Source organism: Aureibaculum koreense (genome assembly GCF_034296135.1).
Classification (GTDB): Bacteria; Bacteroidota; Bacteroidia; order Flavobacteriales; family Flavobacteriaceae; genus Aureibaculum.
The window spans coordinates 1-57,671 of record NZ_JAXKVV010000002.1; the positions used below are offsets into that span (position 1 = coordinate 1).

Sequence of the window (57,671 nt, forward strand, 5' to 3'; positions counted from 1 at the left end):
CGCTACAAGATAAAATTACTGAGATGGTAAACCAACTAACTCCTGAACTTATAAAATCTATCACCAGTTATCAATTATACACTAAAACATTTTTTGAGTATTTTTAAATCAGAAATGGTATTATTTCATGGTATTTTAGATTTAAATGCTATTCGATTTTCAGGTTTTATTGAACAAAGAAGTATATTTAATCCAACTTATAATCATAAAAGAGCTAGAATATTATTTGATGGAGAGGATTACGATAAAAAAATTAAAATGCCCTAGTCATAGTTGACTAGGGCATTTAACAAAAAACTCTAAATTTAAAAACACTAATTTTTCAATTTGTCCTTGAATTGTTCAAATTGATTATTTTCAATTTTTTTAGGTCAACGGTTGTTGGTAGTATCTATATCTGCAATTTTTAGGTCAGGATCGACTACAATATTAGTGATTTGTTTTGAACTGGCAAAAATTCTTTTAACTTCATTGTCTTTTTTACTGCAAATTTCAGATGAAAACTACTTTCTTTAGCATGAGTTTCATAGGTAAGTTTAACAATTTACTAATTGTCAACTTTTTTAACCTCACCTTTAAAAGTCTTTATATTACCTGCTTTTCTAAGCTCACTGGCTCTTCTTTCGTTTCTTTCGGCAATAGATTTTCTTAAGCGAGATTCTTTAATATGTTGTATTTCTTTTTGCCTAAAAGAATTTTCTAATTTTTTAGAGATATATGCTTCTCTTTTTTTATCTTCTAACAACTTTAAGTGGGTAACGATTAAATGTTGTTGTTCTTTTCTGATTTCTTCTTTTTCGTAATAATTTTCTTCAAGATTCTGTTCTTGTTCTTCTAACTTCTCTAATACGGCTAATTGATTGGCTTCTTTTATTGCTTGTTTAACTTCTATATTATTTTCAAGCAATTTTTCGTTCTTTTTTAACTTATCGGAAATAACGGCCAAGTTTTCTGCTTTGGTCTTTTCTTTATAATCTATCCGCTCAATAAAATCTTGTTGTTCTTCAATTTGTATTTTAGTTTTTAAAATTTCTCTTTCAATTGCAATTTGTTCTTTTAACGCAATTTGATTCTTTAGTGCTTTTTCTCTTTCCTCTAGTTTCTTATAAACAGTTTCTTGATTTTCGTTTTTAATATTTTGTTTTATTGCGATAATTTCTTCTGCTAATTGTTCGTTTTCTTTTAGCATATTGGAAATAATAGCTAAATTATTTGCTTTAGACTTTTCCTTAAGAGCAATACGGTCTATAACTTTTTGTTGTTCTTCCGCTGCCATTTGTGCAATAATTTTTTCGTTTTCAGTTGCCAATTGATCTTTAAGCTCTATTTGATTTTTTATTGCCAGCTCTTTTTCTTCTAATTTTTCTTCAACAGCTTCTTTATTTTTATTTCTAGCTTGCTGTTTTATTGCAATAATTTCTTCTGCCAATTGCTCGTTTTCTTTTAACATATTGGAAACAATAGCTAAGTTGTTTGCCTTGGATTTTTCTTTAAGATCAATACGATCAATAATATCCTGTTCTTCTTGTTCAGCTTTTAGTGTATTATTTCTTTCATTTTCAATCGCTATTTGGTCTTTTAATACTATTTGATTTTTTATTGCTTGTTCTTTTTCTTCTAGCGTTTCGGCTAATAATTGTTGTTTTTTTGAGTTTAAGGCATCTTTTTTTTCTACTCTTTGGAGAATGATATCTTCTTTCTTGATTTGTTTTTTATTGGCGAGATTTTGTAAAGCAATTGTTTTTTCGTTTTTTTCTCTTAAAATGGAATCGTTTTTTTGCTGAAGCATCGCTAAAGCCTCCGCTTTTTCTAGCCTTTTTTTATCTCTTCTTTCCCTTCGCGTTAAAATAGCCTTTTCTTTTGCTAGTTTTATTTCATTTTGAAGAGCAGCTCTTAAAGAATCTGCTTTCTTTTTTTTTGCTAAAAATTTAAGTCTTTTTTCTTCTTCTAATTTTTCTAGTTTTAAGTCTAAATCTGATTTTTGGGCATCAAGGGTATCGCTTTGCGAAAAAGCGAAACCAATTTGTAAGAGTGTAAATAGGAGTAGAAAGTAAATTTTCTTCATAAGCAATTATATATTACAAATATATAAATAATTATGAAAAGGGTCAGGGCGTAAACTTGACCTTGTTTTTATCTTTTGTTAACAACAAAGTCTTTTTTATATCATTGATATTTAGCTTAACAATATTTTTTTGCTCAGGAAAATAGTCCATTAACATAGTATCTGTTATTTGAATACTATTAATTTTATTAATATTTTTTAGTTCTAGATACAAATAAACAATATCGTTCTCATACTCCTTGCCAAGGTATTTGTAAGGATTAATTTTTGAATTAATTTCAATTTTAAAATTATCTTCTATATAACTGCTAATAAGCACATTAGTATCTTTAACTTCGTCTTTAGCTCCAAGTTCTATTGTAGTACCGTAAGTTTTGTTTATTACCTTTTGAAGATCATCTATAAAAACATGCATGGTAATTTGAACCGTCTTTTCTTCTGCTTTATATTCTACCTTAATTAAACTTATATAAAATTTATGTGCCGTAAATGCAAAAAAAGGAAATAAAAGAAAGAGAAAAAATAATTTTGAATTGTTCATTTCAAATGCACTATTTTTATTGGGTTAAAAGTAATATTATATTATTTAAATAATGTGCCACTCCGCTAGTGTTCATTTTTAATTTGCTCTAAATAGATTTTGCTCTCCCTTAAGAATAGATCAATAACTCCAATTTTTTTATTATCAACATACAAATTCGCTACACCTTTAGATAAGCAAGTAGCAATGAATTCATCAATATGGTCAGCTGGTATTTTCAATGTTTCTGTAAAAAAAGTATCTCCAAAGTCAGTTCTAATGTTTGCTGGAGCTTGTAAAACTTTATTTTGGTAACGTCTTTCATACTTTTTAATATTTCTTTTTGTCGCTCCAATTTTAACTACCTCCTTAGCAATAGGTTCTAAAAGTAAAAATGCTATGGCTATAAGATCTGGATTCATGTTTGGCATAAGCTCGCTATCGTTAGAAGTACGACTTCTAGAAGATTCATCAATCTTAATATCAACTAAGTTTAAATCAACCTTAGAAAAGTCAAGAACCTCACCTTTAACATGCTTTTCAATTTTTATTTCATCCGCATCAACTGTTATGTTTCCTGTTAAATTATGTTTTACTTCAACCTCTTCCAATTCGTTCATTTTTTGTAATAAATCAATAGTGAGTGTTTTTTCTGTAATATGTTGTTTGGTAACAGAAACTTCTAAATAGTAAAACTGAATCCCTGTAACAATAAGTGTATCTTTTTCTTGAACTTCTATAGTAAACCGACCTTTTGAATCTGTAATAGCTCCCTTTTTGGAACTTTTATTCAAAACGTGTATATTTTGCAGTTCTGCCCCTTCGCTTTTAATGGTGCCATAAAGGACAGTGCGGTTGTCTTGACCATAAGAATTTATGCTGACGATAATCAGAAAAAAAAGAAATACACTATTTTTCATCCTTCATATCTTTTAGAAACGGTTTACTTTCTTTAACAAAGACATCTATAATTTCAAGGTAACTTTTTTTATCAAATAAATTTACAATATTTTTTGGTTGACAATAATCAATAAAACTGTCGATTTTTTTACTGGGAATTTTCAGCGTGTAAATAAAAAAATCGTCTTTAAAGTGTTTTCTTATTTCCAAAAGAACTTTTTTGTTGTGTTCCAATAACTTATCAGCTTCAATTAACTTTTTTAATTTGCGATGTTTTTTTCTATTGCCCGAAATAATATTGTAAAGATCTTCAATACCTCCTTTTTTACCTAGTAATGGCCCTAAGATAACCGCTACTGTACTTTCTTGACTGTAATAAGCCAGTTTTCTATCAACACCTTTGAGTGGTTTTTTACCAGCATTTGGCAGATTTAAAGCCATTGCCATATTTTCAGGCTTTTTAATATTTACCTCTTTAAGCATATTGGTTCTGGTATTTAGTTCAACTTCAATTGATTTGTTATCAATATCTGTTTTTTTAACAACTATTTTTTTACTTTCAAATTGAAGTCCCCTAAAAACAAGTGTGTCGTTATTTTTTGCCCAAATAGAAAACTGACCGTTTGTATTGGTAACCGAACCTTTTTTTGAGGTTATATTGATAACATGCACATCTTTTAAGTCGGGTTCATTGCTTTTAATAGTGCCGGAAATTAATGTCCTAGCCTCTTGAGCGGATAAGCTGAAAGAGGAGATTATAAGAAGTACAAGGCAGGTTGATCGAAGCATTACCACAAATTAAATCCATCAACTGCTAAATAAATATTAAAGCAATTGTAAACTTTTGTTAAAGATTTATTAGATATAACCCGTTGTTCATTATGATTTAAACGGAAAAAGTTGTTCATCTTACTGAAAATCAGCAAATTGATTTAACCGCAAATCATTAACAATGAACAACTTAAATGCAAATTATGAAAGAATATTGGAAGTATTACGAAAAATATCAAAAGAACAACTATTAACCTACCAAAGGCGTAGACTGAAACTTAGCGACTTAGAGCTGATCGGTTTGAATTTAACTGCTGAATTTATGGGAATAGATAGTGAAAATGACTTGTTCAGGAAACTTCCTAAAACTATATTGGCAAAAATAGAGCGAAGCGTCTATAATAGAAGAAAGCGAAAACTGGTTACCGATCTTAATGACATACGTTTAAATCTAGCTTCTCATTTCAATGAGTTCGAGGGTTATTTTGTTGTAGACAGCATGCCTTTAGAAGTTTGCAAATTATCACGAAGTTCTCGCTCGAAGATTTGTAAGGAAGGCTCCTATGCGTTTATGGACAAAGGGTATTGTGCGGCTATAGTTCTAATTATTACGGTTATAAATTGCACGCGGTCTGCTTTGTAAACGGTGTTTTTCAAAGTATTGACTTGAGCCCTGCTTCCGTACACGATATAAACTACCTTAAAGATGTTAAGATGTTGATTAGCGATTGTACGTTAATTGGCGATAGGGGCTATCTATCAACAGAAATTCAGCTCAATTTGTTTGAGACCTGCAACATAAGACTAAATACTCCTATGAGAAACAATCAAAAAAATTATAAAAAACAACCATATATATTCAGAAAAAAGAGGAAAAGAATAGAAACATTATTTTCACAGTTATGTGACCAATTTATGATAAGACGCAGCTATGCCAATACTTTTGAAGGTTTTAAAACCAGAATAATATCTAAAATAACCGCACTAACAACTATTCAATATATCAACAAGTTTATATTTGGCAGAAACATTAACAATATTAAAATTAGCATTATTTAAAAAGCACAACGGGATAGATATACTCTGATAATACACGAATTAATTTTTTTTTATTTTTAAGATTCAAAATTCATAACAGACATATTTCTTAGTGTACCTATAAAAGAATAATAATTAGAACATAATTTAAACTAAAATTAGTCGCTTATAAATGGTATGATTATTTTACACTAATTGAATTCAAAACTTTTTTAATATTACAATAAGAATAAATTCTATTCGTTTATCTTAATTCATCTATTTTAAAAAATATTATTTTTTGGAGAATTTGATTTAGTAATTAATTATTCCTATTTATTATGTAAAAACCCAATAAATATTGTTAAAAATATTAGGTATTAATTAGCATTTATTAGTATTTTCGATTTGTGTATTTTTATAAGTTTGTGTTTATAATAAAAATCTTATATAATCATAAAACGAAATCTATAAAAAGCAATTAATTACATATTTATAATATAAATTTTTATGAAGGATATAACTTTTCGGTCGTTAAAAAAAAACTTAAAAAAAGACTTTTCTAAATTTAAAAAGCTTAAAATTGCTGTATTAGGTGATTCTGCAACACAGATGTATGTGCAAGCCCTAAACGGGTATGGTTATAATATCGAAGTTGATTTCGAAATTTTTGAAGCAGATTACGATCAAATTGAACTTCAAACGTTTGATTCAAATTCAGAATTTTATGAGTTTAAAGCAGATTATGTAGTTGTTATATATTGTATAAATAAATTATATAAAAAATTCGGAAAGCTCGAAAATGAAGATAAATCGAAATTTTCTGATAAAATTATATCTGGTTTTAATGCTTTGCAACAATCAATAAATAAAAGTTTAAATACAAAAATTATTTTTTTTAATTTTAATGAGATAAACGATTCGGTTTTTGGTAATTATGCGAATAAAACTGAAACTTCATTTATTTATCAAACCAGAAAGATTAATTTTGAGTTAATGGATTTTGCAAAAGACTTAAAAAATGTCTTTATTCAGGATATTTGTTTATTGCAAAGTCAATATGGGTCTGACGCATTGATGGATAATAAATTCTATGTAAATACAGAATTGTTTTTTAAAATTGATATTCTCCCAATTATTGCAAAAAATACTGCTGATATTATTCAATCTATTGAGGGGAAATTTAAAAAATGTTTGATTCTTGATCTTGATAATACTGTTTGGGGAGGAATAATTGGTGATGATGGAATTGAAAATATACAAATAGGAGATTTAGGCATAGGAAAAGCATTTACAGAACTTCAAATTTGGGCTAAATTACTGAAGCATAGAGGTGTAATATTGGCTGTTTGCAGTAAAAATGACGAAGTTAATGCAAAAGAGCCATTTGAAAAACACCCAGAGATGATTTTAAGTCTTGAGGATATATCTGTTTTTGTTGCCAATTGGGACAATAAGGCAGATAACATAAATTACATACAAAAAGTGTTAAATATAGGATTTGATTCCATGGTTTTTCTAGATGACAATCCCTTTGAACGTAACATGGTGCGGTCACATATAGCTGATATAACAGTACCTGAATTACCTCATGACCCTGCTGAGTATATGACTTATATTAGATCATTAAATCTCTTTGAAACAGCCTCCTATACTAATGAAGATGAAATAAGAACATCTAAATATCAAGTTGAAGCGAAAAGAGCAGTTGCTCAAGAAAAATTTGTTAACGAAACCGATTTTATTGAAAGTTTAGAAATGGAATGTAAAGTTGAATCTTTCAATAAATTCAACACTCCAAGAGTAGCACAATTGACACAACGATCAAATCAGTTTAATTTACGGACTATTAGGTATTCTGAACAGGAAGTTGAAAACTTGAGAAATAATAAAAGTTGTGTAACTAGAGCATATTCTCTTAATGATAAATATGGGGAATACGGATTAATAAGTTTGGTAATTTTAAAAAAAAGTGATCCGAAAACATTATTCATTGATACTTGGATTATGAGTTGTAGAGTACTTAAAAGAGATGTGGATAAGTTTGTCTTGAATACCTTAGTTCAAGCCGCTCTTGATATTAAATGTGATACTATTGTTGGTGAGTATATACGAACTACGAAGAATAGTATAGTTGAAAATCATTACAAAGATTTAGGTTTTTCAAAAGAGGGTGATTTTTGGGAATTAAAACTAAATAAGTATAAAAAAATGAATTGTTACATAAGTGAAATATAAATTATAAAAAATGGAAAAATCAGATATTTTAAATGAGGTAAATGAAATATATATTGACGAACTTGATAATGATGAGATTGTCTTGACTTTTGAAACGAGTGCAAATGATATAGATGAATGGGATTCATTATCTCACGTAATGTTAATTGTTGCTATTGAAAAACATTTTAAAGTTCGCTTTAATTCTTCTGAAATTCGTGGTTGGAATAATGTAGGTGAAATGTGTGATTCAATATTCAATCATATTGGATAGTTTTTTTACTTGTATTTATTGAAGATTTAAAGTTTATTTTATAATAATTTCTAACTAATGATATTTAATTCAATCAATTATTTTCTATTTCTTCCAATAGTATTTTTATTATATTATCTTATTCCTAATAAATTTCGCTGGATGCTTTTATTAGTGTCAAGTACGGTTTTTTATTCGATTGGTGGAGTAGAGACAATTGCTGTCCCGATAATAATAATCATTAGTACTTTTGTTAGTGCCATCCTAATTGAACGTAATTCTGATCCAGGTATAAAAAAAAGGTATTTTTGGTTAGGTTTAATTATTAATTTAGGTCTACTTGTTTTTTTTAAATATATTAATTTCTTTATTGCAACCGTCTTTGATGGTTTTGAAATAGTAAAAAAAATAAGTCATGAAGGGCTTGTTAATACTTATCAGCCGATTGAATTGCAATTAATTGTTCCTTTGGGTATTTCTTACATTACTTTTCAGGCAATTGGTTATTTGATTGAAATAAAGAGAGGTATTCATATTGCAGAGAAAAATTTAGGTCATTTTGCAACATATTTAATGTTTTTTCCAAAATTACTTTCGGGTCCAATTGAAAGAGCACATAACTTTTTACCTCAGCTACAACTTGAACATAAGTTTGATTATAAACAAGTTGTTCAGGGGTTAAAAAGAATTTTATGGGGATTGTTTTTAAAGGTGGCTATAGCCAACAGACTTGCGTTATATACGAGTGCTGTTCTTGATAATTCGGAGCATCATACGGGTACGACCTTACTTATAGCAGCATTATTCTATACATTACAAATGTTTACTGATTTTTCAGGATATACTGATATGGCAATAGGCTCTGCACAATTATTTGGTTATAAGTTAACAGAAAATTTTAATGCACCTTTTAGTGCAAAATCAATGGCTGACTTTTGGCGTAAATGGCATATTACACTTTCTTCTTGGGTTAATGATTATATTTATACACCCATAGTTATTAATAAAAGAGATTGGGGAAAAAGTGCTGTAGTTTACGCTGGAATGGTTACATTTTTGATTCTTGGATTTTGGCATGGAGCAAGTTGGAATTATATAATTTTTGGATTTTTACAAGGCGTTATTTTAGCAATAGAGTTTCTGACTAGGAAAACTAGAAAAAAAATGATAAAACATATTCCAAACTGGCTAAATTCAATTATTGGTATGTGCTACACCTTTCTTTTCTTTACTTTTTCTTTAATTTTTTTTAGAGCTTATATTGCAAGTGATGGTTTTTATATTGTAAGTAAAATTTTTACTGATTTAGGAACAACATTTTATATGGGTGATATTGGCATTTTTTCTTATTCATTGATTGGAATTTTAATAATTGCTATACAAGGTATAGTGAGCGTTTATTACCCGAAATTTAAACTTTTAAACCATGATTCTAGATATATTCGTTTTTTAACCATTTTATTTTTAATAGTATACATAATTTCCTTTGGAGTTTTTGATGGTGGTCAGTTTATTTATTTTCAGTTTTAAAAATTATTCGAATGTTTAAATTATTTTATAAATTAGTAATATTATTCCTAGCTTTTATACTTGTCGATTTCTTACTTGGATTTACTTTAGATAGTATTATAGACAAATCTCCAGATGGAAGATATTTCAAAGCACAATATTCACTTGAAAAGAGTAAAGAAGATATTATGATTTTTGGGGCATCTCGTGCGGAATGTCATATTGCACCCTCTATTATTGAAAAATCATTAAAGTTGTCTTGTTGGAATGCAGGAAGAGGAAATCAAACCCTACCTTTTTGGATTAGTATGGCAGAAGGGATTTTAAAAAGACATACACCCAAATTAGCCATTTTAGATATTGAGGCGGATTATCTAAGTAGTGGCTTATCTGCTTCATATGAACCTTCTGCTGGCATGCTAAGGCCCTTTTATCGAGAGCATAAAGAAATTAGACCAATGATAAACAAAGTTTCTATTTTTGAGCAATATTTTAATTACTCTAAACTTTATGCTTATAATTCTAGTTATTATTACCTATTGAGACCATATTTGATAAAGGGATTAGATGGTAAGCTTGAGGATAAGGGGTGGAAACCTGTTACCGGTCAAATGCAACCTGATAATTCAACCCCAACAATAATTGATACGAAACGAGTATTAAATAAAGAAACTGTAAAATTATTTAATGAATTTATATCTAGTTTTACTAAAAAAGGTTGCCCAGTTTTCATTGTAGTTAGTCCAAGATTTAATGAAATTATTAAAAATACATCAACATTAGATTATATAAGGAACATGAAGAATGTTTATTTGGTAAATTTTAAAGATAATATAGTTTTTTCAAAAGATTATCGTAATTTTCGAGATGAAAGTCATTTAAATAAGGAGGCAGCAATAAAATTTACAAATGTGTTAGTTGAGAAAATGATAAGAATGAATATAGATTCTATAGTTGAACAAAATAAGTAAGTTAATATCACATTTCGTATTATAGTATTTCAATCAAGATATTTAATAACTTTTTTTAATGTAATTATTTTTGGCTTTATAGTAATGATGTAATGATGAAAAAACTTTTTTTAGCAAGTACGTCAACTATTTATGGAAGTGGTTATCTAGAATATTTACTACCTATATTAAGCAACTTTTTTAAAGAGGTAAACGCATTATTGTTTATACCCTATGCCAGACCAAGTGGCATTGGTTATGATGATTATACTAAAATAGTTTCCGATGCTTTTAAGAAAATCGATATTAATGTTGTGGGTATCCATACTTTTGATGATAAACATAAAGCAATTGAAAAAGCGGAAGGCATTTTTGTGGGCGGAGGCAATACTTTTGTGTTGGTGCATGAGCTTTACCAACAAAACATAATGGAAATATTAAAAAACGCAATTAACAAGGGTAAACCATATTTGGGAACAAGTGCCGGTAGCAATATAGCAGGCTTAACTATGCAAACCACTAATGATATGCCCATTGTTTATCCACCAAGTTATACTACACTCGGGTGTATTCCTTTCAATGTCAATGCTCATTACTTGAACCCAGATCCCAATTCAAAACATAGAGGAGAAACTAGGGAAACCAGAATAAAAGAATTCCATACTTACAACGATATTCCCGTAATCGGTTTGAGAGAGGGGAGTTGGTTGCAAGTTAACGGAGACGAAATAGTATTGAAGGGAGATTTGTCCGCCAAATGGTTTGAAAAGGATAAAGAGCCAATAGAGTTAGAGACAAAAGGCTATATTGCCATTTAATTCTCAATATTTTCTAACGATTCTTGATTTTCTAGATATAATAAAATTTCAATGGCAAAATCGCCTTTTTTAACATTATGTGTAAAGTTATTGTAAATTGAAGCAATGGTATCTTTAGATGTATATTTGTTTTTTAATAGGGTTTGTAAGGCAAAAGCGGCAATATAAGAATCTGGGTTTTCTCTTGCAAAATTTAATACAAAGGTTGTATTCTCTTTATGTATGGCCTCAATTTTTTTATTTATTTCATTGAGTTTGTCCACATCATTTTCTGTTCTTGCTTTTTGAAAAAGAGGGAATAGGTAATTAATTTTAGAAAGTATTTCGTTAGATTTTTTTATAAAACTTAAATACTGATCATTTAATTCTGATCCTTTTATTTTAGAATCACTTAACTTATCTCTATTAATATCGATAAAAACACTATCGTTTTGTATAAATAAGCCTACAGAACTTTTTATGCTATCTATATAAATTCCATAAACTTCTGGTTTGTTTATTTTACCCATAAATTGAAAGGTACCATCAATCGCATATGTAGTATCTAAAGGAATAATTTTATTGGACTCTTGAACTTTTAGATAAATTTTAGTGCTATCTTCAATATTATCTACTTTACCAAAGATGTAAAAACTATTGTCATTTTTTTTATTAAAATCTTCGTCGCATGAAAAAAAGGACAATGTTAAAAGGATAAAAATTATCAAATTTTTCATAAATAAATGCAAAATAATTTTTTATTTTACACAAACATACTACACTAAATTTAACTACCATAAATTTAATAAAAGTTATTAACAAAAATTGACGTTTTTGAACAATATCAGCAATTCTAAACACAACTTTAGAATTCCTTTAGAATTCAAAACTACGTTCGCGGCGGTTTGATTTTAAAGGGGTTTAGAAGTTTTTTAATTATTATACAATTTTAATTAAAATCTTACGTTAAGTAGTTTCTGCTAAGAAGAGAATTCAAAAATTATTTATTCTAAAAATCTCCCCGTGATTTGAATTTTATTATTCAATGAATTAGAATGTTTATGCTTTCTCATGAAAAAGAAATATTACTGATAATTATTGTAAAATAATTAATCTGTAAAAAACAACTATGACAAAAAAATTATTCTTTCTAATTAGTATTTTATTAGTTTTTAAAATTTCAGGGGCAAAAAACTATAATGCTAATCTTAACGACGCAACTCCTCCAACTATATTTAATTTCAGAATTGAAGCATCAGAACCTAATAGAGTGTATTTTGATAGTGATAAGATTATAACTGGTTCAAGCACAAACGGTTTTACGGTTAGTAATAAATCAATTTCTGGAATAACTATAAATGAAGGGCAATTATCTAATCACTACTTTAAGGTTTCTTCTTCTTTTAGCTACTGGGATAATAATACAATTAGATACGAAGGTGGGAGTGATCTGAAGGATAGTAATAACAATAGTTTAATTGAATTTACACTTTCGTATATAAAAAATAACATTCCAGAACCTCAAACATCTAAAGACAGATATGTTACTACATCAGCAAATGGAGGTGGAGATGGAATTACTGAAGGTTCAGCTTGGACATTATCTGAAGCTTTTTCGAAAGCTAATGCTGGAATGACAGTGTGGATTAAAGCTGGTAATTATGGTAATCAAAATTTAGCACTGTATAATGACGGGACAGCTTCAAACCCTATTAAGTTTATTGGTTATAAAAATTCAAAAGGAGACATCTCTTCAAACTATTTTGATTATGGGGTAAATTGGAATACTTCTGAGATGCCCACCCTGACCGGTGCATCTGCCTCTGATGGTCATGCTATCCAGTTAATGGGAACGAATTATGTAGTTTTTAGAAACTTACAAATAACAAATTATTATCAGGGTATCAGAGCCAATAATACCCATAATAGTAATTTAGTTTTTGATAGAATAAATGGGAAGCTATTTGGGAAAAATAGTACCAATGCGAGTGATGTTAACGCAACATTTATAAATTTTGCTACTTATGTTTCCTCAGGATCGGGTTCCTATAGACCATTTACATCAAATGACTTTATGAAATTTTTGGATTGTCGCAGTTTAAATGCAAACATGGGTGGTTTTACATTATTTGGAAAGGGAAATAATTTAATTGATGGATGTAAATCGTACAATGATAGAACTGGAATGAATGAAAGACAAGACTATCATATTTCAGTTAATGGCCATAATAATATTATCCGAAATTGTTATGCAGAAAACTTCAACACAACTTCTACAAATGCGGCTACCCACGGTATTGGTATTAGAGGGTCTTCAAATTTGGACAATGATTACAATTTAATAGAATTGAGTAAAGGTGTTAATTTGAATGAGAGCTTTTATATCAGAAATTATGGTTGTGATTATAATGTGATTAAAGATTGTTATGCTGGTAATAATGCCAACGCATTCAATCACAAAAAAAAGGAACATTCAGGTGCTGTTTATTTATGGGGGGGGGTTAGTAATAATATAATAGAAAGGGTTATAAGTAATGAAGTCTCAATTGCAATAGGTTTTATAGATAATAACGAAGAGGGTAATACTAATGATAAAAGTATTGGTTATAATAATATTATTAGAAATTGTGTTTTTAATGGTCATAGATTTGGTATTTATATAAATGGTTATTCAGGGTCAGCATTGCATAATAATAAAATTATAAATACAACCTTTAACGATGGTACTTTCTTATTAAGGGATGTGAGTCCCAATGCAGATATAAAGAATTTAGAAATAATTAATACTAATTTTTCAAATTTTTCACAAGAGGCTAATTATTTCCCACTAACAGGAGCAAAATTTTCAAACAGTAATTTTTATAATTTTAAATCTAGTTGGAAACCTTCAGGAAATAATATTTCTGTGGATCCTAAATTTGTAAATGTTGGTGCAAGAGATTTTTTACTACAATCTGATAGTAAATTGATAGATGCAGGTGAAAGAATTGATGATAATAAGTATGACATTTTAAACAATTATCGGCTAAATGATAGTTCTCCAGATATTGGAGCCTATGAATATAAGAATAACACCACTGGATATATAAATGCCAATGCTGGTTTTGATGTTGAAATTTGTCAGGGTTCAGAAACTATTTTAAACGCAACTGGAAATGGAAATTTTTTATGGAGTACCGGAGAAACTACAGCAAGTATTACTGTTAGCCCAGACAAAACGACAACTTACACTGTAATAGTATCGAATGAAAATAATTCGGAATCCGACGAGGTTATTGTAACTGTTAATGAGCTTCCTGAAGTTACTTTAGGTGATGATATTAATTCTTGTTTAGGAACTGAGGTGACTTTAGAGGCTGTAGGTAAAGGGGAATTTTTATGGAGCACAGGTGAAACGGGTGCGAGTATCAATGTAAACCCTATGGAAACGACTTCCTATATAGTCACATCAACAATTCAATGCGGTAATGAAAACTTAAGTATATCTGACACTATTGTGGTAAATATAAATGCAGAACTTATTGTAACGGCTGGAGCAGATGTATCCTCTTGTTCGGGGGCAGAAGTAATACTAACAGCAGAAGGAGGAGCTGGAGATTTTTTGTGGAATACAGGAGAAACTACAGCAAGTATTACTGTTATTCCTACTGAAACATCAACTTATACTGTGACTTCAAGTAACGGCGATTGTACGGTAAGTGATAACGTTATTGTAACAATAATTGAGGAGCCGGAGGTGAATCTTGGTGATGATCTTACAATTTGTTACGGAAATGAGGCAACTTTAAATGCAGAAGGTAATGGAAATTTTTTATGGAGTACTGGTGAAACAACTGCAAGTATCAATGTTAATCCATTAGAAACGACCGAATACATTGTAACTGCTAGTGTTAATTGTGGTTCTGAAATATTAAGTGTCTCTGATACTATAATTGTGAATGTAACCCCTGAATTAGTGTTAAATGTTAGTGATAATGTCGCTTTTTGTAATCCACAAGAAGTAACGTTAACTGCTACAAGCAATGCAGGTGTTTTATGGAGTACTGGGGAAACTGCAAATAGTATTATTGTAAACCCAACAGAAACAACCACTTATACAGTTACTACTTCTTTAGGAGAGTGTTCGTTAGAAGAAGCAGTTACTGTAACAATTGCTGAACAACCAACGGTAGATTTAGGAAACGACATATCCATTTGTTCGGGAAATGAAGTTACCCTAACCGCACAAGGCAAAGGAGCTTTTTTATGGAGTACAGGAAGTACAAATAGGAATATTAAAGTTAGCCCAGCAGAGACTACAGAATATATAGTAACGGCCAGTATTGATTGTGGTACTGAAGTATTAAGTGTAACTGATACTATTGTTGTAAATGTAATTCCAGGGGTTATCCTGAGTGTAAGTAATGATGTTATAACCTGTGCAGGTTCAGAAATAATGTTAACCGCTAAGAGCAATGCAAACTACCTTTGGAGTACAGGTGAAACCACAGCCAGTATTACTGTTAATCCAACAGAAACTACAACCTATACAGTCACCGCTGGTTCTGGAGATTGTGCTTTAACAGAAGAGATAATAGTTACAGTAGAAGAAGCTCCTGAAGTAGAGCTCGGAAATGACAAAACTATATGTTTTGGAGAAGAAGTTGTTTTAACTGCTGAAGGAGTTGGAGCATTTTTATGGAATACCGGTGAAACTACAGCCAGTATTACTGTAAGTCCAAGTGAAACAAAAACGTATTCGATAACGGCAACAACAAATTGCGGTGGTAATGATGTTAGCGTTTCTGATGAAATAATTGTAAATGTTTTTGAAGGTCCATCATTATCTGTTAGTGATGATGTAACAATTTGTTCTGGTTCAGAAGTTACGCTAACGGCAGAAGGGAATGGAGACTTTTTATGGAGTACTGGTGAAAACACTTCTAGTATTACTGTAAGTCCAACACAAACAACTACATATACCGTAACTTCTAGTTCAGGTAGTTGTTCTAAAACCGAAGATGTAATAGTAACTGTTGAAGTAATGCCAACTGTTGATTTAGGTGAAGATATAAGTATCTGCTATGGTGACGATGTTTTTCTCACTGCTGAAGGCAATGGCGATTTTTTATGGAGTAATGGTCAGTTGGGACCAAGTATAAAAGTGAGCCCTCTTGTAACTACTACATATTCCGTTTCAGCAAGTAGTGGGTGTGGCAATACTACGGTTACGGATGAAATTACAGTATTTGTCGGTCCACAAATATTTGTGGATGCAGGAGAAGATAAATTAATATGTACTGGTGAATTAGTTACTTTAACAGCCAAAGGGAATGGAGATTTTTTATGGAATACTGGTGAAACTACCGCAAGTATAACCGTGAGTCCCGACTCACCTACAACATATTTAGTAACTTCAACCATAGGAGGTTGTTCAGTTTTTGATGAAGTTGTTGTATTGGTTGAAAGTTCTCCCGAAGTTAGTTTAGGTGATGATAAAACGATTTGTAGTGGCGAAAGTGTGACCTTAATTGCAGAAGGAATAGGTAATTATCTATGGAATACTGGAGAAGTAACTTCTAGCATAACCGTTAGCCCGACTAAAACAACTACTTATTCGATCATCGCAAGTAGTCATTGTAATTCTGATGCAGTTGATGAAATAACTGTTTTTGTTAACGACGCCGTTAAAGCTAATGCTGGCAATGACGTAAGTATTGAGCCAGGTGAAACAGTTACGCTAACAGCAACAGGCGGTAATTCATTTTTATGGAATACCGGAGAAACTACGGCTAGTATTACAGTACAACCTGAAAATACAACAACTTATACAGTTGAAGTGGAAAATGGGACAAGTTGTAGTAGTACAGATGATGTTAAAGTAACAGTAGAGAATATTCCTTTAATCATTAATAATGGTGAAGACATCACTATTTGTAAAGGTGATGAACTGATTTTACAAGCCAGAGGGAGTTCTAATTACTTATGGAGTACCAGTAATATGGAATCAACCATTACCGTTAACCCAGAAGAAACGACAATTTATACAGTTTCTGCTCAAAAAAATGGAATACTTGAGACAGTTGATGTTTTAGTGATCGTGGAAGATTGTTCTAATAAAAGAGCGGTTGAGTATAATGTGTATCCAAACCCGACTGATGGATTGATAAACATTAATATTCCATCCCTAAGAAGTAGTGTAAAAATCGTAGTTACTGCACTAAATGGAAAAGTGATTTATCAAAAGGAAGTCAAAGCTGATAACAACGGTGTTTTTACTCAATTAAATTTATCACATATGGCCAATGGTGTTTATTTAATAAAAATGTATAATGATAATTTTAACGAAACTAAAAAGGTAATTGTCATTTAATGATTTTATCACTTATGATTTTTAGTTTTTCCTTATCATAAATATCTTTTATAGGTATAACAAAGAATAACTCATTTGCTCTGACCGCACGTCTATAATAATCAATATTTGGCCCTAATAACTTTCTTTTGATAGTTTTTAGGGCTATTTGTATGGCTCCCTTTGGTTCTCTCCATTCGGTATCTAACCTTAAATCATTCATTGCTTCCAATGCAAATAATTTATCTTTTTGTAAGGATGTAGACAGTGAATTCGAATAAATATTGGTAAAGTATAACTCGTTGTTAAAATTTGGAGGAAGTGTAACAATGCTTTCAGATTCGCCATAAGGGTAAGATTCGCTTAATGGATGGTGGTTTGTATATAATAATAAATGACCATCTTCTTTTTTAGATTTTTTTAATGCCTCTATTAAAGCTATTGTGGAATATTTATGATCTAAATGAGAATCGATTAATGGGTATGGGGCTATGATTAAATTTGGCTTGATAGTGTCTAATAAATAGGTTAGATTTTTCACTAATGAATTCCAATTTGACACTCCTGTTAAACCATTGCTTAAATCAGAGATGTTTTGTTTTCTAAAAGTGTTTATTTCAGAAGTTTCACCATAGACGCTTTTGAATATAGCAGAATCATTTTCATACATATTTTTTAATGTTCCATTGAAAAATCCTAAATTCAATATATTTTGATAGTTCACATTTCCTAATAATGGAACTGTAATACTGTTCCACGTTCTTAACTTCCCTTTTTTTAAATAATGTGTTACAGAATCATTATATACTTCATCATAATTATAAGAACCAGCTTCACCCGCAGTTATAGTTATAATAAATGAATTATTATTTTTTGCATACATACCATATGCCGCAATTTCTGCGTCATCAGGGTGTGGTGCAATAATTAAAACTTTCGAATCTTGAAAATTAAGATTATCAAACACAAAGAGTTCAACTTTTTTGTCTTTTATTTTAATATGATTGCCAACTAAATCAATTTCTTTGACTCCAGATGCTATTAGTTCACTTATATTAATATATCTAATGCCTTTTAAGTTATATTCAAAATAATTTGTAATGGTATCTTGTGTAGTGATTAAATCTACTGAGGGTTTAAAAATTTTACTTAAAAAAGTGCCGCTAATTTCTATCTTAACAAAGGCTGTAACATTTTTATTTTCTAAATTGGGTAAAAACATTTTGTTGTTAACAACATATATATCAAACTTGGTTGCTTGAGAATTACTAAAATCATACTGATAATTTAAATTTACTTCGTAGTTATATATAGATGTTCTATAATGAATTACGAAGTAAATTGAAATTAGAGATAAAACAATAAAAATGAATAATAAAATTTTATTTAGAGAAAATATTTTGGCAATCATAGCAAAATTTTAGAAATAATTTGAGATTTTTACAATGTAAATATAATTAATAATAAAAGTAGTAACCAAAAATTAACTTGATAGATGCTTGAAATTATTTAAAATAAAATTAGAAATCTAAAATATACCTACATTTGAACCGTTATAAAAGATAAAATTCAATATCAATGTCAACTTCCAACTCTAAAAATTGGTACGCGGTTTATACTCGTTCTAATGCTGAAAAAAAAGTCTGTGAACAATTACGTCGATCAAGATATACCACTTATTTGCCTCTTGTGACTACTTTTAGGCAATGGAGTGACAGAAAGAAAAAAGTTCAAATACCATTAATACCATCATATGTCTTTGTAAGAATTGAAGAACAAAATGTTCATAAAGTTTTAGCAGTTAATGGAGCCTTGCACATTCTAAAATATTTAGGGAAGTATGCAATAGTGAAAGAGGAAGAAATTAAAAATTTGCAATTACTAATTAGCGGTGAATCAAAGAGTCAATTTTCATTAATAGAGAATATTTCAAGGGGTGATGAGGTTGAGGTAATAAAGGGCTTATTTATTGGTTTAAGAGGTTATTTTGTTAAGGAGAAAAATAAGCAGAAGGTTTTTATAAAAATTAATGCCTTAAATCGTTATGTTGGTATAGAAATACCGCATCATAACATTAAGAGATTAGAAAGTAAAACCAAAATATATAATAAAAAAGATAAAATATTATTTAACTAAATATTTACATTAAAAAATGAAAAATTTTGCATTAATTGGGGCCGCTGGTTATATAGCTCCTAGACACTTAAAGGCAATAAAAGACACCAATAACAACCTAATTGCTGCGTTAGACAAATTTGATTCAGTAGGAATAATGGACAGTTTTTTTCCTAATGCAGATTTTTTTGTAGAGTTTGAACGTTTCGATAGGCATATTGAAAAGCTAAAAAGACAAAAAAACATTCACTTAGATTATGTAAGTATTTGTACTCCGAATTATTTACATGATGCACACATCAGAATGGCTTTACGGCGAGATGCACATGCAATATGCGAAAAACCTTTGGTATTAAATCCTTGGAATATTGATGCGTTAGCTGATATTGAAAAAGCAACAGGTAAAAAAGTTTATACAATATTACAATTGAGATTGCATGATAGTATAATAGCTTTAAAGGAAAAAGTGGAGAATGGTCCTAAAGATAAAATTTATGATGTTGATTTAACCTACTTAACTTCACGTGGTCATTGGTATTATACCTCATGGAAAGGTGACACTTCTAAATCAGGTGGGATTGCATCTAATATAGGTGTACACTTTTATGATATGTTGTCTTGGATATTTGGGGAAGTAAAAGAAAATGTTGTCCATCTTCATAATCATGATAGGGCTTCTGGTTATTTAGAGTTTGAAAAAGCTAGAGTTCGTTGGTTTTTATCGATTGATTATAATTTGATACCAGATAACATTAAAGAAATAGGTCAGCGTACATATCGTTCTATTACCGTTGATGATGATGAAGTTGAATTTAGTGGAGGTTTTACGGAACTGCATACCCGAAGTTATGAGGATATATTAGATGGTTTTGGTTTTGGTCTATCCGATGCTAAGCAATCTATTGAAATAGTGCAAACAATTAGAAATAAAGAATTATCACCTTTAAATGGAGATTATCATCCTTTTGCAAAGAAATCGGCGGCAGTACATCCGTTTAAAAACGGTAGTTATTAAATATAATCTTCATTTTCTCTTAGATTGATATGTACGTGATTTGGGATTAACTAAGTATATTTCTGCACTTATTTATATTGTTTTGTTGGGTCATCAGTTTCTATTTCACCTTCTGTTATCCGACATTTTTATATCTTTAGACTAGAAGTAATAACATCAATATTATTAATCACTATTATATGTAATATTTTGAAAACCTGATAGTTAAATTGAAAATAAAAAGGATTTCAAATAAATTAGAAATCGGAGACTTGCCTAACAAAGAGCGAAAACAACTAATATAATCGTACATGACACTATCCTAAAAAAAAAGTGTGTAAGTTAAAATAACTGGGTCAGGTTTTATTATTTAAAGTCTGCCCCTTTTTTCATCCCGATAGCTCCTAATATCTTTGGTATATTTGGAGAACCTTATTTTGATGTTGATTTTAAAAGAGTTTTTTTATTTGACGGACACAGGTAGGAAGTGCGACGGACATAAAGTTAGTGTCAGGGATAGGGTTGATTTTAATTTAACTTTCCACGCAACCAATGATATAATTCAGTATCTAGAAATAAATGAACTACCAGAGAAAATTATGTTTATCTTTCACCTTCAACGGTGGAATGACGGGATTATAAAATGGACAAAGGAATTTGGTCATGCAAAACCTTAAAAAGGTGATAAAGAAAGCCTTTTACGTAAAAAAATACTTTTTCATACTGTAACCATCTAAGAATCAACAACAAATGGATTTAACATTTTTTAACATTTTATTGCAATAATTAAAATATTTTATTTATATTTGTGTTAGCTATTAAAAAGAACCCCCTATAAAATGATACTTACAACTTATAAGTATATATTGAAATGGTTAAACAAAATGTATTTTTTTTCTAGAAAAAAAATACAATTTGAGGCCTTTCTTACTTTTTATATAGTTTATTTTTCTTTCAACTATTTTTCTTTAACTAAATTATTTTGTGGCATACATTTTGGTATGTCAAATAGGTTTTTGCCTATTAATGCTTTAAAGATTAAAGTTTAATTAAAAAACTATATTTGCTATGATTAAAAATTACTCGACCAAAACACTTGAATCTGAAAAATTTCTTGACGATTATATCCATTTGAAAAATGATATAGTTTTGAATCATGCTTTTCAAGCTGATTTTAATTCTAAAAACGAAGATGTTTCTAAGCTTCGCTTATTGACAAATAAGTTAAGTAGAAAGAAAAACGCTTCAGATTTCTCTTCACTTGAAAAAATAAGAATTGTTGTTGATAGCTTGATTGGTGATGTTAGTGAAAATGATGTTTGTAAAAAAGAAGGTGTTCCAGTTAAAGTGTTCTCTGAATGGAAATCGGACTTTTTAGAAGCTTTTAATAAATACTCTGAAATTGAAGTACTTCAAAGAGCATTAAATTCTAACAACAAAGAACTTATTGTTGAAGAAGTAGGTAAAGAAGCATACGATTTTTACAAAAAATTTATCAACATATCTTCTATTAAAAATTTAATAATATCAAAAAATAAAGTTTTATCCGCTTATAGTGATTTTGATGGTATTGAAAATATTGTTTTACTGAATAAGGTAAATAATTTTAGACTAATTAATAAGCAGTTTGAAGAAGTTAATTCTAAACTGCCAATTAATGGAATTTTATTAGGGAATTTTGAAACGTTTAATTCTCGGGCGGAAAATCACCCAATAAATAAAATTCCTTTTATAAGTAGGTTGTATTTTGGTTTTGAATTCTTGTTTAAAAGAGTTTTTCCAAAAATGCCGGTTTTAAAGAAATTATACTTCTTTACAACTAAAGGTAAAAATAGATTATTGTCTAAAGCTGAAGCCTTAGGTAGGTTGGTTTCGTGCGGTTTTGACATTGTAGATGTGAAAGTTATAGATGGCATCCATTATTTTGTTGCAAAAAAGGTTAAAGAACCGGTTTATGATATGAACCCTAGTTATGGCCCCTTATTTAAAATGAAAAGGGTTGGTAAAAATGGTAAAATCATTGGTGTTTATAAGCTAAGAACCATGCACCCGTACTCTGAATACTTACAAGATTATGTATTAAAACTTAATGGCTACTCAGATACTGGTAAACCTGCAGATGATTTCAGATTGGTGCCATGGGGTAAAGTGTTAAGACGTTATTGGGTTGATGAGTTACCACAATTAATCAATGTTTTTAAAGGAGAACTTAAGCTTGTAGGTGCAAGACCAGTTTCACAGCGATACTTTCAAGATATTCCAGAAGATTTACAAAAATTACGATTGGCACAAAAACCAGGTTGTGTACCACCTTATGTTGCTTTGGATAGAAAAGGTGCCGTTGATAGTGTTTTACAGGCAGAGAGAGAATATCTACAGGAAAAATTAAGAAATCCTTACACTACCGATATTAAATATTTCTTTAAAGCAATTTATAATATTGTATTTAAGAACAAGAGAAGTGCATAGTTTTTTTAAGATTTAGCAAATAATAAAACCATCTAATTTAAACTTAGATGGTTTTTGTTTATTTTTTATATTTATATTTTCTGCTGACTCAACAAAGCATCAACTTTTTGCTTAAAATTACTTAATGAATATTTTATAAATTCGTAATCTTTAGGATATGGGACCGCTTTTGACTTCAATGCTTCGTAATATTTTTGGTCTATAGCTCTTTGATCTCCCCTGTACTTGGCATAGGTATGTTGGAATTTAGCTTCACCAAACTCTGGTTTCGTGGCAACCATTGTATTCTTTTTTAAATCTTTAATTTTAATTGTACCATCAATTTTTGAAGATTTATTTTGTTGATACAGCATAACCTCAGCTCTTACCACTTTATATTTCGGGATTTTTATATCATTACCCTTATCGTCTTTCATAACATTGCCATTACTGTCTAACTTATATTGCCAACCATCTTGAATCCTACCTTCTTGCGGCACCTTTTCTTCCAAGGTTTTTTCAGGTTCAAAAGTTAATTTATTCAGGGTAATATCAACCTGATAACCATAGCTAGTTTTTCTGTCTTTTTTATCATGATAAATAACCCATTGATTGTCAAAATTTGATGAATTAATTTTGTTTAAATGGTCTATACTGTCTTTAGAAATTTCTTTAATGTTATTTATTAGGTTGACCAATACAAAACTACTTCCTTTATTTTTAGCTTTTTGTAATAAATCATTGAGATTAGATTTATAATCAGGATTTACATACATTAAATCTTTTAGATACTTGTGAGCTTCACGAGCTTCTAAAGTATTTCCTTTCATTAATTTTTGAGCTTTACTATAAAGGCTTTCAGAGTAATTTTTCTTTGCTGAAGCTATTTCTCTGGTATAATCTTTAAAGTCAAAGACCATTTCTTTATCTTCATAATATAATGGCTCTAAAACTCTAACTTCATCTTGGCGGATATCCAAGTTTAAATAGTTACCGTAAACTTTTTTAAGATTTTCAGGAGTTTTATTTTTTTGTAACGATTTTATTTCTGCCAAATCAGAAGCTTCAGCTTTGATAAAAGCTTCTTTTAATAATGGAATCTGTTTTTGGTTGGATTTTTTAGTTTTATCCTTACTGAGTTGTGCAACTGCAGTATTGAATGCTTTTGTATAATTGCCCGATTGTAAATGGCTCGTAGTTTTTTGCGTACCACCACAAGAAATAATTAAAACTCCTAAAAATATGGAGGAGAATGATTTGATCAATGAGTTCTTCATAGTAAATTTAAGTTGGTTTACTACAAATTTAACATTTTTATCAAGAAGAAATCTATTGGTTTAAAAGGATTTAGATATAAAAAAATTAAAATAATTAATTATTATAATTAATAGCCGGTAGTATTTTGCCTGTACACTCCCCAAAACCAATCCTTCTATTGTCATTTTTACAGTAACCACGTAAAATAACTGTATCGTTGTCATTAATAAACTTACGTTCAGAACCATCTTTTAATTTGATAGGGTTTTTACCGGCCCAAGTAAGTTCCAACATAGAACCGTAACTTTCTTTGGTTGGTCCTGAAATAGTACCTGAACCCATCATATCTCCAGCTCTGACATTACAGCCATTGCTGGTGTGATGGGTCAATTGCTGGGCCATTGTCCAATACATATATTTGAAATTGGAGTTTGAAACTAAGGTTTCTTCTCCATTTTCTGGTTGAATAAAAGCTTGTAATTTTATATCTAAACTTCTATTGCCCGACTGTTGCAAATAGGGTAGTGGTGTAGGTTCTTGTTTAGGACTGTTGGTTCTATAAGGCTCTAGAGCATCCAATGTGACTATCCATGGTGAAATGGTAGAGGCAAAACTTTTTCCTAAAAAAGGTCCTAATGGGGCATATTCCCATCCTTGAATATCTCTAGCACTCCAATCATTAAATAGCACCAGTCCGAAAATGTATTCTTCGGCTTCTTCAAGTTTAATTGTTTCTCCTAATTTATTTACATCAGTAGTTATAAAAGCCATTTCCAGTTCAAAATCTACCAACTTGGAAGGGCCAAAAGTAGGTTTATCTGCATCTTTAGGCTTAGTCTGCCCATTTGGTCTTTTTATAGGAGTACCCGAAGTTATAATTGATGAACTTCTGCCGTGATAACCTATTGGAATATGTAACCAGTTTGGCATTAAAGCATTTTCAGGATCCCTAAAAATACTACCAACGTTAGTGGCATGTTCTTTACTTGCATAAAAATCGGTATAATCACCAATGGTTACGGGCAATTGCATCTCAATTTCTTCCATAGTGAAGATAATCCGATCCTTATGCTCGGCATTATCTTTTAAAATATTATTATTTGCATCAAATATTTCGGCTATTCTATTTCTTACTGACCGCCAAGTAATTCGTCCATCGGCAATAAAGTCATTTAGAGTATCTTGTAAAAAAATATCGTCTGTTAGAGGAATATCCTTAAAATACCCTAGTTGATGTAACGCTCCTAGGTCAATGGCATAATCACCAATTCTAGTTCCAATAGTAATAATATCATCTCTGGTTAAAAATACACCAAAAGGAATGTTTTGTATTGGGAAATCGGAATCTTCTTTTACGGTTAACCATGTTTTTCTTTTCGGATCGTTAGCTTTTATTTTCATTTTTTTAATGTTGAGTTATTTTTATTCAAATATATAAGATTATATGTTTTTGCAAAATGAAATTAGTACTTTTGGCATCAAATTAACAAACTTATTTTTTTTACAATGCAACGCGATCAACAAATTTTTGATTTAATAGAAGAAGAAAAACAAAGACAACTTAACGGACTAGAACTAATTGCTTCAGAAAACTTTGTAAGTGAACAAGTTATGGAAGCAGCTGGATCTGTTTTAACCAACAAATATGCTGAAGGTTATCCTGGAAAACGTTATTATGGTGGTTGTGAAGTAGTTGATGTAGTAGAACAAATTGCCATTGACCGGGCCAAAGCACTTTTTGGGGCAGAATATATAAATGTACAACCGCATTCTGGTTCTCAGGCAAATTCTGCAGTATTCTTTGCTCTGCTAAAGCCAGGAGATAAAATATTGGGTTTCGACTTATCACATGGAGGTCATTTAACTCATGGTTCACCTGTAAATTTTTCAGGTACACTGTACAAAACCTCGTTTTATGGTGTTGAAAAAGAAACTGGTGTTTTAAATTATGATAAAATCCAAGAAACTGCCAACAAAGAAAATCCAAAATTAATCATTGCTGGTGCTTCTGCTTACTCTAGGGATATTGATTTCAAAAAGTTTAGAGAAATTGCTGATAGTGTTGGAGCATTGTTGGTTGCCGATATTTCCCATCCCGCGGGATTAATTGCCAAAGGTATTTTGAATGATCCATTACCGCATTGTCATGTGGTAACCACAACTACACATAAAACCTTACGTGGACCGAGAGGGGGGATGATAATGATGGGCAAAGATTTTGAAAACCCTTGGGGCATTAAATTAAAAAACGGTAAGCCAAAGATGATGTCATCTTTTTTAAATTCGGCTGTTTTTCCAGGTAATCAAGGTGGGCCATTAGAGCATATTATCGCTGCAAAAGCTATTGCTTTTGGTGAAGCCTTAACTGATGATTTTTTGCATTATCAATTACAGGTAAAGAAGAATGCCGCTGCTTTGGCAAAAGCATTTGTTGCAAAAGATTATCACTTAATTTCCGGTGGAACTGACAATCACATGATGTTGATTGATCTTCGTAATAAAAATATTACAGGTAAAGAGGCTGAAAATGCCTTGGTAAAAGCTGATATTACGGTTAATAAGAACATGGTTCCTTTCGATACACAGTCACCTTTTGTAACTTCAGGAATAAGGATAGGTGCAGCTGCGGTTACCACACGTGGACTCAAGGAAGGAGATATGACAGTAATTGTTGATTTTATTGATGAAGTAATCAACAATTATGAAAATGATGAAGTTTTAGAGACTGTAGCTGAAAAAGTTAATGAAATGATGAGTGATAGACCATTATTTAAAGCATGAACATATTTTTAAGTCATGAAAAAAGCGAGCCTTCAAGCTCGCTTTTTTATTCTCTAATTTTTTATGGCACTATCACAATCTTTTAACCCCTTTTAGATTTTAATAATTTCTAACTTAAAAAAACATAATTTATGCTTTAATGATGAATGTGATATGTTCTTCGTCTCATAATTAATATTCGTTATCTTACATTAATCATTGTCATTAGCCCTTTCTATTATTTTTTCAGGCAACGATTTTTTTGCCTTAGCACCCAGTTTTTTAATTTTTTCAACTCTCCTGATTAAATTTCCATCTCCTTCAAATAGTTTATTCATTGCAGATGAATATTCAGCTTTAGAGGAATCAATTCTTTTCCCAACATTGATTAAATCATTCATTAAACCTTCAAATTTATCATATAACCCCCCTGCTTGCCTTGCAATTTCAATAGCATTACGCTGTTGTTTTTCATTTTGCCACATACTGTCAATGGTCCGTAAAGTCGCTAATAATGTGGAAGGAGTAACGATAACTATATTTTTTTCAAAAGCTTTATTGTATAGTTGATTATCTGTATTTATCGCAATGGCGAAAGCTGGCTCTATTGGCACAAAAAGCAACACAAAATCGGGTGATTCAATTTCATAAATATCTTCATATTTCTTTTCTGACAATTGAGATACATGTCTATTAAGTGAATTGATGTGATCCCTTAAAAACCTAGCTTTTTCTAATTCATCTTCCGCATTTGCATAACGTTCATAATCAGTTAAGGATACCTTGGAATCAATTATCATCTTTTTATTGTCTGGTAGATTGATTATAACATCCGGTCGTACTCTAGTTTTATTTTCTAAGTTTGAATCAAAACTTTTCTCCATAAAATACTCTCTATCTTTTTCTAATCCCGACTTTTCAAGTACTCTTTCCAAAATGAGTTCGCCCCAATTACCCTGAGTTTTACTATCACCTTTTAAGGCTTTGGTTAAATTTACCGCTTCTTTGCTCATCTGCTCATTTAATTCTTTCAACCCAATTATTTGCTGGCGTAAGGCAGCATGATAATCAATACTTTCTTTATGTGTCTTATCTACTTTATCTTCAAAAAGTTTAATTTTCTCATTCAGCGGATTTAAAATGTTTTTTAAATTCTCCTTATTCTGCTCAGTAAATTTGCTTGATTTTTCCTCTAAGATTTTATTGGCTAAATTTTCAAACTCTTTGGTAAACTTTTCTTGAATATTCTCCAATTCACTTTTCTGTTCAGATAATTTTTCTTTTAAGTTATTGATAGCTGCATCTTGTTGAATATTTACCTTAACAATATCTTCTTTTTCAGACTGTAACCTTTTGAATTCCAGTTGTTGTTCAGAAATGGTTTTTTCGGAATTTTCCTTTATAGTGTTGAGAATATTGTTACGTTCAATAAGAGCGGATTTTTCCTTTTCTGATGCTACTTTGGTCAATAATTTACCAATAAAAGCTCCAATAAACAATGAAATAATAAATATGACGATGAAAATAAGGTATTGCTCCATAAGTGTTAGAAAATTAAAAGATAATATTACAAAAATTATGGAAATAGATATAGTATGATATTTATTTCTTATACAGAAATTATCAGTATTAAATAGAAAATTTCAGATAGTTATTATTTATCTGCAACAATGGTAGATGCTTTTAAACTTTCTGCTTTTAATATACGCTGTTGTTGTTTTACAGTAAGTGAACTGCCATCAGGACTCCATCCGGGAGGGCCAAATATGTACATAAAACCTTCTTTAAAAGATTTCGCTTTTTTAACATCTTTCCAAATATCTCCATATTCATGGGTAAGTATTACTAACGGATTGTAAGATGATGGTGGTTTAGTAACACCATATTCAATATCAACACTTTCGTCCAGTTCTTTCCATGTGCCAAACATTTTATCAAAAATATTCAAATAACCACCATGGTTCTTATCCATATATTCTATGTTCTTAGAATGATGTACTTGATGTTGTGTATGTAAATTGAGGAACTTTTCTAAAAAGCCTAACTTCGGAACGTATTTGGTATGCAATTGAAATTGCCAAAGAGCTTCAATACCCATACAAACGATTAACATTTCGTAATGGAAACCAATAGCGGGAATCCACATATAAAAGAAGGGTTTGTACAAAACGGTAAACCAACCGTTTCTAACCGCGGTGCCTAAATTAAAATTATCAGAAGAATGGTGTACAATATGAGCTGCCCATAATAGTCGCACTTCATGATTGGCACGATGGAACCAATAGTAAGAAAAATCATCTAACAATTGGCAAATCAACCAAATATACCAAGCCCAACCAAAAGATTGCCAACCCATAATATTTGTACGAACACCATCTACCAATGGATTAAAAAGCTCATACACAAAGCTGAACAAAACAATGGCGAAAACAATTTTAACCAAAGGAGCAATGATAGCAGAACCAATACCCATTGCACCACTTGCAAACAGATCTTTCCACTCGTACAACTCATCGTTATCGTGCGTTTTGCTATAGACTAATTCCAGTAAAATAAAAGCTATAAAAGCTGGCCCTCCATAGACCAAGGGGTTGGTTAAATCCAATTTTCAAAATTTTTGGTAAAGATAGAAAATAAAACTAATCGCCACTTATCAAACTTTCAATGGTTTTTGCCAACTTAAAATCCTTTTCGGTAACACCATCTGCATCATGGGTAGATAACCTTATTGACAATGTATTATATACATTCAACCATTCTGGATGATGATTTTGTGCCTCAACTTCAAAGGCAATTCGGGTCATAATCGTAAAACAATCTTTAAAAGTTTCAAATTCTAAAGTGGTTTCAATACCATTGCCCCTAAATTGCCAATTGGGTAGATTCTCTAAATTTTTATCTATTTCTTTTTGTGATAGTTTTTTCATGTTTATTTTAATGAGTGATATTCTAATATAAGTAATTTTTTAATATATATAAAATCTAAGTGCTATCAAACAAAAAAAGCCCTACAAAAAGTAAGGCTTTTAAGTGATGGCACTAGGATTCGAACCTAGGACCGCCTGCTTAGAAGGCAGGTGCTCTATCCAGCTGAGCTATGCCACCATTAAATAAAATTTGTCGGGGTGGCAGGATTCGAACCTGCGACCTCCGCGTCCCAAACGCGGCGCGATAACCGGGCTACGCTACACCCCGAAATGGTTATCTAAAAAATAAGTATTTCAAATTTCAAACACAAAAGAAATACTTAATGAATGTAATGTAGGATTAACTTCGTTGATCCCATTTACCACATACTGCATATAAATCAATAAAAGTGCTATTACACTTTTTAAGCTTTAAACCTCTCAATGTTTTTACAAGCGAACTTGACAACATTGAGAGGTCTAAATCTTCTCTATTGATTTATCTGATTGCGGAGAGACTGGGATTCGAACCCAGGGTACCTATTTCTAGGTACGACGATTTAGCAAACCGCTCCTTTCGGCCACTCAGGCACCTCTCCAAAAAATTAATGAACAACCTTATTTGAATGCGAGTGCAAATGTAATAAAATTTGATAATTTAAAACCTAAAATTTAAAGGGAAATTATAAAAAATTTATAATATTACTTTACAATGGCATATCCAAAAGAAACAGAAAAGTCAACATACCAAATTACTACATAGCTGTACTTGCTATAACCAACATTTGATGGTAAATTATAAGCAAAAGTATCATCTTTATTCCTCTGTATAATTTTCAATATCTCTTCTGTCTTTTTTAGTAGGGCGACCTGTTCCTTTTTTACGGTAATATTCCTTGGAATATTTCAGCACTTCTAAGTTTTCAAACGCCTCTTTTGGTGTAGTATCTTTGCGATAAAGATCAACTAGTTTTGCTCCAACACGATTTGGTGGTAAATCCAGCACTTCCAGCTCATAATTTATTTGATTTTTTCTGACTAAAATCTTTTCTCCAACAAAAACATCTTTTGATGGCTTACAGTTGGTACCATTTATTTTTATATGTCCTTTTTTACAGGCTTCAGTAGCTTTACTACGTGTTTTATAATATCGTGTTGCCCATAAGTATTTATCTAATCGCATTCTTCTCAAATAAAACAAGGCTCATTTTAAATATTATAAAATGAGCCTTGTAATTAGTATTATTTATGATTATTGATTCATTTCATTTGGAATAATATACATCTCTTTAGAAAACTGTCTCTTATCAGAAGAACTGAATACTTGTTCTGTTTTTAACTCAAGATCTTTTAATTGTTGTGCTTTACTAGCAGCACCAGAAATATTATCTAAAGCTCTTTTTAATAATGGTTCGTTAACATCACCAAAAGGTTTCATTGCAGAAACATACTCAATCTGTTCAATGTCTGGATTAAACCCTAGAGTATAATCACTTTGATCTAATTTGTTGAAAATCTTAAAAGTAATTGGCTGCATAGCATTTGTGTGACTTTGATCAATATTATTACTGCCAAAAGTAGGCGAATCGTACACCGTAAATGACCCAACATTTTTACCATAAGTAGTGGTACCTACTTTGATAACCTGGATATAGGGTGAAAGACCATTAATAACCATTTCACTTGCAGAGGCGGTATCATCAGAAGTTATTACATAAATTCTACTTAAAGTAGATAACCTGTTTAACGTAATTTCTTGTTGGGCGTTACCATCTATATCATAAATCCTTCCTTTATTAAAAAATGGATAGGCTGAATTTTCATCGCTATTTTTACTATTGTAGATTAATTTGGCAAAAACTTCATTTGTTGTTGCACCAGAATGTATCATACTGGCCAAATATGCCGAAGTTAAAACCGAGCCACCACCGTTATACCTCAAATCCAATACTAATTCTTGAATACCTTCTGATTTAAAAGTACCAAAAACTTCATTTAACTCGTTATGGAAAGTATATTTAAAACTATTATATACCAAGTAACCTACTTTTTTACCTCCAATATTTAAAACACTTGAATAATGTACAGGATTTTCAACAACCTGCCGAACCGTTAAATTAGCTTCTTTTCCATTAGAGACAACAGATCCGTTCTGAATTGTTGCAAATTTCATAGAAATAGTATTATCGCTATAGTATTTATTTACAATACTATAATTGTCAAGATTTAATTCAACATCGTTAAAAACATTAAAAACGTCGGCTCTTTTCAGTCCTGCTTCAGAAGCTGGGGTATTGGGAACCACATAAGTAATGTAACCTATTACATCATTACTTGTATCACTAACCCTGGCTAGAGCAAATTCAAAACCAAAAGCATCGTTAACACCTCTAAAAGAAGCATCTTGTGCTCTGTAATCCTCTATAAACCATGAAAATCTATCGGTTGTGCCTTTTTGAAACAACAATGATTCGAACAAAGCCTCAGGATCATTATATCCATTTAGATATGAATTGTACTCGTTAGTATCGTCATTTTTAGTATCAGCTAAATTTGATATGTCTTGTTGCCAATAATAATGTGTGTTCATCCCTCGCCATACAAAATCATTAATTTCATTGTTTAATTCAACCGTAGGTTCTTTTGGGTCATCGGCATTTTTATCACAACTGACAAATATTAAGGTAAATAGTGCTACTGCGGTAATTACAAATTTCTTCATATAGTGTTTTTTTAAATTTTGTCGCAATTTAACAAAAATAATTACAATTGATATTTGCGATGTAACAAAAGTAATAGTTGTTCGTCTTAATTTTGTATAGTGTTAAAATAACTATCAATAACCAAACCAAAATGCAACAAACTGAATTTTTAAATACAGTTTTACCTTTAAAAGATAAAGTTTTTAGACTCGCTAAAAGATTGTTGGTATCTATAGATGAAGCGGAAGATGCTACACAAGAATTATTCTTAAAATTGTGGAAGAATAAAAATAAATTAGATAATTATAGCAGTGTTGAAGCTTTTGCCATGACAATGACCAAAAATTATTGTTTGGACCAATTAAAAGCAAAACGTTCAAATAATTTAAAATTAGTGCATAATAACTATAAGGACAATAATGTTTCGTTAGAACATGATTTGGAAATTAAAGACAGCGTTAACAAGGTGCATGAACTAATTGAAAATTTACCGGAAAAGCAAAAATTAATAATACAGTTAAGAGATGTTGAGAATTTTGAGTTTGAAGAAATTGGCAAGATTCTTGACTTACAGCCAACAGCAGTACGAGTAGCATTGTCTAGGGCAAGAAAAACAATAAGACAACAATTAATAAAACAACATAACTATGGAATTAAATAACATAGAAAAACTGATTGAAAAATATGAAAATGCCGAAACTTCTTTAAAAGAAGAACAAGTATTGGCAACTTATTTTCAACAACATAAAGTACCTGCACATTTGCTTGAATATAAAGCGATGTTCAATTACTTTGACGAAAGTAGCACAGAACGTTTTACAAAGACCATTCCTTTAAAAACTAAAAAACCGTATTGGAAATGGGCATCTGTAGCCGCTGCCGCTGTATTATTAATTAGCGTTTATACATTTAATAATGATAATTCATTAACCGATGCTGAACGCCTAGAAGCCGAATTGGCCTATCAAGAAACTCAGAAAGCATTCCAATTGATTTCTCAAAATCTAAATAAAGGAGAAAATATTGCCATTGCTGGATTACAAGAGTTTGATAAAGCAACGAGTAAAGTTTTTAAGTAGATTAAGATTAGAGTAACATTAAAAAAACTCCTGCTTTCACAGGAATGACAAACAGTAATAAAAAATAGAAATCATGAAAAATATAAATAATAAAATGAAGACAAAAAATTTAATTATCGCACTTGCATTAGTACTAACACCATTGTTCACTTTTGCACAAACTACATTTGATAAGTTTGCCGAAATGGATGATGTATCCGTGGTAACGGTAAACAAAAAGATGTTCGAGCTTATGACAAAAGTATCAGGAGAAACTCAAGAAGCCAAAGAATATATTAGTTTGGTAAGTAGTCTTGACAACCTAAGAGTATTAGCGACAGAAAATGCTTCTATTGCGGCTGATATGAAAGCTAAAGTAACAAGTTATTTAAAGTCATCTAATTTATCTGAGTTAATGAGTGTTAAAGACAAAGAAGGAAATGTAAAAATTTACATTAAAGAGGGTAAGGATTCAGACCATGTAAAAGAACTTTTTATGTTTGTTGATGGTATTAGTGCCAATATGGGTGGTGAAGATCGTAAACCCGAAGCGGTAATTGTTTCTATAACCGGAGATATTGATCTGAATAAAATCTCTGAACTTACAAAACAAATGAATATTCAAGGTGGTGAGCATCTTAAAGACTTAAAAAAGAAAAATTAAGCCTTCATTATTAAAGTTTTGGCAAATCAATAATTTAATATCGAGGCAGTAGAATTTAAAAGATTCCCTGCCCGTCCGGCAGGCGGGCTCGTACCTCGGAATGACAATAAATAATTAAAATATGAAATGAGCATAAAAAAATTTCATCATTATATCAACCGAAATGATTAAATTTTTTATGCAAATTCCTGAATGTGCTGAAATTTTTAGTTTCTTCATTTTCAGTAAACTATAAAATTTTAAACAGATGAAAACTATAACTAAATTACTATCAGTAACTATTATAATACTATTATTTGTATCATGTGCAAGTAGCCCATCTTTACAAAAGTATTATATTGACAATCAAGATGATAAAAACTTTGTTTCATTAGATTTACCGGCTAGTTTGGTGAGTTTAAAAGACAATGCATCTCCTGAGGCTCAACAGACGTTAGAGTCCATTAAGAAACTCAATGTACTAGCTTTTGTTAAGAATGAAAGTAACGAAGCAGAATATGCTTTAGAGAACACTAAAGTAAAAACAATTATAAAGGACAACAAATATGTTGAGTTGGTGCGTGTTAAAGATAAAGGTAGAAACATTGTAGTTAAATATGAAGGTAATGAAGATGATGATACTATTGATGAACTTATAGTCTATGCCAACGATAAATCGCAAGGTTTTGCACTGGTTAGGGTACTTGGTAATAAGATGGAACCTGGTAAAATTCTAAAAATGATGAATGAAATTGGAGATATAGATGGCGATAGCTTTAAAGGATTAAAGGATCTGGCAAAGAATATTAAATAGTAAGCCTCACCCGAAACTGCAAGAAAAATGCAGTTTCGACCTCTCCCAGTGCCTTCGCTTCGCAACCGCTAAAGCTTTTAGCGAACGCGGTAAAGCTATGGCGACACGCGGAAGGAGAGGTTAAAAAACAAGATATAAAACTTGTTTGAACATAATGTTAAAAATCCTGAATACATCATGTATTCAGGATTTTTTTATTGTATAAAAGTTTATCTTTGCGACCTAATTTTAATTAAAACCCAATGAAAAAAATAATTTTAAGTATTTTAATTTTATTCCTAACCTTAAATATAGTATCTGCACAAATACAGGATACAACTAAAGTTGAAACAGTTTATAGGGCTGAAAGAGAAAAAATAAACGATTTGGTTCATACCAAATTAAAAGTTTCATTTGATTATGCCAAAAGTCAAATGGCAGGTGAAGCCTGGATTACTTTAAAACCCCATTTTTATCCCGTTCAAACGGTGACGTTGGACGCTAAAGGAATGTTGATTCATAAAGTATCTAGAGATGGTAAAGCCCTTAAATATGATTATGATGGCAATAAATTATCCATTAAATTAGACAACCTTTTTGTTAAAGATGAGGAATATACCCTGCACATAACTTACACAGCGAGGCCCGAAGAGGTGACGCAAGAGGGTAGTGCGGCAATAAGCGATGCTAAAGGATTGTATTTTATTGATCCGTTGGAAACCGATCCTGACAAACCTACACAAATTTGGACCCAAGGGGAAACAGAGGCAAGTAGCTGTTGGTTTCCTACGATTGATAGCCCCAACCAAAAGACCACACAAGAAATTTACATGACCGTTCCCAATAAATACGTTACCTTATCTAATGGATTGTTAGAAAGCCAAACTGAAAATGGTGACGGAACAAGAACAGATTATTGGAATTTTGACAAACCCCACGCACCTTATTTGTTTTTTATGGGAGTTGGTGATTTCGCAATTGTTAAAGATACATGGAACGATATTGCGGTAGATTACTATGTGGAAAAGGAATATGAACCCTACGCCAAAGAAATTTTTGGTAATACACCTGAAATGTTGACTTTCTTTTCCGAGTTGACAGGTATTGAATATCCTTGGCAAAAATATGCCCAGATTGTATGTAGAGATTATGTAAGTGGGGCTATGGAAAATACTACTGCTGTGATACATGCAGAAAATGCAAATCAGACATCAGGGCAATTAATAGATACGAATGTCTGGGAAAACACTATTGCCCATGAGGCAATTCACCATTGGTTTGGTAATTTGGTTACCGCCGAAAGTTGGAGCAACCTAAGCATGAACGAATCTTTTGCAAACTACAGCGAATATCTTTGGCAAGAATATAAGTACGGTAAAGATTATGCCGACGCACATCGCTATGATGACGTTCAAGGGTATTTTATGGGAGGTAATGAATCTAAGAAATTAGTTCGTTTTCACTATGGTAGTCGCGAAGATATGTTTGATGCGGTTTCTTATAACAAGGGAGGAGCAATTCTGCACATGTTGAGACATTATTTAGGTGATAAAGCTTTCTTTGCTGGACTGAAGGAATATTTAATATCAAACAAATACCAAACCGGAGAGGCTCACCAATTACGTTTGGCATTGGAAGAAATTAGTGGCAAGGATTTAAACCCTTTCTTTAACCAATGGTTTTTTGATTCAGGTCACCCTAAATTAAATGTAAGTTATATTTATAACGATGAAAACAAATCGGTAACGGTATTGATTAAACAAACCACTGATAAAGTTTTTGAATTTCCATTAGATATAGATGTCTATGAAAATGGTGTTGCAGAACGTTATAAAATTAACGTTAAAAACAAAGAAGAAAAATTCACCATTAAGTACAAAACCAAACCCCAATTGATAAATATTGATGCCGATAAAATATTATTGGCTGAAATTAAAGATGAAAAACCCATTGATAATTATATTTATCAATACAACAATAAAAAAGCTAACTTTTTAGACAGGAGGAATGCTATTGAAATTTTAGCAGCAGATCAAGATAATAAAGAAGCCTATAAAACCTTAATGAATGCTTTAAACGATAAGTATTATGGTTTAAGAATATTGGCTCTAGATAAAATTGATGTGAGCAAAGATAAAAGTACTTTGAAAATTATCGAAAATTTGGCAACGTCTGATGATAAAACATTAGTTAAGGCAAAGGCTATTAAAGTATTGGGTAAACTGGATGATAAAAAATATGCCAATATCTTTAAAGAAGCAACAAAAAGCAAATCATATTCTGTAAAGTCTAATGCTATCGCTGCACTCTATAAAATAGATAAAGGAGCAGCTTTGGATAAGGTTGTTGCAATTACCAATCCCCTTGACAAAAAAGGAATGTTAAACGGATTGCTGCCTGTATATGTTAATGAACGTTTAAGCCAAGAAATGCCGTTTATAGCTGATAAAATTATCAGCGGATTGTTTTTTAATCAAGACCCAGAAGTGCAAGCTCTATACGGACAAGCATTTCAATGGATAGCTACAAGCGATAACTTAAAAGCCACCAAAAATATGGTTGATGATTTTGTTGCAAAAGCCAATCAGTACAAAAAATATGGGGCAGATGCTATTATAAAACAGATGTTACAACAAGTTCAAGCAGGTAAAGAACAGTTAAATTCATCCAATAAAGAAGAATTGATTGCTATTGTTAAGCAAGGAATAGCGGATATAAAGTAGTTTCAGAACTTGCCTTGTCAGCAGGTTTATAATTCCAAAAGCCTCACATTTTAATTTTTGTGAGGTTTTTTTACGCTATATTATAACACATCCTGATTGTAATCTTTGAAACTACCATCCTTATAAAAAATTATTATTCTGTCAATTTCCTTATGCTGTTTACTTGTAGAAATATCAGAAGCTTTTTGAATAGTGGAGGAGTTAAGATGCTCTTGTGTAGGAAATGTCCCTTTTCCATTTAACAACCAATACAGTTCCACTTCTTTAAATTTATCCAAAACTTTAAGCACAAAATCTAAACTGGGCTTGTTTCTTCCAGATAAAAGATGTGAGATGCTAGACCGCTGCACCTCAATTTTATCTGCAAAGGCAGCGGCAGAAAGTTGGTAATAGTCCATTACCAATTGTAAACGTTTTGAAAAATCTAAGGTGTTTATCAAGGCACATTTTTTATGTAACAAATGTAAACAATTCTATTAAAACCACAAGAACTCGAATTAAAATATAGTAAAATAGACTAATTAAAAACATTAAATTAAGTATTATAAAATATTGATATATAAATATTTATGTAAACATAATGTTTGTGCGTTTACAATTGTAAATAGTATATAATTATTGAGTGAGATTATTATTCGATGCTATTTACATTTGTAAACAATTCTTTATTTACATTTGTAAAATGGATTTAAGTAATTTAGTTTCTTGGGCTGCTCATCACAAAGAGAATAACCTCTTTGGCAGATATATTAGATTTCAAGATATAGAACCCATCATTAAGAAGCTACCGAATATATTTTCTTCAGAAATACTAGGTTATTCATTTAAAGGAATTCCCATATATGGTATTACCGTTGGCAATGGAAAAACAAAAATTTTGTTGTGGTCTCAAATGCACGGTAATGAAAGTACCGGTACCAAAGCTTTGTTTGATATTTTCAAATGGCTTGATGAAAACGATAGTACTGTTAAACAAATTCTAAGAGAATGCACGTTGGTTTTTATACCTATATTAAATCCTGATGGAGCTGAAGTTTACACACGGGTAAACGCTCAAAATATTGATTTGAATCGTGATGCTGTTGACTGTACCGCCCCAGAGAGTAAGATTTTAAAAGGTGTTTTAAAAAAAATTAATCCTAAATTTTGTTTTAATTTACACGATCAACGTACAATTTTTAGTGTGGGAGACAAACCAGCAACCATTTCCTTTTTAGCTCCATCTGAGGAAGAATCGCGACAAGTAACTGAGGGTCGAAAAATTACCATGTCGGTTATTAGTTCAATGTATGCTGCATTAGAACAGATAATCCCAAATCAAATTGGCAGATACACGGACGAGTTCTACCCAACAGCGACTGGAGATAATTTTCAAAAAGCAGGGTACAATACCATTCTAATTGAAGCAGGTCATTATCAAGATGATTATAATAGGGAAGAGGTTAGAAAGTTAAATTTTGTGAGTTTGGTTGCTGGTATATATTTTATTGCAACTGAAAAAGATTACAAAGACTATGAAACCTACTTTAATATTCCCAACAACGAAAAAAAATATTTAGATGTTATTTATAAAAATATTGTGTTGTTAGACGAAGATAAGATGGTAGATGTCGGTGTAATCTTTAAAGAAATACTTGAAGATTGTAAAATTGTTTTTAAACCTACTATCGAAATAATAGACGATTTATCCGATTATAACGCCAATACAATTATTAATAAAAAAGGCGAAGTCTATAATTCCAAATCGTCTTTAAGCAATCTTTTTGTTAATTAATTCACTTTTTATTAGTTTTTTTAGATAAAATTTAAGAAATTAGTCTTTTAATTGAAAATACAGTAATATGTCAAAATTCAAATTAGACGAAATAGACCATCAAATACTTGATGTGCTAATAGAAAACGCACGAACCCCATTTACAGATATAGCAAAAAAACTGCTTGTATCTGCCGGAACTATACACGTTAGGGTAAAGAAGATGGAAGAAGAGGGAGTAATAAAAGGATCTACACTTACCGTGGATTACGATAAAATGAATTATACATTCATTGCCTACATTGGTTTATTTATCGAAAAATCGTCATACACCCAATCCGTTATTGACGAATTACACAAAATACCCGAAGTAACCGTTGCACATTTAACAACAGGTAAATTTGCTGTTTTTTGCAAGATAAGGGCAATGGATACTAAACACGCCAAAGATGTTATTTTTAGGATTGACGATATAAAAGGTGTACTGAGAACTGAAACTTCAATCTCTTTAGAAGAAGTAATCAACGATAAGAAAAGATTGATGCACGCTATTTTTGATGCGTATAAAATTTAATTGAACAGTATTTTAATTTATAAAACGCTTTAATCTAGATAGTTCCCCGATGGCTCTGCCTCGGGGATTCTATTTTACCTCTCCTTTGGAGAGGTCATAACTGCTATTTTTTAGCAGTTATGGGTGAGGTATAATAAAAATTTCACCATAATAAGCCAAAATTTAAATTGGTATATCACTCTCTGCCCTTTCTTAGAATACTATTCATTTCGGGAAAATTTTTATTACATTTGAGAGCGTTTTTTATTCATCCAAATTTAAGATTAAATAGTGTTTTTTAAAAAGGATCTTTCCGAAGAAAAGCTATTAGAACTTTACAGAGCATTGCTTTTACCTCGATTAATAGAGGAGAAGATGCTTATCTTGTTACGTCAGGGCAAAATATCAAAATGGTTTAGCGGTATTGGACAAGAGGCCATTGCGGTTGGTGTTACAACTGCGTTGGAAGCTGACGAGTATATTTTACCAATGCACAGAAATTTGGGGGTTTTTACCACAAGAAATATACCGTTGCACCGATTATTTTCTCAATGGCAAGGAAAAGCCAGCGGTTTTACCAAAGGGCGTGACCGTAGTTTTCATTTTGGAACTCAAGAATATAATATTATCGGGATGATATCTCATTTGGGACCACAATTTGGAGTGGCAGATGGCATTGGATTAGGGAATTTGCTCAAAAAAAACAATAAAATTTGTGCTGTATTTACTGGGGAAGGCGGTACTAGCGAAGGAGATATTCATGAAGCGTTGAACGTAGCTTCTGTATGGAGTTTGCCTGTGCTATTTTGTATCGAAAATAATGGATATGGTCTTTCCACACCTGTAAACGAACAATTTAATTGTGAACAATTGGCGGAAAGAGCTAAAGGGTATGGAATGGAGAGCCATATTATAGACGGTAATAATGTATTGGATGTTTATCAAAAAGTAGATGAAATTGCAAAAAGTGTACGTAAAAACCCTAGACCTGTATTTATTGAATTTATAACCTTTAGAATGAGAGGCCATGAAGAGGCAAGCGGTACCAAGTATGTTCCGCAAGAATTATTAGACACTTGGGCAACCAAAGATCCGTTAGAAAATTATCAAGAATTTCTGAAAAATAAAGACATTTTAACTGAAGAAATGGAGGTGGAGTTTAAATCGGAAATTACCCATCAGATTAATGAAAATATAGAAATTGCATTTAATGAAAATCTAATAATACCAAATTTAGAAAATGAATTAAATGATGTGTTTCAAGAATTTAATTATCAGGAAGTTAAAACTGATAATAATAGAGAGAATATTCGTTTTATCGATGCAATTTCCCAAGGTTTAAAACAATGTATGCAACGTCACCATAATTTGGTAATTATGGGGCAAGATATAGCGGAATATGGTGGTGTTTTTAAAATTACAGAAGGTTTTGTTGATGAATTTGGTAAAGAACGTGTAAGAAATACTCCCATCTGTGAATCCGCCATAGTCTCTGCCGCTTATGGGCTGTCTATTAACGGCTATAAGTCGGTTGTTGAGATGCAGTTTGCTGATTTTGTAAGCTCCGGATTTAATCCCATAGTAAATTTATTGGCAAAATCATATTACAGGTGGGGTCAAAATGCTGATGTTGTTATTAGAATGCCATGTGGAGCAGGAGTAGGGGCTGGACCCTTTCACAGTCAAACAAATGAGGCATGGTTTACTAAAACACCAGGTTTAAAAGTGGTTTATCCGGCATTTCCTTATGACGCTAAAGGATTATTGGCTACTGCCATTGAAGACCCAAACCCTGTGTTGTTTTTTGAACATAAAGCCCTATATAGAAGTATTCGTCAAGAGGTGCCCGCAGGTTATTATACATTACCATTTGGTAAAGCTGCGTTGCTAAATAAAGGAAATAACTTAACGATTATTTCATTTGGATATGCGGTACATTGGGTGTTGGAAGTGTTGGAAAAAAAACCAGCTATTTCAGCTGATGTGATTGATTTACGAACATTACAACCACTTGATACCCAAACTATTTTTACGTCAGTTAAAAAAACTGGAAAAGCAATAGTTGTACAAGAAGACTCACTTTTTGGAGGTATTGCCAGTGATATTTCAGCTTTGATTCATGAAAATTGTTTTGAATTTTTAGATGCCGCCGTAAGACGTGTGGCTAGTATAGAAACACCAATACCGTTTGAACCACAATTAGAAGCTCAGTATTTAGGCAAAAGCAAACTAGAAGATGCCATTGTTGAAATTTTAAACTATTAATATGGATATTTTTAAAGTTTCAATATTATTTCTTTTAATAATTACCCTATCCTCTTGTGCCATGAAAACATCAAAAGAGTCTAAAGACAATGAAAGTTTTTCATTTGGAGTTATTGCAGATTGTCAGTATTGCAATGCTGAAAAAGTAGGTATTAGATATTACAATATTTCTGACAGCAAATTAAAAAAATGTGTACATCAATTAAATACGTTAGACCTTGAATTTACTATTCATTTAGGTGATTTTATTGACAAGGATTGGGAAAGTTTTGATGTTGTCGGGCCAATTTATGACAAACTGAAAATGCCAAAATATCATGTATTGGGTAATCATGATTTTTCTGTAATTGATGAGAGAAAATCAGAAGTGGTAAAAAAAATGGGGTTGTCATCTGAATATTATGATTTTGAAGTAAAAGGCTGGAGATTTGTCGTTCTAAATGGTAACGATATCAGTTTTCATGCCTATCCAAAAAATTCATATGATTATAAAATGGCTGAGGAGTACTATGTAGAAAATAATATAACTTCTCCTAAATGGAATGGAGCAATGGGAAAGGCTCAAATGCAATGGCTGGAATCTGTTTTAAGAGCAGCAACTGAAAATAATGAAAAAGTAATATTGTATAGTCATTTTCCAATATTTCCGGAAAACATACACAATTTATGGAATGCAAGTGAAGTACTTACAGTGATTGAAAAGTACAATGTAGTTAAAGCTTACATTAACGGCCATAACCATGAGGGTAATTATGGAATTAAAAATGGAGTGCATTTTATTACAATGAAAGGAATGGTTGATACTGAAGAAACATCGTATGCGGTAATAAACTTATCAAAAGACCATTTAGAAATAGTGGGTTACGGTAGGGAAAGTAGCAAAATCTTAGAATTAAAACAATAAAAGTAAGTAATAGTATTAATAATACTCGTTGTACTTTTTTATAAAATTCTGTCAATTCGAGTGGATTTTACGATTGAAATGAGTAAAATTTATATCGAGAATAAGAATTTTGGCTTGTTAATTAGTTCTCGATACGATTTTTCATCCCTCAAAATCACTCGAACTGACATTTTCATACTGTTTTGATTCAAAATGCACAATGGATTAATAAAATATAAATATAATGGAACAAGGAAATTTTATACATCATGTATTTTTTTGGTTAAAGAATCCTGAAAACATGGACGATAGGTCCATGTTTGAAAAGTCACTGAACAGTTTTATTGACCAATCTGTTTATATTAAAACGAAACATATTGGTGTGCCTGCAAAAACTGATCGTGCAGTGATAGACAATTCATACACGTATAGTTTGCTAGTGACTTTTAAAGATAAAAAGGACCACGATAATTACCAAGAAGAGCCTAACCATAAGCAATTTGTAAAAGAATGTTCAGATTTATGGAAAAAAGTATTGGTTTATGATTCTGTAAATGAGTTAGGAGAGGAGACCACTCAATAGACCATAGTTTTTTTGTTTGCTAAGTCCATTTAACATATATTAGTAAAATAATTAGTATTATAGATATTATGCAAAAATTAGTGACTTTTGGTGAAGTATTGTTGAGATTATCACCCCAGGGCAATAAAAAATTCAGGCAAACAAATTTACTGGAGTTTTATTTTGGAGGTACTGAAGTAAATGTTGCCATATCTTTAGCTAATTTCGGCAATAAAGTGAAACATATTTCCTGTATTTCCGATGATTTTGTAGGGGATACAGCTATGGCGTATTTGCGTAATTACAATGTGCAAACCCGAGAAATTATCAGATCACCAAGACCACTTGGCATTTATTATTTAGAAGTAGGAGCCGTAATGCGGCCTAGTTCTATTTCCTATAACAGATCACATTCTGCTTTTTCTGAAATACAACCCGCCATGGTCAATTGGAAAAGAGCTTTGAATGATTGCAACTGGTTTCATTGGACGGGTATAACCCCGGGCTTATCTTTAGGGGCTTATCAAACACTTAAGGAAGGCTTAAAAATGGCTATTGAACAAGGTGTTACCGTTTCGGCTGATCCAACGTATAGGCGTGGACTATGGAAATATGGCGTAGAAGCAAAAGAGGCCTTAACGGAATTGATAAAAAATTCTACCATTTTTATTGGTGGGATTGACGAAATCAATGAAACATTAAATACTAACTACGGTTATACAAATGATGAATTTGAAGCCGCGTCAAAAGCATTGATAGAAACCTATCCAAATATTACTAAAGTTTTTGAGAAATTAAGAACTTCCGTAAATGCATCTTGGCATAAAATAAGGGCTAGAATGTGGAATGGAAAAGAGTTTAAAGAAACCGTGGATTTTGAAATTACCCATATAGTGGACAGAATTGGAACGGGTGATGCTTTTGCTGCGGGACTCATTTATGGTTTACAGCATTATGATGATTTTAAGGCCATGGAATTTGCATCAGCGGCTTGTGCCTTAAAACATACATTTGAAGGTGATGTAAATTATGCTACCGTGTCTGATGTAGAGCATTTACTAAGTGGTAATACTTCCGGGAGGTTGGTGCGTTAATTTGTGTTGAAGTTTATTCTTTTATCAGTTTTTTATAATGAACTGTATTGTCAGAAATACTGGTAATTCTACTAAAATAAATACCCTGCTTTAAGTTTTTTAGACTTAATGTAATTGTATTGGTAGGTTGTTTTATTTCTTTGTTATACAGCAATTTACCTATTTAATTGTATATTTCTATTGTAAATGTGTCGGGCTTTTCTTGTTGTAAGGTAATTTCATCCGTAAATGGAATAGGGAAGAGGCTCCATTCCTTAACGTTATCATTATTATTAATTTCTTCGCCATTGAAATATTTTTGGGCTAAGTTAAACGCTTCCACTCCGATTTTTTCACCAATTTTTCGACCCCTTATATCATCGATAGGTGGATGAATCCCACCCCAAATTCTAGATAAACTGGTTTGGTCAGAGGCATCCCTATAGGTTGCCCATTGTAAAGTCATATCTTGTGTTGGGCCTTTTTCAAATACTAAAAAATCATTCTGTTTGATGTCAAAAATGCCCATTCCACCGGGAAAATATTCATTTCCCGTAAGTTTTGTCAATACTTCTGCGGCAGCCCTTGAAAAAGTGGAATGTCCGGAAACATAGCCCGCAAAGGGCGGTGTAACAAAAGTGCCACGTTGATATGGCCACCAGTGGGTTCCTAAAATCCAGTCGACACCAGCTACATCGGTTTCTGGGTCATTGATAAAATCGGGACCTTTCCATGCATATATTTTTATTTTGCCTACATTTTCATTGTTTATTCCCGCTAAGGCATCACCACTTTCAATTAATGCTGTTAAACCTTCAATTAATGGTATTCCGTGTGGATGGTAACTCGGTAGTGATTTATCGGTACTTTGTCCTTTACTAGCCATATAGCGAATGGCAGAAATGGGACGAACATAATCGTAATAGCCTTTGATACCCCAAGTATTTACGGCACAATCGTGCATAGCACCGCCTAACATTAAATAAGATTTTACATCCCATTCCAAATTATCTAGGGTAGTACCCTCACCGCCCATTTTTTTCTCTAAAAGTGGATGGTCATTTACATAATTCAAAATGGTAAACCAATGTCCCGGTGGGGTTTCAGAATCAGGGCCATCTGCCCAAAATTCAGCCAATACACGAGCGTAATCCGATCTTTTAACCAATTGTGGGGTATAAGGTAGGTTTGTAACAGGGTTTAAGGAATGCCCTTTACCAGAATCGCCACCATTAATAAAATCATAAAAAGATTTATACCCCTCAAAGGTATCTTCAAAATTATCGATAGCTGCATTACCTATTGAAGCCGGTGAAATATCAATCAATGTGGGGTCGTTAGGGTCGAGGTGAGCAGACCAAGCGGCTACCAATGCGAAATTCCATTTATAGGCATCATCAATTCCGTTTTCATTGGAATTTTTAATGTAAACCGGTGGCCCAGGATCGTTATACACATAGCTATTAAAGTTATGGTTTAACACTTTAAGATTATCAGGTGTTAAACAAAACGGTGTTACTTGTCCCCATTCAGGACCTAGAAAGTCTGGTGTATTTGAGTTTGAAACAAACCCACCTTGGTCTATAAACACATCAAAGGCGAGGGGTTGCCAATGGTTTGGGTCTATGTCAATTTCTTCAATATAGGTGTTGAGCTGTATGGGTGGATTTACAGGTTGGTAGTGCTGATTTTCATAATCACTCACTTCATTTGAACCATCTTGCAATCCAAAAGCTATCATTTCAGCGGCTAAATAATTCCCCAATGCTGCATAAGAGCCTGTACTGTAGTCCGTTGCTATAAAATTGGCATCATAACCATAGAGATTAAACAGGTCTAAAAATGATTTTTTGCTGGTATTTACCAATGGCGAATTGCTAAACCTATGGTTTAATAACCTAAACATGGCATAACTTAATACTTCATGGATGGCGGCTTGTTTATCAGAAGGCTGCTGAATACCTGAAAAAGTAGAAGTATAGTTGCCCAATTTTTTCCCCAACAATACGGTTCCGGCTTCATCATTAAAAATAGCCCAAGCATCGTACATTACCACCGAGCTATGAAAAAGGTTTCTTGCGTGAGACGTTGGCCTTGCAACATCATTACGGATGGCGAATAACAATTGTTCATTCCAATCTCTGGCAACAGAATGTTGGGCATAGGTTACAAATGAAATTGTAAGAACAATAAATAAAATTATTTTATTTGCGGAATTCATGTGTCCACGAGCTGGTAAAGTTGATTTCTGATCAAAAATATAAACGAAAATAATGAAAATAAATTTTAAAGAATCTGTACGCTACATGTAAAGTATAATTTTTACGGAGCTATATCGTTATGAATAAGGTATTTACAATTAGAGCTCGTTTAACCAAGTTCTTAATAGGAGCATATAAACCCAATTTAACTATGCAAGAACATAAATTTTACTGTCCGTATTGTAGCGTTGAAAGTTCTACATGGATTGAAACCGACAAAGCCAAGCAACAATTTATTGAGGACTGTATAGAATGTAATAATCCATTAGAAATGATTATTGACTGTACCTATAATAAAATAGTGGAGGTAATGATTAACCCCATAGCACAATAATTTTTTATGGATTTTAATGTTAATGGGGTGTATGTTGAAATATCCTATTTAACATAATATAAATTATAAGACAAATGTCTAAATAGTTGTTTATTGAAATTATTGATTTTCAATTGTTTATGATAAGGGTCGCTACCATAGGAGTACAAATTTGTGTCGTTTTTTTAACGGTTTACTCTCACGCTCAAAATTCAAACGGTTCGGTAATTCAAAATAAAACCGCTCAGCTCGATACACTTCTAACTTCTTATAAGTCGGAAAGACTTGCAGAAATTGACACGTTGCTGGATTTGACAAAATCCAAAACCGATTTGATTTGGCTGAACTTACTGCCATCTGTAAATTATGATTTGGATAGAAATGCCTTAAACGTTGGTGTTAACTTCAATTCATTTGCCACATATTCCCAACAAAAACAACGTAACAAAATTGAAAGGTTAAAGCTGGAAGAATCACTTAACAACAGATTGGAAAATGACCTTTTAAGATTGGAAGCCGATTACCTAAAAATACAGTCAGACGTTGAAAACATTACGAGTGAAGTAAAAAACTTTGAATTGTACGAAGAACTCTACACCCTCAAAAAAGACCAGTACGATAACAATAAAATAAATTTAGAAGTATGGCTTAATTTTCAAAAGTCATATGAATCCGCATACTTAAGTTTAATTAATAAAATCTCAAACCTCGAACAAAGAACTATTCGCTTTTACGGTAAAATAAAAAGCCCTGCGTATGTGGCAGAGCTTAATATATTGTATGAGTTGAGTATTTCCCTCAAATCATTTAGACATGAACAAAGATAACATTTTAAATCAAATTTCCGAAAAAGAAATTTTCTTGAAGTTTCTCAATCTCACAGAGTTTCCAACTGGCAATATTTCAAGCCCTTTTTCAGACGATAAAAAACCATCATTTAAACTTTACAAAAACAACAGCTTCAAGTGTCATAGTTCAGGACATCAAGGCGATTGCTTTCAATTGGTAGCCGACTTAAACCAACTCGACTGCAAAACCGAATTCAATAAAGTATGCAATATCATAGCTAACGAATTACAGTTAATTCAACCCGATACAAAAGCCAATAAATTCAAATACACCGCGAAAGAATTTGAGCAAATACACTTGGATTATTGGTGCAAAGATTCTTGGAATGTTAGCAAAAAAGTTTTGGAGAAATACGGAGTTCAGGCCCTAGATAAATTTGAATATTGGAACGGCAAAAAAAACGACATCACTAAAATCAAATTGTTCAAAGGTGTCCTAGGCTTTGTGTATCGTGTAAATTCTAACGTTGAACTCTATATTCCAAAACAAGAAAAGGCACAAAAATTCTTTCTAAATAAACTCTCTAATACTGATATATTTGGACTGGAACAACTACCGAAAAACCCTGAATATATTATACTTTGTGCAGGTAAAAAAGATTGTCTAATTCTGAACGCTAACGGATTCCCTTCAGTTACGTTTCGTTCGGAAAATCATTACATCACAACCAATCAAATAAAACAGCTAAAGAAGCTATCCAAGACACTTATAATCAGTTACGATAACGATAGTACTAAAAAGGATAACGCGGGTAAAATTGCACAAAAGAAATACGCAGAGCTCTACAATTTATTGCAGTTGGATTTACCCAATGAATTCAACGACACGGCAGATTATTTCTCTAAACATTCCAAGGCAGAATATAACGCAATATTACAGGCGGTTCTACAATTTAAAGACGATGTTATTGTAAAGAAAAAACCCGAGAAAATTGCGGAACACAACAAAACTATATTTCACATTGTAGAGGATTATCTATATAAGAATTACGATTTGCGTTTCAATACTATTTTGCTCGATGTAGAAATGAAAGCGAAAAACGCCAAAGAATGGCGTATTTGCAATGAAGATAGTTTATTTATAGAAATGCAAAAGAAAGGAATTAAGATACAAATGGCTAAACTCATTTCAATTCTAAAATCTGATTTCGTTCCGGAATACAATCCAATTACAAACTATTTCAAATCCCTAGAGAAATGGGATGGCACAGACCATATAAAAAACCTTTGCAAGTACATCACCACTAGCAATCCTAACGATTTTGAATATCATTTAAAAAAGTGGTTGGCTCGTTCCGTAAAGTGTATGTTAATCAAAGGATATTTCAATAAACAGGCTTTCATAATTACCGATAATGGCAATGGTCAGAATATAGGTAAATCGCATTTTACAAAATGGCTTTGTCCACCAACTTTGCCAGTTAACCGAAGCTTTGAAGATTCCAAAAAAGACAATATTTTAAAACTAGCTACCAATACATTTATAATTTTAGATGAACTGGATGGCATTAGCAGAAAGGATTTGAACGGTTTAAAAGCGTTGTTCTCTATGGATGAAATACGTGTTAGGTTGCCGTATGCAAGGCGTGAGGAAACCGTACAAAGAATTGCGAATTTTATCGGCTCAACCAATGAGGAAAATTTTTTGGTGGATCCTACGGGTTCCGTTCGTTGGTTGGTTTTCGATGTTTCCGCAATTGATTGGGATTACTCTAAAAAAATAGACATTCACAAAATTTGGTCCCAAGCATTCGCTCTGGCCAAAGATGTATATTTTGATGAAAGCTTTACCAAAGAAGATGTAAAAAACAATGAATTGAGAAACCAAGCCTATCAAGTTCGTACAGCTGAAACCGAAATTATTAGTTTGCTTTTTGAAGTTCCAAATGAATTGAATCTCGATAAAATGGAACATCAAACGGCTACGGAAATTTTAATATTTATAAAAGCCAACTCATCTCTTAACAGACTAAGTTCCGTTGGTGTGGGTCGTGCTTTAAAACTGTTGAAATTCCCTAGGGTAAAGCATGAGGGAGTTTATAAATATCAAGTGGTAAGGACAGGAAAAACGTTGGGGCTTCCCGAAAGAATGCCTACAACGAGTTCAACACGGAAACCCCGTCCAATTGTAAAACAAAAATTGCCCGAATCTCAATTTGATTTTACAGTAAAAAATAAATAAGCAATGATAGTAAGTTACCCATCTTACCCAAAGTACAATAATCCTAATAAGGGCAATATTTTGATGTGGGTAACTTCGGTAAGATACTATCTTACCCACATCTTACCCATCTTACCCAATAAAAAGGGTAACATGGGTAAGAACAAAATAACCTACCTACCCTACCCTATCCCTTATAAACAAAGGGTTGGGTAACATGGTAAGTAAAAAAGCATAAAATGAAGAAAAAAAAAATTACAACTAAAAAAAATGAAGCTGATAAAAATATACTTTTCAAGCATAACGGGCAATTACAACGATGGTTGGGCAAATTATCATCTTTAAAACACACTCATAAAAAATGCGAAATTGTAGAAATTAAGGCATTGCATAAAAAAATAGAATTATGAAATTATCTGAAAAACAAAAACAGCAAATTAAAACCTGTATTGAAGATTTAGAACACTATTATGCCACTTGTGGTAATGAAGCTGATTATGATAATTTGGAAGTATTAAAAGTTCATTTAAACACAGTTGCTCTTGGTTTGAATGATATAGAAGTGGTATCAATTGCAGTAAAAAAAGAATTATGAAGTATTTAATCATCTTGCTATTGTTCGTGGCTTGTACAACGCCAAACGATGTTCCCGAAATTCAAACCATTCCTATAACTGGTCAGGTATTCGGAGAACCTAAAGACTTGCCCGATAGTATTTTTCTAACTGTAGAAGATTTAACCATAGATGATATTCTAATCCGTAAATTGGTCAAAAACCATTACAAATTTAACTTTGATATTTCTCACAATTATAATGTTTCCAGTTCTCTTACAGAGGATAATTTTATGACGGGAATCAAACATATAACTAACTTTAACCAAATAATTTACAATGAAAATATTACCGTACTGATGTACGATACAGAATAACCATTAAAAAAAATTGCCATGCTAGTAAAACAATTTCACTACATATCGAAAGACGAAGCCGATAGATTGATTTCAGCCATTAAAAACATTAAGCATAAAACTATCGTTTTGCTAATGCTAGATTGCGGTCTAAGGGTTACGGAAGCCATCACGGCAAAATTCAAAAACTTTGATTTTAAAAAAAGGACCATTACTATTAAATCTCTGAAAAAAGGAGATAAAATAAAGCTTCGTACCATTCCAATGTCCAATAGGTTATATAGAACTATTGGCGAATATCTCAACAATACTAAAAAACTGGATATTAATGCAGATAGCTATGTATTTCCATCGTATTCCGAAAAAGGTCATTTGGATAGAAAAACAATTTGGAAGGTCTTAAAACGTCATTCTCTCAATCTTAATATATCAAATTTACATCCTCACACTTTACGTCATTCTTTTGCTACGCATCATTTGAGTAGCGGTACTTCATTAGCTGAAATTAAAGAAATGTTGGGGCATAGAAATTATAATACCACTCTGATATACGCAGAAATTCCCACAGAGAAATTAAAGGAACGTGTCAACGCGGTTACATCTAAAAAACTGAATCTATGGCAAAAACTGGCTAGAAGAATTACACCCGAAAAACAAACCAAACTTATCAATCTAGATTTTACGGAGTCCTATTTTACTATCGGTAGAAATAAGGAATTACAGCTACTAGAAAACAATTCAGAGAAAGGAGTTAACACTGTTGTGGTAGGTCCTATTGGAGTTGGTAAATCTCACTTGTTAGAGAATATCAAAACCACTAAAAAAATACTAAGGCTTGACGATACAGACAGTATAAAACAAAGTTTGGTACAAATACTGCTTTATTTGTTTAAGGATAAGGAAACCGTTAATTCTGTGTTATGGAAAGACTTTACAGTTGAAGAAATAAAAAAAAGAATACAACGGCAAAACGTGGCTCATTTGTGTAGTTCTATCGTTGCTTCTGTTGAACCTAAAGAATACATTTTAATTATAGATGATATTACTCGTGTAACACCATCGGCTAAAAAAGCTATTGAAAAACTGTCCGAAGCTTTCACTATTATAGCTAGTGCGAGAAGCATTAAAGCTAATGATACAGCTTGGATATGGGATTTTGAAGTACACAAACTAAAAGAACTCAACAGAAATCATGCAATGCAATTGATACAACAGTTGTCTAGCGGATTAGAAGTAGAAAATTGGGAGTTGTTTAGAAATCATATCTACGAACAAACAAATGGAAATCCGAGGGCTATAACGGAACTAATTGCACGATACCGAAAAGAACCGTTTCTAACTAATCAGATAATTAGAGAAATAAAACACGTTGGGGCTTTGCAAGAATTCGATATGACATTTTTAATAGTACTTGTTCTTGGAGTAATTACAGCTATGCGTTATATGAGTAGAGAGTTAGACGAACCCGCATTAAGGTTTATAGGGTCAATAGGATTGATATTGTTATTGGTATCACGTCCTTTATTTACGGTACTTAAGAAAAGATTTGTATAGATGAAGCTATTTGATGAACATTACGACACTATCAGTAAGATTTTAACTATAATAATTTATTTACTTACCATTGCTCTAGGTTATTGTATAAGTGAAATTTTAAAATTATGGTAGAACTGAAAAGTAAAAAAACGGGTAAAATATTGCTCATCGGGGAAATTATAAAAGAAACTGAAACCAAAGTTAAATTACATACAAGTTCTAACTGGTACAAAAAGAGTAAAATCATTATTCAGTACGTTATTGCTTGTGCAATTTTAATAGTATCAAATTTGAATTATGGCATTTACAATTAGAAAATTATCGGACAAAGCGGAAAAAGAACTCGCAAAAATAATGAAAGATGAACCTCGAATAAATTCAAAATCAAAAGCGGTTCAATCCGCTTTGGAAGAACGTGAGTATTACAGAAAAATGCAAAAGGAATATTATAAATTAAAATCTGAACACCTAGAATTGTTTGAGAATACCAGTAAAATTAAAAGTGCAATAAATACGTTGTTTTCAGTTTCTAACTGATGGCAAAATTTTTATGGCCAAACAAGAGCTCAATCAAAAGCGATAGCAAAAAAATGTTCCTGGAACAAAGCTGCTGAAAAAAACGATAGCATTATTTTCTTCAGAAGCAAAACCCGGTTTAAATTACGACAGCATAATTAAAATCGATATTCCGGATATCACGAATTAATGATAGCATAAATGACAGCACCGAATCACATAGCGGGCGGAATAGTAATCACAGGAATATTTGCTTCGTTGTGGAATGTAAATATTTTTGCAAATCCGCTATACATTTCGCTAACCATTATCGGTTCTCTCATTCCAGATATAGACCATACAAAGTCAATTATCGGAAAACTTGTTTATCCTTTGGCTCGTTGGATTAGTATTAAATTTGGTCATAGAACTATAACGCATTCCATAGGTTTTATAACGTTTCTAACTGTAACAATGTACATGCTAGAGCATTTTCAATTCTTTGGATTAGAAGGACATTCAGCTTCGCTTATTTTATTTTTTTCTGTCTTTTCGCATTACCTATTGGATATGGCTACAATTCAGGGCATACCACTCTTCTACCCTATTTATAGAAATCCGTGTGTAATCCCTGCGAATGTTGATTTACGAATTACAACAGGAAACCTAAAACAAGAGGGAATAGCATTGTTTATTTTTGCTCTGATGGTGTTCTTTTTACAAGATTTATTTCAAAACGGATTTTGGTTTACCTATAACAAGAAATTCAATGATATTGCACATTTAGAACGAGAATTTAAAAATTCAAATACACTTTTAAAAGTAAATTACGATTTTGATTTATTTCAAAATAATTACACATCGAGCGGATTTTTAGTCTATGCGGATTTTGAAAAATGTATAATTTTAAGCGATACTTTGATAACACTTGACATTTATAGGCAAGGGCAATTAATTCACAAATTAGAACCTGTAAAAACTAAGGATGTTCTAACCGTAAACACTTCTAATTTTTCAAATATTACGGTAGATAGCATTAATAAAATACTGGCAAATAAATTTATTTCTCAAGGAAAAATATTTGCTAACAAGTCAATTGATTTGGTTACAAAGGATGATTTAAAATCAAGTATGTATTTTGATTTGAAAAATGAATATAATCTACATTATATCGAATCTATAAAGGATAGTTTGAACAATAACAAATTCAGCGAATTACAAGAATTAGAATACAAGATAAAATTAGAGGAAGATGCCTTAAGCCATGGCAACAGTAGATATTACAAGGCAATGAACAGATTGAAAAAATTAAATGCAAAATTGCAAAATAGCACCTCTCTAACTGGTTACGATATTAACGAGATTAAAAATGAAATAATCAAATTAGAAAGCTTTACAGCAGGTTTTACGCCTAAAAGGTCAAAGACATTGATAAAACTACAAGACCAGCTAGAAGCCGTTAAAAACAGGAAAATAAGTACAGATATATTTGTTTCAGGAACAATCAATTATTTTCATCTTCCAGAAAAAAATAAAAATACAATAGCCTCTTCAAATTAGTTGGAATGCGGGATGTAATAACAGTTTTTCCCAACGGCTGAAAATTTATTTAAGCCACTCTAAGCTTCATCAATCCTTTAGGCCTAAAGAAATTTAACAAACCTTAAAAACAGTTATTAAACCCAATAAGGTTGTAGTCTGTTTGCAAAATCTTCCATCCGCGAAAAGCTACTGTAAGAACTTCCAAGCAAACTACGAGTTAATATTACTTTCAGTAAGCATCCGCCCTACGTCCGCTCGTAAAGTCAAGCCCAGTTTTTTCGTTCCTCAAAAGCCTCTGTTCTTGCCTTTGCTCAAACACACTTTCAAAGCATATTTAACATAATTGGTTATTATAGGAACATCCACTACACCAACCGCATAAACCAAAGCTGTCCTATAATAAGGCAACTATGTAAAATAGCCACTTCGCACCATCATCCGCATCATCCGCCACACTTGCAACCACCTCAAACGCTACTGCCACCGCACTAGGTATTTTTAATATTTATGTCTTACCGCAAAAAAAAGCTTCACTATAATACGCCTAGTCCAAGTATTCCTATGCTTAATTCTAGCTTGTTTTTTTCCGTTAAGCCATAAGCAAAAGGAAAAGAGGGGGCTTCTGCATTGTTGCCAAATTTAAAAATGAAAAAATAAGCGTCATTATTTTCTTCATTTTAGGCATCCGTCAAAAATGCAGAAGCCCTCGGTTTGCTTCGCAGAGTTTATTAAAAAAAAGTCAAAAAAAATAAAAAAATGTGTTTGGGTTTGGTGCTAAAACCAAAGATTGGGATTGAAAAAAAAGTAAAATAAATGTAGGATTATTGGAATTTATTTTGTATCTTACTTACTGTAAATCAATTGTTTAGATGCAAATTATGGATTTTAAAAATGTCAATCCCGCAGTTTTGAAACTGCAATTTTCCCGAATGGACCAAACCACGTTTTCCCATTTCGGTCGAGAACTGAAACGAGAGTTGTTACAAGCCGATTTTGAGCTAAATCGCAGTAATTACCGTTTTATGCTTTTAAGCCTTTATAAATGGTGTTTACAGCAATATAAACGTAAATTCCAGTAATCACTTTAGAATTTTGCGAATCCCCCGAATTATCAGTAACACTAATTCCTTAATCATTAAAAACGGTAACAAAAACAGGGTCTTGTGGCGGTTTTTCATGCGATTATAGCCATTGTAATTGTCCTTTGGGTATTTCATCCCTCAAAGGTAACTTTTTTGTCGCATTTAGAGCCATTTGAATGTGCGACATTATCAGCATTTTGTCGTACCCCTTGAACCCCGATGTATTATTTTTTTACAAGAAATCGAAGAAATTGAAAAACTGTAAAATCAGAAAATCATAAATTAGCAAAATCAAAATTTGAGTATGGAAATCATTTGGACAAGTGAAGCAAAAAAAACGTTTAAGCAAAATGTGAATTATCTAAAAAAGGAATGGCCCTTAAAAGTAGTAGAGGGTTTCGTAGATTCTGCTTATGATGCTATTTCAAAAATACAGGTACATCCTAAAATTGGTAGATACGATAAGGTTTGGGATTGCTATAAGTTAATTGTGGTCAAGCAAATTACATTGTATTATCAAATAGATAAAAATAAGATTGTACTAATTTCTTTTTGGAACAATTATCAAAAACCTAAAGAGTAGTTTAAATCAACAATATCAAAATAGCCTTATAAGTTGAGCAATGAGATAACCTAAAATTATTGCAAGTACGTAAAGCATTACTGTTAAAGTTTTACTTACAATATCAGAATTTTCCTCAAATAATCTTGTTTGTGCTAATCTATCAATGAGGGTACGAAGCATTATTTCAGCAGTTCTTTTTTTATCTCATCAATCACATCTTGATGCTTATGAGTGTTACCGTTTTTATAATCATCTTTTCCTCTCTGAATACTTTCCTTTAATTCTAATAGTGAAGCTTCTTCTGGTCGTAACAATCGGAGTATTTTTAAAACTTCATCAACTGTGAAAGAATGATTTTTTAATTTTCTGTAAAATGTAGGTGCGGACATTCCAGCAGTTTCAATAATGAAATTGTTTTTATAAGGCGAATTGCTTATTAGTTCATCAAGCCTAGTCAAAATGTTTTTATAATTTAAAACTTCCTGTATCATTTTTGAGATAAATTTGTTATATTTGTCTTCAAAGATAGTAAAAATTTTGATTCACATACTATAAATTATAGGACAATTATAGTAATTTGCGTTCAGCTCCGCTGATTAACATAATTATAGATATAAACTACGCCACAGGCGGATTATATCGAGGCAGCCGCATCAACTTTCTCAAAAACAAAATGGTCTACTAGACCATCTTGTTTTATGAAATATGTTAAAGCAAATACGAAGTATTGGCTACGCCGAATCAACGATTTCATGAACTCCTTATAAGAAAATAAGAATAACGTGAACTAAATTACGGCTCAATAACTTCCAAGTAACTTTAGTTTCTATTCCCGCCATATCAACTTTTTAAAATTTTAATATTCGGTACTTGGGTCAAGAAAATTTTAAATATGCAATTCTCGTGGATTAGCTAACATTGTAACTTTTTAGGATTGCTTTGAAATTCGTTGCGTATTTAACACTATTAAGAAACTTTATTACTAAACCCCTAAAATATGCACACCTAATTCTCCTACTTGCACAAATAAGCTTTTGCTTAGAAGGATTGTATTAATCAAAATGTTATACGGTCGTTAAAAAAGAGATAAGTCACTAAATAAACCTTGATCCAATAATGGCTTCATAATGTCGAAAACTTC

General features: G+C 31.6%; 52 protein-coding genes, 3 tRNA genes and 1 pseudogene (1 of these 56 running past the window's edge). 34 read left to right on the forward strand and 22 right to left on the reverse strand.

Annotation, left to right across the window (positions count from 1 at the left end; genetic code table 11):
• Nucleotides 1-93: 93 nt before the first annotated feature.
• Nucleotides 94-267 carry a hypothetical protein gene (locus UMM65_RS02010; protein WP_321974797.1) on the forward strand — a complete coding sequence of 58 codons (174 nt, stop codon included), beginning with the start codon at nucleotides 94-96 and terminating at the stop codon, nucleotides 265-267.
• Between the two features lie 280 nt (nucleotides 268-547).
• On the opposite strand, the gene UMM65_RS02015 is transcribed toward UMM65_RS02010, so the two are convergent.
• The 4 genes from UMM65_RS02015 to UMM65_RS02030 all read right to left on the reverse strand — a co-directional run bounded on the left by UMM65_RS02015 (nucleotide 548) and on the right by UMM65_RS02030 (nucleotide 4,274).
• Nucleotides 548-2,065: a hypothetical protein gene (locus UMM65_RS02015; RefSeq protein WP_321974798.1), complete on the reverse strand. Its 1,518-nt coding sequence runs from the start codon at nucleotides 2,063-2,065 to the stop codon at nucleotides 548-550.
• Between the two features lie 43 nt (nucleotides 2,066-2,108).
• Nucleotides 2,109-2,606, reverse strand: coding sequence for a DUF6702 family protein (locus UMM65_RS02020; RefSeq protein WP_321974799.1), 498 nt, complete (start codon nucleotides 2,604-2,606; stop codon nucleotides 2,109-2,111).
• Between the two features lie 65 nt (nucleotides 2,607-2,671).
• A complete protein-coding gene (locus tag UMM65_RS02025; protein ID WP_321974800.1) occupies nucleotides 2,672-3,505 on the reverse strand; it encodes a carboxypeptidase-like regulatory domain-containing protein in 834 nt (277 codons plus the stop codon).
• A complete protein-coding gene (locus tag UMM65_RS02030; protein ID WP_321974801.1) occupies nucleotides 3,495-4,274 on the reverse strand; it encodes a carboxypeptidase-like regulatory domain-containing protein in 780 nt (259 codons plus the stop codon). Before UMM65_RS02030 ends, UMM65_RS02025 begins: the two co-directional genes overlap by 11 nt.
• Nucleotides 4,275-4,437: 163 nt before the next feature.
• Between UMM65_RS02030 and UMM65_RS02035 the strand changes: the two are divergent.
• From UMM65_RS02035 to pepE, 6 genes and pseudogenes are all read left to right on the forward strand, one after another.
• Nucleotides 4,438-5,315, forward strand: a pseudogene (locus tag UMM65_RS02035) (IS982 family transposase).
• Nucleotides 5,316-5,783: 468 nt separating this feature from the next.
• Nucleotides 5,784-7,511, forward strand: coding sequence for an HAD-IIIC family phosphatase (locus tag UMM65_RS02040; protein WP_321974802.1), 1,728 nt, complete (start codon nucleotides 5,784-5,786; stop codon nucleotides 7,509-7,511).
• 10 nt (nucleotides 7,512-7,521) lie between these two features.
• Complete coding sequence (locus tag UMM65_RS02045) at nucleotides 7,522-7,764, forward strand: acyl carrier protein (RefSeq protein WP_321974803.1); 243 nt, start codon at nucleotides 7,522-7,524, stop codon at nucleotides 7,762-7,764.
• A gap of 141 nt (nucleotides 7,765-7,905) precedes the next feature.
• Nucleotides 7,906-9,273, forward strand: coding sequence for an MBOAT family O-acyltransferase (locus UMM65_RS02050; RefSeq protein ID WP_321974804.1), 1,368 nt, complete (start codon nucleotides 7,906-7,908; stop codon nucleotides 9,271-9,273).
• Nucleotides 9,274-9,284: 11 nt separating this feature from the next.
• Nucleotides 9,285-10,223: a hypothetical protein gene (locus UMM65_RS02055; protein WP_321974805.1), complete on the forward strand. Its 939-nt coding sequence runs from the start codon at nucleotides 9,285-9,287 to the stop codon at nucleotides 10,221-10,223.
• Nucleotides 10,224-10,318: 95 nt separating this feature from the next.
• Complete coding sequence (pepE, locus tag UMM65_RS02060; RefSeq protein ID WP_321975132.1) at nucleotides 10,319-11,020, forward strand: dipeptidase PepE; 702 nt, start codon at nucleotides 10,319-10,321, stop codon at nucleotides 11,018-11,020.
• Here pepE and UMM65_RS02065 read toward each other — a convergent pair.
• Nucleotides 11,017-11,703: a DUF4369 domain-containing protein gene (locus UMM65_RS02065; RefSeq protein WP_321974806.1), complete on the reverse strand. Its 687-nt coding sequence runs from the start codon at nucleotides 11,701-11,703 to the stop codon at nucleotides 11,017-11,019. The two genes, pepE and UMM65_RS02065, sit on opposite strands and share 4 nt — an antisense overlap.
• 425 nt (nucleotides 11,704-12,128) lie before the next feature.
• On the opposite strand from UMM65_RS02065, the gene UMM65_RS02070 reads away from it, so the two are divergent.
• Nucleotides 12,129-17,351 (forward strand): T9SS type A sorting domain-containing protein, encoded by a 5,223-nt coding sequence (locus tag UMM65_RS02070; RefSeq protein WP_321974807.1) that lies wholly within the window; start codon nucleotides 12,129-12,131, stop codon nucleotides 17,349-17,351.
• On the opposite strand, the gene UMM65_RS02075 is transcribed toward UMM65_RS02070, so the two are convergent.
• Nucleotides 17,344-18,741 carry a PIG-L deacetylase family protein gene (locus UMM65_RS02075; protein WP_321974808.1) on the reverse strand — a complete coding sequence of 466 codons (1,398 nt, stop codon included), beginning with the start codon at nucleotides 18,739-18,741 and terminating at the stop codon, nucleotides 17,344-17,346. The genes UMM65_RS02070 and UMM65_RS02075 overlap by 8 nt on opposite strands.
• Before the next feature lie 167 nt (nucleotides 18,742-18,908).
• Between UMM65_RS02075 and UMM65_RS02080 the strand changes: the two genes are divergently transcribed.
• From UMM65_RS02080 to UMM65_RS02090, 3 genes are all read left to right on the forward strand, one after another.
• Nucleotides 18,909-19,466: a UpxY family transcription antiterminator gene (locus UMM65_RS02080; RefSeq protein WP_321974809.1), complete on the forward strand. Its 558-nt coding sequence runs from the start codon at nucleotides 18,909-18,911 to the stop codon at nucleotides 19,464-19,466.
• Nucleotides 19,467-19,482: 16 nt separating this feature from the next.
• Nucleotides 19,483-20,460, forward strand: coding sequence for a Gfo/Idh/MocA family protein (locus UMM65_RS02085; protein ID WP_321974810.1), 978 nt, complete (start codon nucleotides 19,483-19,485; stop codon nucleotides 20,458-20,460).
• A gap of 1,047 nt (nucleotides 20,461-21,507) precedes the next feature.
• Nucleotides 21,508-22,908 (forward strand): sugar transferase, encoded by a 1,401-nt coding sequence (locus UMM65_RS02090; RefSeq protein ID WP_321974811.1) that lies wholly within the window; start codon nucleotides 21,508-21,510, stop codon nucleotides 22,906-22,908.
• 71 nt (nucleotides 22,909-22,979) lie between these two features.
• Here the strand turns inward: UMM65_RS02090 and UMM65_RS02095 are convergent, their stop codons facing one another.
• Together UMM65_RS02095 and fahA are read right to left on the reverse strand one after the other, a co-directional pair.
• Entirely contained in the window at nucleotides 22,980-24,164 is a 1,185-nt protein-coding gene (locus UMM65_RS02095; protein WP_321974812.1) for a hypothetical protein, read from the reverse strand.
• Between the two features lie 94 nt (nucleotides 24,165-24,258).
• On the reverse strand, nucleotides 24,259-25,545 hold the full coding sequence (gene fahA / locus UMM65_RS02100; protein WP_321974813.1) for a fumarylacetoacetase: 1,287 nt from the start codon (nucleotides 25,543-25,545) through the stop codon (nucleotides 24,259-24,261).
• A gap of 105 nt (nucleotides 25,546-25,650) precedes the next feature.
• On the opposite strand from fahA, the gene glyA reads away from it, so the two are divergent.
• On the forward strand, nucleotides 25,651-26,925 hold the full coding sequence (gene glyA / locus UMM65_RS02105; RefSeq protein WP_321974814.1) for a serine hydroxymethyltransferase: 1,275 nt from the start codon (nucleotides 25,651-25,653) through the stop codon (nucleotides 26,923-26,925).
• A 191-nt stretch (nucleotides 26,926-27,116) separates the two neighbouring features.
• Here the strand turns inward: glyA and UMM65_RS02110 are convergent, their stop codons facing one another.
• The 9 genes from UMM65_RS02110 to UMM65_RS02150 form a co-directional block, all read right to left on the reverse strand.
• A complete protein-coding gene (locus tag UMM65_RS02110) occupies nucleotides 27,117-28,445 on the reverse strand; it encodes a DNA recombination protein RmuC (RefSeq protein WP_321974815.1) in 1,329 nt (442 codons plus the stop codon).
• 113 nt (nucleotides 28,446-28,558) lie between these two features.
• Nucleotides 28,559-29,509, reverse strand: coding sequence for a sterol desaturase family protein (locus UMM65_RS02115; protein ID WP_321974816.1), 951 nt, complete (start codon nucleotides 29,507-29,509; stop codon nucleotides 28,559-28,561).
• Nucleotides 29,510-29,543: 34 nt separating this feature from the next.
• Nucleotides 29,544-29,831, reverse strand: a complete 288-nt coding sequence (locus UMM65_RS02120) for a 4a-hydroxytetrahydrobiopterin dehydratase (protein ID WP_321974817.1) — start codon at nucleotides 29,829-29,831, stop codon at nucleotides 29,544-29,546.
• Between the two features lie 104 nt (nucleotides 29,832-29,935).
• Nucleotides 29,936-30,009, reverse strand: a tRNA-Arg gene (locus UMM65_RS02125).
• Between the two features lie 15 nt (nucleotides 30,010-30,024).
• Nucleotides 30,025-30,099 (reverse strand) — tRNA-Pro (locus UMM65_RS02130).
• A 221-nt stretch (nucleotides 30,100-30,320) separates the two neighbouring features.
• Nucleotides 30,321-30,409, reverse strand: a tRNA-Ser gene (locus UMM65_RS02135).
• A 103-nt stretch (nucleotides 30,410-30,512) separates the two neighbouring features.
• Nucleotides 30,513-30,650: a DM13 domain-containing protein gene (locus UMM65_RS02140; RefSeq protein WP_321974818.1), complete on the reverse strand. Its 138-nt coding sequence runs from the start codon at nucleotides 30,648-30,650 to the stop codon at nucleotides 30,513-30,515.
• Entirely contained in the window at nucleotides 30,628-30,993 is a 366-nt protein-coding gene (locus tag UMM65_RS02145; RefSeq protein ID WP_321974819.1) for an RNA-binding S4 domain-containing protein, read from the reverse strand. The genes UMM65_RS02140 and UMM65_RS02145 overlap by 23 nt, the downstream gene beginning before the upstream one ends.
• Before the next feature lie 69 nt (nucleotides 30,994-31,062).
• Nucleotides 31,063-32,532 carry a S41 family peptidase gene (locus tag UMM65_RS02150; RefSeq protein WP_321974820.1) on the reverse strand — a complete coding sequence of 490 codons (1,470 nt, stop codon included), beginning with the start codon at nucleotides 32,530-32,532 and terminating at the stop codon, nucleotides 31,063-31,065.
• A 131-nt stretch (nucleotides 32,533-32,663) separates the two neighbouring features.
• Here UMM65_RS02150 and UMM65_RS02155 point away from each other — a divergent pair, with 131 nt between their 5' ends.
• The 5 genes from UMM65_RS02155 (at nucleotide 32,664) to UMM65_RS02175 (ending at nucleotide 37,729) form a co-directional block, all read left to right on the forward strand.
• Nucleotides 32,664-33,173, forward strand: a complete 510-nt coding sequence (locus UMM65_RS02155; protein WP_321974821.1) for an RNA polymerase sigma factor — start codon at nucleotides 32,664-32,666, stop codon at nucleotides 33,171-33,173.
• Nucleotides 33,160-33,591: a hypothetical protein gene (locus UMM65_RS02160; protein ID WP_321974822.1), complete on the forward strand. Its 432-nt coding sequence runs from the start codon at nucleotides 33,160-33,162 to the stop codon at nucleotides 33,589-33,591. Before UMM65_RS02155 ends, UMM65_RS02160 begins: the two co-directional genes overlap by 14 nt.
• Before the next feature lie 73 nt (nucleotides 33,592-33,664).
• Nucleotides 33,665-34,234 carry a DUF4252 domain-containing protein gene (locus UMM65_RS02165; RefSeq protein WP_321974823.1) on the forward strand — a complete coding sequence of 190 codons (570 nt, stop codon included), beginning with the start codon at nucleotides 33,665-33,667 and terminating at the stop codon, nucleotides 34,232-34,234.
• Between the two features lie 247 nt (nucleotides 34,235-34,481).
• Nucleotides 34,482-35,027 (forward strand): DUF4252 domain-containing protein, encoded by a 546-nt coding sequence (locus tag UMM65_RS02170; protein ID WP_321974824.1) that lies wholly within the window; start codon nucleotides 34,482-34,484, stop codon nucleotides 35,025-35,027.
• 242 nt (nucleotides 35,028-35,269) lie between these two features.
• Nucleotides 35,270-37,729, forward strand: coding sequence for a M1 family metallopeptidase (locus tag UMM65_RS02175; protein ID WP_321974825.1), 2,460 nt, complete (start codon nucleotides 35,270-35,272; stop codon nucleotides 37,727-37,729).
• Nucleotides 37,730-37,809: 80 nt separating this feature from the next.
• Here UMM65_RS02175 and UMM65_RS02180 read toward each other — a convergent pair whose 3' ends face one another.
• Nucleotides 37,810-38,169, reverse strand: coding sequence for a helix-turn-helix domain-containing protein (locus tag UMM65_RS02180; protein WP_321974826.1), 360 nt, complete (start codon nucleotides 38,167-38,169; stop codon nucleotides 37,810-37,812).
• Between the two features lie 242 nt (nucleotides 38,170-38,411).
• Between UMM65_RS02180 and UMM65_RS02185 the strand changes: the two genes are divergently transcribed.
• The 6 genes from UMM65_RS02185 (at nucleotide 38,412) to UMM65_RS02210 (ending at nucleotide 44,839) form a co-directional block, all read left to right on the forward strand.
• The gene (locus tag UMM65_RS02185; RefSeq protein ID WP_321974827.1) at nucleotides 38,412-39,503 is read left to right on the forward strand and encodes a M14 family metallopeptidase; all 1,092 of its coding nucleotides are present in this window, start codon (nucleotides 38,412-38,414) and stop codon (nucleotides 39,501-39,503) included.
• Between the two features lie 67 nt (nucleotides 39,504-39,570).
• Entirely contained in the window at nucleotides 39,571-40,056 is a 486-nt protein-coding gene (locus UMM65_RS02190) for an Lrp/AsnC family transcriptional regulator (RefSeq protein WP_321974828.1), read from the forward strand.
• 267 nt (nucleotides 40,057-40,323) lie between these two features.
• Complete coding sequence (locus tag UMM65_RS02195) at nucleotides 40,324-42,300, forward strand: alpha-ketoacid dehydrogenase subunit alpha/beta (protein ID WP_415859546.1); 1,977 nt, start codon at nucleotides 40,324-40,326, stop codon at nucleotides 42,298-42,300.
• 1 nt (nucleotide 42,301) lies between these two features.
• Nucleotides 42,302-43,204 (forward strand): metallophosphoesterase, encoded by a 903-nt coding sequence (locus tag UMM65_RS02200; protein WP_321974830.1) that lies wholly within the window; start codon nucleotides 42,302-42,304, stop codon nucleotides 43,202-43,204.
• A gap of 223 nt (nucleotides 43,205-43,427) precedes the next feature.
• Nucleotides 43,428-43,766 (forward strand): Dabb family protein, encoded by a 339-nt coding sequence (locus UMM65_RS02205; protein WP_321974831.1) that lies wholly within the window; start codon nucleotides 43,428-43,430, stop codon nucleotides 43,764-43,766.
• Nucleotides 43,767-43,834: 68 nt separating this feature from the next.
• Nucleotides 43,835-44,839, forward strand: coding sequence for a sugar kinase (locus tag UMM65_RS02210; protein ID WP_321974832.1), 1,005 nt, complete (start codon nucleotides 43,835-43,837; stop codon nucleotides 44,837-44,839).
• 13 nt (nucleotides 44,840-44,852) lie between these two features.
• Here UMM65_RS02210 and UMM65_RS02215 read toward each other — a convergent pair whose 3' ends face one another.
• Together UMM65_RS02215 and UMM65_RS02220 are read right to left on the reverse strand one after the other, a co-directional pair.
• Nucleotides 44,853-44,993 (reverse strand): hypothetical protein, encoded by a 141-nt coding sequence (locus UMM65_RS02215; RefSeq protein WP_321974833.1) that lies wholly within the window; start codon nucleotides 44,991-44,993, stop codon nucleotides 44,853-44,855.
• 9 nt (nucleotides 44,994-45,002) lie between these two features.
• Nucleotides 45,003-47,039, reverse strand: coding sequence for a vanadium-dependent haloperoxidase (locus UMM65_RS02220; RefSeq protein ID WP_321974834.1), 2,037 nt, complete (start codon nucleotides 47,037-47,039; stop codon nucleotides 45,003-45,005).
• Nucleotides 47,040-47,230: 191 nt separating this feature from the next.
• Here UMM65_RS02220 and UMM65_RS02225 point away from each other — a divergent pair, with 191 nt between their 5' ends.
• From UMM65_RS02225 to UMM65_RS02275, 11 genes are all read left to right on the forward strand, one after another.
• Nucleotides 47,231-47,413 (forward strand): zinc ribbon domain-containing protein, encoded by a 183-nt coding sequence (locus UMM65_RS02225; RefSeq protein WP_321974835.1) that lies wholly within the window; start codon nucleotides 47,231-47,233, stop codon nucleotides 47,411-47,413.
• Between the two features lie 86 nt (nucleotides 47,414-47,499).
• Nucleotides 47,500-48,219 carry a TolC family protein gene (locus UMM65_RS02230; RefSeq protein ID WP_321974836.1) on the forward strand — a complete coding sequence of 240 codons (720 nt, stop codon included), beginning with the start codon at nucleotides 47,500-47,502 and terminating at the stop codon, nucleotides 48,217-48,219.
• Nucleotides 48,206-50,422: a VapE domain-containing protein gene (locus UMM65_RS02235; RefSeq protein WP_321974837.1), complete on the forward strand. Its 2,217-nt coding sequence runs from the start codon at nucleotides 48,206-48,208 to the stop codon at nucleotides 50,420-50,422. The genes UMM65_RS02230 and UMM65_RS02235 overlap by 14 nt, the downstream gene beginning before the upstream one ends.
• A 218-nt stretch (nucleotides 50,423-50,640) precedes the next feature.
• Nucleotides 50,641-50,811, forward strand: a complete 171-nt coding sequence (locus UMM65_RS02240; RefSeq protein ID WP_321974838.1) for a hypothetical protein — start codon at nucleotides 50,641-50,643, stop codon at nucleotides 50,809-50,811.
• Nucleotides 50,808-50,996 carry a hypothetical protein gene (locus UMM65_RS02245; RefSeq protein ID WP_321974839.1) on the forward strand — a complete coding sequence of 63 codons (189 nt, stop codon included), beginning with the start codon at nucleotides 50,808-50,810 and terminating at the stop codon, nucleotides 50,994-50,996. The genes UMM65_RS02240 and UMM65_RS02245 overlap by 4 nt, the downstream gene beginning before the upstream one ends.
• Nucleotides 50,993-51,331, forward strand: a complete 339-nt coding sequence (locus UMM65_RS02250) for a hypothetical protein (protein WP_321974840.1) — start codon at nucleotides 50,993-50,995, stop codon at nucleotides 51,329-51,331. The genes UMM65_RS02245 and UMM65_RS02250 overlap by 4 nt, the downstream gene beginning before the upstream one ends.
• A gap of 18 nt (nucleotides 51,332-51,349) precedes the next feature.
• The gene (locus UMM65_RS02255; RefSeq protein WP_321974842.1) at nucleotides 51,350-52,864 is read left to right on the forward strand and encodes a tyrosine-type recombinase/integrase; all 1,515 of its coding nucleotides are present in this window, start codon (nucleotides 51,350-51,352) and stop codon (nucleotides 52,862-52,864) included.
• A gap of 107 nt (nucleotides 52,865-52,971) precedes the next feature.
• A complete protein-coding gene (locus UMM65_RS02260) occupies nucleotides 52,972-53,160 on the forward strand; it encodes a hypothetical protein (protein WP_321974843.1) in 189 nt (62 codons plus the stop codon).
• Complete coding sequence (locus tag UMM65_RS02265) at nucleotides 53,144-53,383, forward strand: hypothetical protein (RefSeq protein WP_321974844.1); 240 nt, start codon at nucleotides 53,144-53,146, stop codon at nucleotides 53,381-53,383. The genes UMM65_RS02260 and UMM65_RS02265 overlap by 17 nt, the downstream gene beginning before the upstream one ends.
• Nucleotides 53,384-53,563: 180 nt before the next feature.
• Entirely contained in the window at nucleotides 53,564-54,901 is a 1,338-nt protein-coding gene (locus tag UMM65_RS02270; RefSeq protein ID WP_321974845.1) for a metal-dependent hydrolase, read from the forward strand.
• A gap of 1,368 nt (nucleotides 54,902-56,269) precedes the next feature.
• Nucleotides 56,270-56,548 carry a type II toxin-antitoxin system RelE/ParE family toxin gene (locus UMM65_RS02275; protein WP_321974846.1) on the forward strand — a complete coding sequence of 93 codons (279 nt, stop codon included), beginning with the start codon at nucleotides 56,270-56,272 and terminating at the stop codon, nucleotides 56,546-56,548.
• A gap of 161 nt (nucleotides 56,549-56,709) precedes the next feature.
• Here the strand turns inward: UMM65_RS02275 and UMM65_RS02280 are convergent, their stop codons facing one another.
• Together UMM65_RS02280 and UMM65_RS02285 are read right to left on the reverse strand one after the other, a co-directional pair.
• On the reverse strand, nucleotides 56,710-57,021 hold the full coding sequence (locus UMM65_RS02280) for a hypothetical protein (protein WP_321974847.1): 312 nt from the start codon (nucleotides 57,019-57,021) through the stop codon (nucleotides 56,710-56,712).
• A gap of 584 nt (nucleotides 57,022-57,605) precedes the next feature.
• Nucleotides 57,606-57,671, reverse strand: the final stretch of a protein-coding gene (locus tag UMM65_RS02285) for a hypothetical protein (protein WP_321974848.1). 1,635 nt of this gene lie beyond the right edge of the window; 66 of the gene's 1,701 nt are visible here — the last part of the coding sequence; the start codon falls outside the window, past its right edge — the gene reads right to left on this strand; the stop codon is at nucleotides 57,606-57,608.

Coding starts and splice junctions, on each gene's coding strand:
- UMM65_RS02015 (WP_321974798.1), bottom strand. CDS start 2,065: ATGAAGAAAATTTACTTTCTACTCCTATTTACACTCTTACAAATTGGT.
- UMM65_RS02020 (WP_321974799.1), bottom strand. CDS start 2,606: ATGAACAATTCAAAATTATTTTTTCTCTTTCTTTTATTTCCTTTTTTT.
- UMM65_RS02025 (WP_321974800.1), bottom strand. CDS start 3,505: ATGAAAAATAGTGTATTTCTTTTTTTTCTGATTATCGTCAGCATAAAT.
- UMM65_RS02030 (WP_321974801.1), bottom strand. CDS start 4,274: ATGCTTCGATCAACCTGCCTTGTACTTCTTATAATCTCCTCTTTCAGC.
- UMM65_RS02040 (WP_321974802.1), top strand. CDS start 5,784: ATGAAGGATATAACTTTTCGGTCGTTAAAAAAAAACTTAAAAAAAGAC.
- UMM65_RS02045 (WP_321974803.1), top strand. CDS start 7,522: ATGGAAAAATCAGATATTTTAAATGAGGTAAATGAAATATATATTGAC.
- UMM65_RS02050 (WP_321974804.1), top strand. CDS start 7,906: ATGCTTTTATTAGTGTCAAGTACGGTTTTTTATTCGATTGGTGGAGTA.
- UMM65_RS02055 (WP_321974805.1), top strand. CDS start 9,285: ATGTTTAAATTATTTTATAAATTAGTAATATTATTCCTAGCTTTTATA.
- pepE (WP_321975132.1), top strand. CDS start 10,319: ATGAAAAAACTTTTTTTAGCAAGTACGTCAACTATTTATGGAAGTGGT.
- UMM65_RS02070 (WP_321974807.1), top strand. CDS start 12,129: ATGACAAAAAAATTATTCTTTCTAATTAGTATTTTATTAGTTTTTAAA.
- UMM65_RS02075 (WP_321974808.1), bottom strand. CDS start 18,741: ATGATTGCCAAAATATTTTCTCTAAATAAAATTTTATTATTCATTTTT.
- UMM65_RS02080 (WP_321974809.1), top strand. CDS start 18,909: ATGTCAACTTCCAACTCTAAAAATTGGTACGCGGTTTATACTCGTTCT.
- UMM65_RS02085 (WP_321974810.1), top strand. CDS start 19,483: ATGAAAAATTTTGCATTAATTGGGGCCGCTGGTTATATAGCTCCTAGA.
- UMM65_RS02090 (WP_321974811.1), top strand. CDS start 21,508: ATGATTAAAAATTACTCGACCAAAACACTTGAATCTGAAAAATTTCTT.
- UMM65_RS02095 (WP_321974812.1), bottom strand. CDS start 24,164: ATGAAGAACTCATTGATCAAATCATTCTCCTCCATATTTTTAGGAGTT.
- fahA (WP_321974813.1), bottom strand. CDS start 25,545: ATGAAAATAAAAGCTAACGATCCGAAAAGAAAAACATGGTTAACCGTA.
- glyA (WP_321974814.1), top strand. CDS start 25,651: ATGCAACGCGATCAACAAATTTTTGATTTAATAGAAGAAGAAAAACAA.
- UMM65_RS02110 (WP_321974815.1), bottom strand. CDS start 28,445: ATGGAGCAATACCTTATTTTCATCGTCATATTTATTATTTCATTGTTT.
- UMM65_RS02120 (WP_321974817.1), bottom strand. CDS start 29,831: ATGAAAAAACTATCACAAAAAGAAATAGATAAAAATTTAGAGAATCTA.
- UMM65_RS02145 (WP_321974819.1), bottom strand. CDS start 30,993: ATGCGATTAGATAAATACTTATGGGCAACACGATATTATAAAACACGT.
- UMM65_RS02150 (WP_321974820.1), bottom strand. CDS start 32,532: ATGAAGAAATTTGTAATTACCGCAGTAGCACTATTTACCTTAATATTT.
- UMM65_RS02155 (WP_321974821.1), top strand. CDS start 32,664: ATGCAACAAACTGAATTTTTAAATACAGTTTTACCTTTAAAAGATAAA.
- UMM65_RS02160 (WP_321974822.1), top strand. CDS start 33,160: ATGGAATTAAATAACATAGAAAAACTGATTGAAAAATATGAAAATGCC.
- UMM65_RS02165 (WP_321974823.1), top strand. CDS start 33,665: ATGAAAAATATAAATAATAAAATGAAGACAAAAAATTTAATTATCGCA.
- UMM65_RS02170 (WP_321974824.1), top strand. CDS start 34,482: ATGAAAACTATAACTAAATTACTATCAGTAACTATTATAATACTATTA.
- UMM65_RS02175 (WP_321974825.1), top strand. CDS start 35,270: ATGAAAAAAATAATTTTAAGTATTTTAATTTTATTCCTAACCTTAAAT.
- UMM65_RS02185 (WP_321974827.1), top strand. CDS start 38,412: ATGGATTTAAGTAATTTAGTTTCTTGGGCTGCTCATCACAAAGAGAAT.
- UMM65_RS02190 (WP_321974828.1), top strand. CDS start 39,571: ATGTCAAAATTCAAATTAGACGAAATAGACCATCAAATACTTGATGTG.
- UMM65_RS02200 (WP_321974830.1), top strand. CDS start 42,302: ATGGATATTTTTAAAGTTTCAATATTATTTCTTTTAATAATTACCCTA.
- UMM65_RS02205 (WP_321974831.1), top strand. CDS start 43,428: ATGGAACAAGGAAATTTTATACATCATGTATTTTTTTGGTTAAAGAAT.
- UMM65_RS02210 (WP_321974832.1), top strand. CDS start 43,835: ATGCAAAAATTAGTGACTTTTGGTGAAGTATTGTTGAGATTATCACCC.
- UMM65_RS02220 (WP_321974834.1), bottom strand. CDS start 47,039: ATGAATTCCGCAAATAAAATAATTTTATTTATTGTTCTTACAATTTCA.
- UMM65_RS02225 (WP_321974835.1), top strand. CDS start 47,231: ATGCAAGAACATAAATTTTACTGTCCGTATTGTAGCGTTGAAAGTTCT.
- UMM65_RS02235 (WP_321974837.1), top strand. CDS start 48,206: ATGAACAAAGATAACATTTTAAATCAAATTTCCGAAAAAGAAATTTTC.
- UMM65_RS02240 (WP_321974838.1), top strand. CDS start 50,641: ATGAAGAAAAAAAAAATTACAACTAAAAAAAATGAAGCTGATAAAAAT.
- UMM65_RS02245 (WP_321974839.1), top strand. CDS start 50,808: ATGAAATTATCTGAAAAACAAAAACAGCAAATTAAAACCTGTATTGAA.
- UMM65_RS02250 (WP_321974840.1), top strand. CDS start 50,993: ATGAAGTATTTAATCATCTTGCTATTGTTCGTGGCTTGTACAACGCCA.
- UMM65_RS02255 (WP_321974842.1), top strand. CDS start 51,350: ATGCTAGTAAAACAATTTCACTACATATCGAAAGACGAAGCCGATAGA.
- UMM65_RS02260 (WP_321974843.1), top strand. CDS start 52,972: ATGGTAGAACTGAAAAGTAAAAAAACGGGTAAAATATTGCTCATCGGG.
- UMM65_RS02265 (WP_321974844.1), top strand. CDS start 53,144: ATGGCATTTACAATTAGAAAATTATCGGACAAAGCGGAAAAAGAACTC.
- UMM65_RS02270 (WP_321974845.1), top strand. CDS start 53,564: ATGACAGCACCGAATCACATAGCGGGCGGAATAGTAATCACAGGAATA.
- UMM65_RS02275 (WP_321974846.1), top strand. CDS start 56,270: ATGGAAATCATTTGGACAAGTGAAGCAAAAAAAACGTTTAAGCAAAAT.
- UMM65_RS02280 (WP_321974847.1), bottom strand. CDS start 57,021: ATGATACAGGAAGTTTTAAATTATAAAAACATTTTGACTAGGCTTGAT.